50 protein-coding genes (2 of these 50 running past the window's edge) are annotated in these 57,378 nt (G+C 70.9%); 19 read left to right on the top strand and 31 right to left on the bottom strand.

Annotated features, from left to right (window positions below; all coding sequences use genetic code 11):
• Positions 1-384, top strand: partial view of an FHA domain-containing protein gene (locus QSK34_RS17745; protein ID WP_062431487.1) — the 3' portion only. Its footprint begins 279 nt before the window's first position; 384 of the gene's 663 nt are visible here — the last part of the coding sequence; its start codon lies off the left edge, out of view; it ends in the stop codon at positions 382-384.
• 154 nt (positions 385-538) lie between these two features.
• Here the strand turns inward: QSK34_RS17745 and QSK34_RS17750 are convergent, their stop codons facing one another.
• Genes QSK34_RS17750 through purN form a run of 3 tightly spaced genes read right to left on the bottom strand, consistent with a single transcriptional unit; the run spans position 539 to position 3,584 of the window.
• Positions 539-1,399 (bottom strand): bifunctional methylenetetrahydrofolate dehydrogenase/methenyltetrahydrofolate cyclohydrolase, encoded by an 861-nt coding sequence (locus tag QSK34_RS17750; protein WP_161482626.1) that lies wholly within the window; start codon positions 1,397-1,399, stop codon positions 539-541.
• A gap of 12 nt (positions 1,400-1,411) precedes the next feature.
• Positions 1,412-2,953 carry a bifunctional phosphoribosylaminoimidazolecarboxamide formyltransferase/IMP cyclohydrolase gene (gene purH, locus QSK34_RS17755; protein WP_161482625.1) on the bottom strand — a complete coding sequence of 514 codons (1,542 nt, stop codon included), beginning with the start codon at positions 2,951-2,953 and terminating at the stop codon, positions 1,412-1,414.
• Positions 2,954-2,975: 22 nt separating this feature from the next.
• Positions 2,976-3,584 carry a phosphoribosylglycinamide formyltransferase gene (gene purN / locus QSK34_RS17760; RefSeq protein WP_285585848.1) on the bottom strand — a complete coding sequence of 203 codons (609 nt, stop codon included), beginning with the start codon at positions 3,582-3,584 and terminating at the stop codon, positions 2,976-2,978.
• A gap of 95 nt (positions 3,585-3,679) precedes the next feature.
• Here purN and QSK34_RS17765 point away from each other — a divergent pair, with 95 nt between their 5' ends.
• Positions 3,680-4,081, top strand: a complete 402-nt coding sequence (locus QSK34_RS17765) for a hypothetical protein (protein ID WP_285585397.1) — start codon at positions 3,680-3,682, stop codon at positions 4,079-4,081.
• Here QSK34_RS17765 and QSK34_RS17770 read toward each other — a convergent pair.
• The 4 genes from QSK34_RS17770 to icmB form a co-directional block, all read right to left on the bottom strand.
• Positions 4,078-5,613 (bottom strand): cell division protein PerM, encoded by a 1,536-nt coding sequence (locus QSK34_RS17770; RefSeq protein WP_161482623.1) that lies wholly within the window; start codon positions 5,611-5,613, stop codon positions 4,078-4,080. The genes QSK34_RS17765 and QSK34_RS17770 overlap by 4 nt on opposite strands.
• Before the next feature lie 140 nt (positions 5,614-5,753).
• Positions 5,754-6,629 (bottom strand): succinate--CoA ligase subunit alpha, encoded by an 876-nt coding sequence (gene sucD, locus QSK34_RS17775; RefSeq protein WP_161482622.1) that lies wholly within the window; start codon positions 6,627-6,629, stop codon positions 5,754-5,756.
• Entirely contained in the window at positions 6,629-7,810 is a 1,182-nt protein-coding gene (gene sucC, locus QSK34_RS17780) for an ADP-forming succinate--CoA ligase subunit beta (protein WP_285585398.1), read from the bottom strand. The genes sucD and sucC overlap by 1 nt, the downstream gene beginning before the upstream one ends.
• Positions 7,811-8,025: 215 nt before the next feature.
• Positions 8,026-8,427 carry a coenzyme B12-dependent isobutyryl CoA mutase small subunit gene (gene icmB / locus QSK34_RS17785; protein WP_285585399.1) on the bottom strand — a complete coding sequence of 134 codons (402 nt, stop codon included), beginning with the start codon at positions 8,425-8,427 and terminating at the stop codon, positions 8,026-8,028.
• A 186-nt stretch (positions 8,428-8,613) separates the two neighbouring features.
• Here icmB and QSK34_RS17790 point away from each other — a divergent pair, with 186 nt between their 5' ends.
• Positions 8,614-9,462: a hypothetical protein gene (locus QSK34_RS17790; protein ID WP_285585400.1), complete on the top strand. Its 849-nt coding sequence runs from the start codon at positions 8,614-8,616 to the stop codon at positions 9,460-9,462.
• A gap of 5 nt (positions 9,463-9,467) precedes the next feature.
• Here QSK34_RS17790 and QSK34_RS17795 read toward each other — a convergent pair whose 3' ends face one another.
• Both QSK34_RS17795 and pcrA read right to left on the bottom strand, forming a co-directional pair.
• Positions 9,468-10,397 (bottom strand): amidohydrolase family protein, encoded by a 930-nt coding sequence (locus QSK34_RS17795; RefSeq protein WP_285585401.1) that lies wholly within the window; start codon positions 10,395-10,397, stop codon positions 9,468-9,470.
• Between the two features lie 336 nt (positions 10,398-10,733).
• Positions 10,734-12,917, bottom strand: a complete 2,184-nt coding sequence (gene pcrA / locus QSK34_RS17800) for a DNA helicase PcrA (protein WP_285585402.1) — start codon at positions 12,915-12,917, stop codon at positions 10,734-10,736.
• Positions 12,918-12,991: 74 nt separating this feature from the next.
• Between pcrA and QSK34_RS17805 the strand changes: the two genes are divergently transcribed.
• A complete protein-coding gene (locus tag QSK34_RS17805) occupies positions 12,992-13,711 on the top strand; it encodes a PIG-L deacetylase family protein (RefSeq protein WP_285585403.1) in 720 nt (239 codons plus the stop codon).
• Here QSK34_RS17805 and QSK34_RS17810 read toward each other — a convergent pair.
• Genes QSK34_RS17810 through QSK34_RS17830 form a run of 5 tightly spaced genes read right to left on the bottom strand, consistent with a single transcriptional unit; the run spans position 13,700 to position 18,515 of the window.
• A complete protein-coding gene (locus QSK34_RS17810) occupies positions 13,700-14,431 on the bottom strand; it encodes a CPBP family intramembrane glutamic endopeptidase (protein WP_285585404.1) in 732 nt (243 codons plus the stop codon). The two genes, QSK34_RS17805 and QSK34_RS17810, sit on opposite strands and share 12 nt — an antisense overlap.
• A 29-nt stretch (positions 14,432-14,460) precedes the next feature.
• Positions 14,461-15,198, bottom strand: coding sequence for a neutral zinc metallopeptidase (locus tag QSK34_RS17815; protein WP_285585405.1), 738 nt, complete (start codon positions 15,196-15,198; stop codon positions 14,461-14,463).
• 51 nt (positions 15,199-15,249) lie between these two features.
• On the bottom strand, positions 15,250-16,707 hold the full coding sequence (locus QSK34_RS17820; RefSeq protein WP_161482615.1) for a glutamate-cysteine ligase family protein: 1,458 nt from the start codon (positions 16,705-16,707) through the stop codon (positions 15,250-15,252).
• Between the two features lie 27 nt (positions 16,708-16,734).
• Positions 16,735-17,373 (bottom strand): response regulator, encoded by a 639-nt coding sequence (locus QSK34_RS17825; RefSeq protein ID WP_030451408.1) that lies wholly within the window; start codon positions 17,371-17,373, stop codon positions 16,735-16,737.
• Positions 17,370-18,515 (bottom strand): ATP-binding protein, encoded by a 1,146-nt coding sequence (locus QSK34_RS17830; protein WP_235967410.1) that lies wholly within the window; start codon positions 18,513-18,515, stop codon positions 17,370-17,372. The genes QSK34_RS17825 and QSK34_RS17830 overlap by 4 nt, the downstream gene beginning before the upstream one ends.
• Before the next feature lie 158 nt (positions 18,516-18,673).
• On the opposite strand from QSK34_RS17830, the gene QSK34_RS17835 reads away from it, so the two are divergent.
• The 5 genes from QSK34_RS17835 to QSK34_RS17855 all read left to right on the top strand — a co-directional run bounded on the left by QSK34_RS17835 (position 18,674) and on the right by QSK34_RS17855 (position 24,939).
• A complete protein-coding gene (locus QSK34_RS17835; RefSeq protein WP_285585407.1) occupies positions 18,674-20,152 on the top strand; it encodes a PspC domain-containing protein in 1,479 nt (492 codons plus the stop codon).
• On the top strand, positions 20,142-20,354 hold the full coding sequence (locus QSK34_RS17840) for a hypothetical protein (RefSeq protein WP_030451411.1): 213 nt from the start codon (positions 20,142-20,144) through the stop codon (positions 20,352-20,354). Before QSK34_RS17835 ends, QSK34_RS17840 begins: the two co-directional genes overlap by 11 nt.
• 90 nt (positions 20,355-20,444) lie before the next feature.
• Positions 20,445-21,059 carry an SRPBCC family protein gene (locus QSK34_RS17845; RefSeq protein ID WP_285585408.1) on the top strand — a complete coding sequence of 205 codons (615 nt, stop codon included), beginning with the start codon at positions 20,445-20,447 and terminating at the stop codon, positions 21,057-21,059.
• Between the two features lie 92 nt (positions 21,060-21,151).
• Positions 21,152-23,884 carry a CDP-glycerol:glycerophosphate glycerophosphotransferase gene (locus tag QSK34_RS17850; protein WP_285585409.1) on the top strand — a complete coding sequence of 911 codons (2,733 nt, stop codon included), beginning with the start codon at positions 21,152-21,154 and terminating at the stop codon, positions 23,882-23,884.
• A complete protein-coding gene (locus QSK34_RS17855; protein ID WP_285585410.1) occupies positions 23,881-24,939 on the top strand; it encodes a glycosyltransferase in 1,059 nt (352 codons plus the stop codon). The genes QSK34_RS17850 and QSK34_RS17855 overlap by 4 nt, the downstream gene beginning before the upstream one ends.
• On the opposite strand, the gene QSK34_RS17860 is transcribed toward QSK34_RS17855, so the two are convergent.
• The 6 genes from QSK34_RS17860 to QSK34_RS17880 form a co-directional block, all read right to left on the bottom strand.
• Positions 24,936-25,262, bottom strand: coding sequence for a helix-turn-helix domain-containing protein (locus tag QSK34_RS17860; RefSeq protein ID WP_285585411.1), 327 nt, complete (start codon positions 25,260-25,262; stop codon positions 24,936-24,938). The genes QSK34_RS17855 and QSK34_RS17860 overlap by 4 nt on opposite strands.
• Positions 25,259-25,450, bottom strand: coding sequence for a type II toxin-antitoxin system RelE/ParE family toxin (locus tag QSK34_RS17865; RefSeq protein WP_502875533.1), 192 nt, complete (start codon positions 25,448-25,450; stop codon positions 25,259-25,261). Before QSK34_RS17865 ends, QSK34_RS17860 begins: the two co-directional genes overlap by 4 nt.
• Before the next feature lie 3 nt (positions 25,451-25,453).
• Positions 25,454-25,591, bottom strand: coding sequence for a hypothetical protein (locus QSK34_RS37940; protein ID WP_502875528.1), 138 nt, complete (start codon positions 25,589-25,591; stop codon positions 25,454-25,456).
• Positions 25,592-25,660: 69 nt separating this feature from the next.
• The gene (locus QSK34_RS17870; RefSeq protein WP_285585412.1) at positions 25,661-26,707 is read right to left on the bottom strand and encodes a sulfotransferase family protein; all 1,047 of its coding nucleotides are present in this window, start codon (positions 26,705-26,707) and stop codon (positions 25,661-25,663) included.
• A gap of 4 nt (positions 26,708-26,711) precedes the next feature.
• A complete protein-coding gene (locus QSK34_RS17875) occupies positions 26,712-27,713 on the bottom strand; it encodes a sulfotransferase family protein (protein ID WP_161482606.1) in 1,002 nt (333 codons plus the stop codon).
• The gene (locus QSK34_RS17880) at positions 27,706-28,545 is read right to left on the bottom strand and encodes a CDP-alcohol phosphatidyltransferase family protein (RefSeq protein WP_161482605.1); all 840 of its coding nucleotides are present in this window, start codon (positions 28,543-28,545) and stop codon (positions 27,706-27,708) included. The genes QSK34_RS17875 and QSK34_RS17880 overlap by 8 nt, the downstream gene beginning before the upstream one ends.
• A 229-nt stretch (positions 28,546-28,774) precedes the next feature.
• Here QSK34_RS17880 and QSK34_RS17885 point away from each other — a divergent pair, with 229 nt between their 5' ends.
• Positions 28,775-30,232, top strand: coding sequence for a stealth family protein (locus QSK34_RS17885; protein ID WP_161482604.1), 1,458 nt, complete (start codon positions 28,775-28,777; stop codon positions 30,230-30,232).
• Here the strand turns inward: QSK34_RS17885 and QSK34_RS17890 are convergent.
• The 3 genes from QSK34_RS17890 to QSK34_RS17900 are packed head-to-tail and all read right to left on the bottom strand — an operon-like array spanning position 30,210 to position 35,367.
• Positions 30,210-33,134: a bifunctional glycosyltransferase/CDP-glycerol:glycerophosphate glycerophosphotransferase gene (locus tag QSK34_RS17890; protein WP_285585413.1), complete on the bottom strand. Its 2,925-nt coding sequence runs from the start codon at positions 33,132-33,134 to the stop codon at positions 30,210-30,212. The genes QSK34_RS17885 and QSK34_RS17890 overlap by 23 nt on opposite strands.
• On the bottom strand, positions 33,131-34,423 hold the full coding sequence (locus QSK34_RS17895) for a polysialyltransferase family glycosyltransferase (protein ID WP_285585414.1): 1,293 nt from the start codon (positions 34,421-34,423) through the stop codon (positions 33,131-33,133). The genes QSK34_RS17890 and QSK34_RS17895 overlap by 4 nt, the downstream gene beginning before the upstream one ends.
• Positions 34,420-35,367, bottom strand: a complete 948-nt coding sequence (locus QSK34_RS17900; protein ID WP_161482602.1) for a glycosyltransferase family 2 protein — start codon at positions 35,365-35,367, stop codon at positions 34,420-34,422. The genes QSK34_RS17895 and QSK34_RS17900 overlap by 4 nt, the downstream gene beginning before the upstream one ends.
• 183 nt (positions 35,368-35,550) lie before the next feature.
• On the opposite strand from QSK34_RS17900, the gene dprE1 reads away from it, so the two are divergent.
• The 3 genes from dprE1 to QSK34_RS17915 all read left to right on the top strand — a co-directional run bounded on the left by dprE1 (position 35,551) and on the right by QSK34_RS17915 (position 38,455).
• Entirely contained in the window at positions 35,551-36,855 is a 1,305-nt protein-coding gene (dprE1, locus tag QSK34_RS17905; protein WP_285585415.1) for an FAD-binding protein, read from the top strand.
• Entirely contained in the window at positions 36,852-37,586 is a 735-nt protein-coding gene (gene dprE2 / locus QSK34_RS17910) for a decaprenylphospho-beta-D-erythro-pentofuranosid-2-ulose 2-reductase (RefSeq protein ID WP_285585416.1), read from the top strand. Before dprE1 ends, dprE2 begins: the two co-directional genes overlap by 4 nt.
• A gap of 68 nt (positions 37,587-37,654) precedes the next feature.
• On the top strand, positions 37,655-38,455 hold the full coding sequence (locus QSK34_RS17915) for a polysaccharide deacetylase family protein (RefSeq protein ID WP_285585417.1): 801 nt from the start codon (positions 37,655-37,657) through the stop codon (positions 38,453-38,455).
• Here QSK34_RS17915 and QSK34_RS17920 read toward each other — a convergent pair.
• From QSK34_RS17920 to QSK34_RS17930, 3 genes are read right to left on the bottom strand one after another with little or no spacing between them, the layout of a single operon-like run.
• Positions 38,353-39,594: an acyltransferase family protein gene (locus tag QSK34_RS17920; RefSeq protein WP_285585418.1), complete on the bottom strand. Its 1,242-nt coding sequence runs from the start codon at positions 39,592-39,594 to the stop codon at positions 38,353-38,355. The genes QSK34_RS17915 and QSK34_RS17920 overlap by 103 nt on opposite strands.
• A 25-nt stretch (positions 39,595-39,619) precedes the next feature.
• On the bottom strand, positions 39,620-41,167 hold the full coding sequence (gene guaA, locus QSK34_RS17925) for a glutamine-hydrolyzing GMP synthase (RefSeq protein ID WP_161482597.1): 1,548 nt from the start codon (positions 41,165-41,167) through the stop codon (positions 39,620-39,622).
• 39 nt (positions 41,168-41,206) lie between these two features.
• Positions 41,207-42,763, bottom strand: a complete 1,557-nt coding sequence (locus QSK34_RS17930; RefSeq protein WP_285585420.1) for a succinic semialdehyde dehydrogenase — start codon at positions 42,761-42,763, stop codon at positions 41,207-41,209.
• Between the two features lie 97 nt (positions 42,764-42,860).
• On the opposite strand from QSK34_RS17930, the gene QSK34_RS17935 reads away from it, so the two are divergent.
• Positions 42,861-44,756, top strand: a complete 1,896-nt coding sequence (locus QSK34_RS17935; protein ID WP_285585421.1) for a protein kinase domain-containing protein — start codon at positions 42,861-42,863, stop codon at positions 44,754-44,756.
• 38 nt (positions 44,757-44,794) lie between these two features.
• Positions 44,795-46,891 (top strand): beta-propeller domain-containing protein, encoded by a 2,097-nt coding sequence (locus QSK34_RS17940; protein ID WP_285585422.1) that lies wholly within the window; start codon positions 44,795-44,797, stop codon positions 46,889-46,891.
• Here QSK34_RS17940 and QSK34_RS17945 read toward each other — a convergent pair.
• Together QSK34_RS17945 and QSK34_RS17950 are read right to left on the bottom strand one after the other, a co-directional pair.
• Positions 46,888-48,630 (bottom strand): glycerol-3-phosphate dehydrogenase/oxidase, encoded by a 1,743-nt coding sequence (locus QSK34_RS17945; RefSeq protein WP_161482593.1) that lies wholly within the window; start codon positions 48,628-48,630, stop codon positions 46,888-46,890. The two genes, QSK34_RS17940 and QSK34_RS17945, sit on opposite strands and share 4 nt — an antisense overlap.
• Positions 48,631-48,662: 32 nt before the next feature.
• Positions 48,663-49,484: an alpha/beta fold hydrolase gene (locus QSK34_RS17950; protein ID WP_285585423.1), complete on the bottom strand. Its 822-nt coding sequence runs from the start codon at positions 49,482-49,484 to the stop codon at positions 48,663-48,665.
• A 71-nt stretch (positions 49,485-49,555) separates the two neighbouring features.
• On the opposite strand from QSK34_RS17950, the gene QSK34_RS17955 reads away from it, so the two are divergent.
• Positions 49,556-50,299, top strand: coding sequence for a TetR/AcrR family transcriptional regulator (locus QSK34_RS17955; protein ID WP_285585424.1), 744 nt, complete (start codon positions 49,556-49,558; stop codon positions 50,297-50,299).
• Positions 50,300-50,420: 121 nt separating this feature from the next.
• On the opposite strand, the gene QSK34_RS17960 is transcribed toward QSK34_RS17955, so the two are convergent.
• Positions 50,421-51,830: a WGR domain-containing protein gene (locus QSK34_RS17960; RefSeq protein WP_285585425.1), complete on the bottom strand. Its 1,410-nt coding sequence runs from the start codon at positions 51,828-51,830 to the stop codon at positions 50,421-50,423.
• A gap of 131 nt (positions 51,831-51,961) precedes the next feature.
• On the opposite strand from QSK34_RS17960, the gene QSK34_RS17965 reads away from it, so the two are divergent.
• From QSK34_RS17965 to nagA, 3 genes are read left to right on the top strand one after another with little or no spacing between them, the layout of a single operon-like run.
• Positions 51,962-52,525: a dihydrofolate reductase family protein gene (locus tag QSK34_RS17965; protein ID WP_285585427.1), complete on the top strand. Its 564-nt coding sequence runs from the start codon at positions 51,962-51,964 to the stop codon at positions 52,523-52,525.
• A 27-nt stretch (positions 52,526-52,552) separates the two neighbouring features.
• On the top strand, positions 52,553-53,416 hold the full coding sequence (locus tag QSK34_RS17970) for an SIS domain-containing protein (protein ID WP_285585428.1): 864 nt from the start codon (positions 52,553-52,555) through the stop codon (positions 53,414-53,416).
• Complete coding sequence (nagA, locus tag QSK34_RS17975) at positions 53,413-54,534, top strand: N-acetylglucosamine-6-phosphate deacetylase (protein WP_285585429.1); 1,122 nt, start codon at positions 53,413-53,415, stop codon at positions 54,532-54,534. Before QSK34_RS17970 ends, nagA begins: the two co-directional genes overlap by 4 nt.
• 319 nt (positions 54,535-54,853) lie before the next feature.
• Here nagA and QSK34_RS17980 read toward each other — a convergent pair whose 3' ends face one another.
• Positions 54,854-55,972 (bottom strand): GuaB3 family IMP dehydrogenase-related protein, encoded by a 1,119-nt coding sequence (locus tag QSK34_RS17980; protein WP_202610576.1) that lies wholly within the window; start codon positions 55,970-55,972, stop codon positions 54,854-54,856.
• Between the two features lie 26 nt (positions 55,973-55,998).
• A protein-coding gene (gene guaB / locus QSK34_RS17985; protein ID WP_161482586.1) for an IMP dehydrogenase crosses the window boundary here: on the bottom strand, positions 55,999-57,378 show its 3' portion. The gene runs 102 nt beyond the window's last position; only the last 1,380 of its 1,482 coding nucleotides appear in the window; the start codon falls outside the window, past its right edge; the stop codon is at positions 55,999-56,001.

The following is a 57,378-nucleotide window of genomic DNA, read 5'->3' on the forward strand; positions in this document are numbered from 1 at the left end:
GGGATACCACGCGAAGACCTGGCGCCAGAGGTCGAGTTGCGGCGGGCAGCCGCACCCGAGCTCACCCGGCGCGAGGTCGACGTGCTGACGTCGCTCTGCCGACCGGCGCTCTCGGACGAAGCGTTCGTGGCGCCCGCGACCGCACGCGAGATCGCCGACGACCTGGTCGTCACGGAGGCCGCGGTGAAGCAGCACCTGCTGCGGCTCTACCAGAAGTTCCGCATTCCCGAGGGCACCAACCGGCGCACCCGCCTCGCCAACGAGGTGGTCGCGCTCGGCCTGGTCCGCCCGACCCCGGTCGTCCCGCCACAACGGGCGACCGAGGGAAGCGGAACTCCGGCGCATCCCGCCTCGGCCCCCACAGCGGGGCGCCGGGCGAGCTGAGCGAGACGCAGACGGCCGAAGGCCGGCTGTGTCTCGCGCTGTGAATCTGCCCGAAAGACAGGAGACGCAGACGGCCGACAACCGGCTGTGGCTCGCTGGAAATCTGGCCGATAGACACGAGATGGTCGCGGAGCTCGGCGAGGGGTCTCCGCTTCTAGCTCAGCAGACCCGCGTCCCGCTCCGCGGCCTCGACCACGTTGGTCAGCAGCAGGGCGCGGGTCATCGGTCCGACGCCGCCGGGATTGGGCGCGACCCACCCGGCGACTTCGGCGACGTCGGGTGCGACGTCACCGGCGATCTTCCCGTCGACCCGCGAGACGCCGACGTCGAGCACGGCCGCCCCCGGCTTCACCATCTCGGCGGTGATGAGCCCGGGCACCCCGGCCGCCGCGACGACGATGTCGGCCCGCCTCACGTGGTCGGCCAGGTCACGGGTGCCGGTGTGGCACAGGGTGACGGTGGCGTTCTCCGACCGCCGGGTCAGCAGCAGGCCGAGCGGACGGCCGACCGTGATGCCGCGGCCGATCACCACGACCTCGGCGCCGTTGATCGGCACGTCGTATTCGCGCAGCAGGTCGACGACCCCGCGCGGCGTGCAGGGCAGCGGGGCGTCGACCATGTGCACCAGCTTGCCCAGGTTGACCGGGTGGAGGCCGTCGGCGTCCTTGGCCGGGTCGATGCGCTCCAGCAGCGCCATCGTGTCGAGCTGGCGCGGCAGCGGGAGCTGGACGATGTAGCCGTTGCAGGCCGGGTCGGCGTTGAGTTCGTCGATGACGTCCTCGACCTGGCCAGGGGTGGCGTCAGCGGGCAGCTCACGCTGGATCGAGTTGATGCCGACCTCGGCGCAGTCGCGGTGCTTGCTGGCGACGTAGATGTGGCTGGCCGGGTCGTCGCCGACCAGGACCGTGCCCAGGCCCGGCGTGATGCCCGCCTCGGCGAGCTTGCCGACGCGCAGCGCCAGGTCGAGCTTGATCTTGGCCGCGGTGGCCTTGCCGTCGAGAATCCCTGCGCTCATGTCTTGGCCCCTTTAGTGGAAGAAATGACGGGTGCCGGTGAAGTAGAGGCTCACTCCGGCGGCCTGCGCCGCCGCGATGACCTCGTCGTCACGGATCGAGCCGCCCGGCTCCACGATCGCGGTCACGCCGCCGTCGACCAACACCTGCAGGCCGTCGGCGAACGGGAAGAAGGCGTCGGAGGCGGCCACCGAACCGGCCGCCCGCTCCCCCGCCCGCGTGACCGCCAGGCGCGCCGAGTCGACCCGGTTGACCTGGCCCATGCCGACGCCGACCGAGGCGCCGTCGCTGGCCAGCAGGATCGCGTTCGACTTGACCGAGCGGACGGCCTTCCAGGCGAACTCCAGATCGGCCAGCGTCTCGGCGGAGACCGCCGGACCGGCCTTCAGCTCCCACCCCGCGACGCCGTCGCCGGGCGCGTCGACGCGGTCGACGGTCTGCACCAGCAGCCCGCCGTCGATGCGCCGGAACTCGGCGGCGTTGCGGGGGCCCTGCGGGCAGGCCAGCAGCCGGAGGTTCTTCTTCTCCTTCAGCACGGTCAGGGCGTCGTCGGAGAACGACGGTGCCACGACCACTTCGGTGAAGATGGGCGCGATCTGCTCGGCCAGCTCCCTGGTGACCTCGCGGTTGACCGCGATGACCCCGCCGTAGGCCGAGACCGGGTCGCACTCATGGGCCTTGCGGTGCGCCTCCACCACGTCGGAACCCACGGCGATGCCACACGGGTTGGCGTGCTTGATGATCGCGACGGCCGGGGCGTCGAAGTCCCAGGCCGAGCGCCAGGCGGCATCGGCGTCGACGTAGTTGTTGTAGGACATCTCCTTGCCGTGGAGCTGCTGCGCGCCCGCCAGGCCGCCCGAGCCCGTCGAGTAGAGGGCGGCGCGCTGGTGGGGGTTCTCACCGTAACGCAGCACGTCTTTGAGGGTCCAGTCGGCGCCCATGAACGTCGGCCACTCGCCCTCGGGGGCGTAGACGTTGGCGAACCACGAGGCCACGGCCACGTCGTAGCTGGCCGTGTGGGCGTAGGCGGTGGCGGCCAGGCGGCGGCGCTCGGTGACGGTGAAGCCGCCCTCGCCGATCGCGGCCAGCACCGACGGGTAGGAGCGCGGGTCGACGACCACGGCGACCGTGCCGTGGTTCTTGGCGGCGGCGCGGATCATCGCCGGGCCGCCGATGTCGATCTTCTCGACGCAGTCGGCGTCGGAGGCGCCCGAGGCGACCGTCTCGCGGAACGGGTAGAGGTTGACCACACAGAGCTGGAACGGCTCGATCTCCAGCTCTTCGAGCTGGGTGACGTGATCGGGGTTGGCGCCGTCGGCCAGCAGCCCGGCGTGGACGCGCGGGTGGAGGGTCTTGACCCGGCCGTCGAGGCATTCGGGGAAACCCGTCAGCGACTCCACCTTCGTGACCGGGATGCCGTAGGAGGCGATGGCGGCGGCCGTGCCGCCGGTCGAGACGATCTCGACGCCCGCCGCTTCGAGGCCGCGGGCCAGGTCTTCCAGGCCGGTCTTGTCGTAAACCGTGATCAGCGCGCGCCGGATGGCGATCCGAGTCACTGTGTAGCCTCCTGTGTTCTGTTCAGAGGGTCGTGCCCAGACGCACCGTGCGCCCGGAGACCCGCCAGCCCTCGCGGGCCATCCGCCCGACCACCTCGACCAGCAGCCCCCGCTCGACGACCTTGATGCGCTCGTGGAGCGTCGCCTCGTCGTCGCCGTCTTCGACGGGCACCGCCGTCTGGGCGATCACCGGGCCGGTGTCGACCCCGGCGTCGACGAGGTGGACGGTGCAGCCGGTGACCTTCACCCCGTAGGCGAGCGCGTCGCGGACGGCGTGGGCGCCGGGAAAGGCCGGAAGGAGCGCCGGGTGGGTGTTGACCACCGTGAACCGCGACAGCACGGCCGGGCCGAGGATCTTCATGAACCCGGCCGACACCACCAGATCGGGTTTGTACTCGGCGATCTTCTCGGCCAGGGCCGAATCCCACGCCTCGCGGGACGTATGATCACTTACCCGCTCGGCGAAGGTGGGCAGACCGGCGCGCTCGGCGCGGGCCAGCCCCTCGATCGCCGGACGGTCGGCCCCGACGGCCACGACGGCCGCTCCGTAGGCCGGATCTGCCGCGACGTCGAGAAGGGCTTGTAGGTTGGTCCCCGAACCCGAGACGAGGACCACGAGCCGGGAAGACAGAGCGGTCTCCTTCGGGGAAGTGAACGGGTGCGTGACAAAGGGTATCGGTCACGCCGTCGTGCGGCGTGAAGGCCCTATCAGCAAGGCGGGAGATCGTGACCACACCACTGCAGACGGCCGCGGAGATGGGCGGGCGCCGGGCGCTGGCCCTCGCTCTCATGGCGCTGATCTTCACATTGTTCGTGCCGACGATGGGCCTGGCCCTGTCGGTGTTCGGCCTCGTCGTGGGCGTCCGCGACCTGCGCACGCTCAAGAAGGGCGGTCAGCCGACCGGCATGGCGACCGGCGCGGTGGTCATCTCCACGCTGGCGTTCCTGCTCGGCGGCGTCACCACGGCCGTGCAGGTCTACCTGGGGACCGAGCTGACGGCGTACACGGAGTGCCTGAAGGGGGCCGGCACCGTCACGGCGCAGACCGAGTGCTCCACCGAGCTGAAGACGGCGCTGGAGTCCAAGCTCGGCATGCCGTGGCCGGCGAACATGCCGCTGCCCGGCTAGTCGTCCTTGATGTTCAGATAGGTGACGTGGGCGCCGGTCGGGTCGTCGATCGGCTCCTCGTCGTCGTCGGGCCTGATCGGGGTCGAGCGTTTGCGGGCGAAGGTCTCGACGGCGTGGTCGTCGGGCTCGACGTCGCGGATCACCGGGATCGGGATGGTGTCGGCCTCGGTGGCGTCCATCCAGTGACCGGGCAGGGGCTCCTTCTTGGCCTTGCGCTTCTTCTTGACCTTCGTGACGACCTCGGCGAGCGGCTGCTGCGCGGGCGTGTGGGAGATCAGCCACCAGTTGGCCAGCCCGGCCGAGATGCCCGCCGCCACGCCGACTTCGAGGGTGACCGAGAAGGCCACCTCCCACGCCGACGGACCGACGGCGGCCATGCGGGCGCCGCCCAGCGGGCCGCCCGACAGCGCCGCCAGCAGCCCGGCGACCGCGCCCGAGCTCAGCCCGCAGACGAACCCCCACAGCGGCGCCGCCTCCAGTGACGGCGTGGGCGCGATGCGGGCGACCACCACCCCGGCCACAGCGCCGGCCGCGAACGGGATGGCCACCACGGCCATCAGCCACGGCGGCACCGGGCCCGACTCGGGCAGCGCGCCCAGCAGCGGCAACGACGGGATGGCCCCGAGTTTCACCCCGGTCGGCGCGACCAGCGTGCCGGCCCCGATGGCGAAGCCGGGTCCGGTGATGTACGACATCCCCCAGATCCCCGCGTTGAACAGGTAGAGCGCCTCGACCAGCGCCAGCAGCACCCCGCCCACCAGACCCGGTTTGAGCGCGTCGGTGAGCGCCTTGATCTCGCCGAACTTGACGGCGATCATGCCCAGCACCAGCAGCAGCCCGGCCGCGAGCATCAGCGACACGGCCACGAAGGTGCCCACCACGACCGAGCGCGGCCGTTCGGGCAGCAGCCGGACCATCGCCCGCCACGGCCCGATCGTGCGGGCCACCGCCACCGAACCGGCCAGGAACGCCAGCAGCAGGTGGCTGATCAGCGCCTCGGCCACGAACGGCTGGGTCACCTCGTTGCGGGCCACCAGCGCGATCATCCCGGCCAGCAGGGCGTAGGGCGCGGCCAGCGAGATGCCGGCGCGGGCGATCAGGATGAGCTGCGCCTTGCGGCGGGCGTTCGCCAGGTCCTTGGACGAGCCCTTCGGCAACCGCGCGGGCAGCCGCAGCCGCAGGTCGGCGTCTCTGGCCATCCACAACCCGGCACGGTAGAGCAGGGTGCCGGGCAGGATCATCAGGCCCAGCGGCAGCAGGCCGACCCGGCCGCCTCCCGGGATCTCGAACCCGGCGTGGTGGGCGGCCAGCCAGAGCTGGCAGGCGGTCCGGAACACCCCCGGCAGCCCCGCGCCGAACGTGCCGCGGGGGGCCGCGATCCAGCCGATCAGCGTCAGCGTGGTGAGGACCGCCAGGCCGATGCCGAGCGTGCCCGCCGCGGCCAGCATGCCCGAGACCGGCAGCGGACGCCGGTCGTCGTCGCCGAAGACGGCCCGGGGGACTGTCCGAATCTGGTCGAGAAGCGCCGTCACAGTAGCCGATGCTCTCAAGGGCGGGCCGTAACACGGTCACGCCGCGCCGATGGGCCGTCCCGTTTGTCCTCAGGAAAACGCGAGCCCCGGCGCGCTTGGCGCCGGGGCTCGCGGCTGGAATCTGCCTCGAACGAACAGGACTAGCGGTTCTGCATGATCTCCCGCATGAGACGGGCGGTCTCACTGGGGGTCTTGCCGACGCGCACGCCGACCTTCTCCAGGGCTTCCTTCTTCGCCTGGGCGGTGCCGGCCGACCCCGACACGATGGCGCCGGCGTGGCCCATCGTCTTGCCCTCGGGGGCGGTGAAACCGGCGACGTAGGCCACGACGGGCTTGGTCACGTTCTTCTCGATGTAGGCCGCCGCGCGCTCCTCGGCGTCGCCGCCGATCTCGCCGATCATGACGATGGCGTCGGTGCCCGGGTCGTCCTGGAACGCCTGGAGGGCGTCGATGTGGGTGGTGCCGATGACCGGGTCACCGCCGATGCCGACCGCCGTGGAGAAGCCGAAGTCGCGCAGCTCGTACATGAGCTGGTAGGTCAGCGTGCCCGACTTCGAGACCAGGCCGATGCGGCCCGGGGTGGTGATGTCGGCCGGGATGATGCCGGCGTTGGAGGCGCCGGGCGAGGCGATGCCGGGGCAGTTCGGGCCGATGATCCGGGTCTTGTTGCCCTTGGCGACGGCGTAGGCCCAGAACTCGGTCGTGTCGTGGATCGGCACGCCCTCGGTGATGACGACCGCGAGGGGGATCTCGGCGTCGATCGCCTCCTTGACCGCGCTCGCGGTGAAGGCCGGCGGCACGAAGATGACGCTGACGTCGGCCTTGGTCTTCTCCATCGCCTCGGCGACGGTCGCGAACACCGGCAGGCCCTCGTGGGTGGTGCCCGCCTTGCGCGGGTTCACGCCGCCGACGACGTTGGCGCCGGAGGCCAGCATGCGCACGGTGTGCTTGGTGCCCTCGGACCCCGTGATGCCCTGGACGATGATCCTGCTCTTCTCGGTGAGCCAGATGGCCATTACGCACCTACCGCGGCGAGTTCGGCGGCGCGCTTGGCCGCGTCGTCCATGGTGTCGACAAGTTCGACGCCCGGAAGGGCGGCGCCTTGGAGGATCTCGCGGCCCAGCGCCGCGTTGTTGCCGTCGAGGCGGACCACGAGCGGGCGGGTGACCGCCTCGCCCCGGTCGCCCAGCAGCTTGAAGGCGCTGACGATGCCGTCGGCGACCGCGTCGCAGGCGGTGATGCCGCCGAAGACGTTCACGAACACCGACTTCACGGCCGGGTCGGACAGGATGATCTCCAGCCCGTTGGCCATCACCTCGGCCGACGCGCCGCCGCCGATGTCGAGGAAGTTGGCCGGCTTCGGCGAGCCCGGGAACTGCTCGCCGGCGTAGGCGACCACGTCGAGGGTGGACATGACCAGGCCGGCGCCGTTGCCGATGATGCCGACGTTGCCGTCGAGCTTCACGTAGTTGAGGTGCTTCTCCTTGGCGCGCGCCTCAAGCGGGTCTTCGGCCGCCTTGTCGACGAAGACCTCGTGGTCCTTCTGGCGGAAGTCGGCGTTGGCGTCGAGGGTGACCTTGCCGTCGAGCGCCTTCACCTGGCCGTCGGCCGCGAGGATCATCGGGTTGACCTCGACGAGCGAGGCGTCTTCGTCGACGAAGACCGCCCACAGGCGCTCGATGAGCTCGGCGGCTCCGGCGAGCGACTTCTCGGGCAGCCCGCCGGCCTGCGCGATCTCGCGCGCCTTCGCCCGGTCGATCCCGTCGATCGGGTTGACCGGGATCTTCGCCACCTTCTCGGGGGCGGTGTGCGCGACCTCTTCGATGTCCATGCCGCCCGCGGCGGAGCAGATCGCGAGGAAGGTACGGTTCGCGCGGTCGAGCAGGAAGGAGAAGTAGTACTCCTCCGCGATGTCGCTCGCCTCTTCGATCAGGACCTTGTGGACCGTGTGGCCCTTGATGTCCATGCCGAGGATGGCCTGGGCCTTCGCCTCGGCGTCGTTGGCGTCGTCGGCCACCTTCACGCCGCCGGCCTTGCCGCGGCCACCGGTCTTGACCTGGGCCTTGACCACGACCCGCCCGGTCAGTTGTTCGGCCGCCGCCCGTGCTTCCGCCACGGTGTGCGCGACGATTCCGCGCGGCACCGGGATGCCGTACGCGGCGAAGAGCTCCTTCGCCTGATGTTCGAACAGGTCCACGAGGGTCCGTCCCTTTGAATGTCGAGGGCGCCACTGGACAGGGCGCCGTCGTCCTGCCTGGCATTTCCGCGCAGAAAGCCTAGCCCCAGGCCGTGCATGGCGCGGTCATAGGGGGGCGTTTGGGGGTTGCCGACTTTCCCGTTATGTACTAGAGCGTCCGGGATGGGGGTGTGTGGGCTCCCGGATACGTACCGAATGGGCGAGTCGGGCCCCGCTCAGACGGCGGCGGGGATCGTCGCCTTGACCCAGTCGACGATCTCGTCGGTGGTCGCGCCGGGGGTGAAGATGCCGGCCACGCCCATGGCGCGGAGCTCGGGGATGTCCTCCTCGGGGATGATGCCGCCGCCGAAGACGACGATGTCGGTGGCGTCCTGTTCTCGGAGCAGTTCCATCACCTTCGCGAAGAGGGTCATGTGGGCGCCCGAGAGGATCGACAGCCCGATCGCGGCGGCGTCCTCCTGGATGGCGGTGCGGACGATCTGCTCCGGGGTCTGGTGCAGACCTGTGTAGACGACTTCCATGCCCGCGTCACGCAGGGCGCGGGCGACGACCTTCACGCCGCGGTCGTGACCGTCGAGCCCGGGTTTGGCGACGACGATCCTGATCCTGGATTCCATGGTTCGCACTGTAACCCGGCCGCCCCGGAGGGCTCGGCCAGGCCGTGGTCTGACGGAGTTTGTTGGTGTTTCAAGTGTGAAGTTTGTGAAAAGACGCGATAAGTGATCGATCTGAGATAGATGTTCCGGCAGAATCCTCCCGTCCCCTCTCTCCCATTCAGGGGCTTATCCCGGAGGAACCCCCCAATGAGGCGAACCATCGCCATCGCGGCATGCGCCACGGCCGTCGCGGCCGTGACCGCTGTCGGCGCGGCGCCCGCGCAGGCCGCCGCCCCGAACCCCGTCGCCGCGCTCAAGGCGCAGTTCAAGACCGGGCTCGGCGTCAAGTTCAGCGACAAGTTCCTCGTCGGCAAGCAGATCATGACCCGACGGACGGGAACGTTCCAGTTCGGTCGCGCCGGCGTGGCCGCGTCGGACATCTCCACCAAGTTCAACCTCAAGGCCGCCGAAATCGCGGCGATGCCCGAGGACATCCAGCCGGTCCTCAAGCCCGAGCAGGTCATCAAGATCGGCTCGGTCGCCTACATCAAGGGCGGCATGTTCGGCAACTACATGCCGGAGGACAAGACGTGGCTGCGCGCCCCCGGTGGCCCCGCCGGTGGCCTGACCGCCATCTTCGGTCAGTTCCTCAACCCCACCGAGCCGATGACGCTGCAGAAGCTCGTGAAGAAGGCCAAGCGGACCGGTTCGGTCTACACCGGCAAGATCACCCTGGGCGAGGTCTACACGACCTCGAAGTGGATCCAGAGCTACCTGGAACGCCCCACGGCGGCCCAGAAGAAGTCCGTCGTCTCCTACAAGCTCTATGTGAACGCCAAGGGCCTGGTCACCCGCGTGGTCACCACCACGAAGGCGGCGACCCTCGGCCTGACCGGCATGCCGGTCATCACCGCCGACACCAAGTACGTGGGGTGGGGCGCGAAGGTCTCGATCAAGGCCCCGACCGAGGGCATCGCCGAGATCGACGAGCTCGACCTGAGCAGCCTGGAGGAGATGAGCGCTCCGTTGAGCAAGGTCGTCGGCAAGGCGGCCTGACCTTCTCAGGTCGTGCGTGACAACAACCGGCGGGCGTTGGCCGTGGTCAGCGCCCGCCAGTTCGCGTCGACCGACGCCACCTGGGCGGCCACCGCCGGGGGCGGCGTGAAGCAGTAGTCGCTGCCGTAGAGGACCTGGTCGGCGCCGAAGGCCTTCTCCAGGGCCGGCACCTGCCGGGGGAACGGCGTGCCGGCGATGTCGAACCACAACCGCCCGACCTGCTCGACGACCGACGGGTCATCGGGCGAGCCGCCGAAGAAGGCGGTCCGGAACAACTCCATGCGGTCGGACAGCAGCGGCAGCGTGCCCCCGCCGTGGGTGAAGATCCACCGGATGCCCGGGTGCCGTGTCAGGACACCGGAGAACACCAGGTCGGAGACGGTCCGGGTGGTGTCGAAGATGAACTCCAGCATCGGCCTCGGCCGCCCCATCGCGACCTGCTCGTGGTTGACCGGCGAGGTCGGGTGGACGAACACCACCGCCCGCCGCCGGTCGAGCTCCTCCCACAGCGGCTCGTAGGCCGGGTCGCCGAGATAACGGCCGTGGGCGTTGCTCATCAGGGCCACCCCGTCACTGCCCAGGTCGTCGAGGGCGTGCGCGAGTTCGGCCAGGGCCCCCTCGACGTCGGGCAGGGGCAACGAGGCGAAGTGGCCGAACCGGTCGGGCCGCCTTCCGGCCAGGTCGGCGGCGTATTCGTTGACCTGCCGCGAGAGCTTCCGGGCCGCGAGGTTGTCGCCGAAGTGGGTGCCGGGCGAGGAGACCGACAGGTACGACTTCCGGATGCCGTTGACGTCCATCAGGTTCAGGTGGTCGTCGGGGGTCCAGGCGGGCCATCGGGGCATGCCGTCGGGGGTGACGTGCCCGGCCTCGGCGGCTGCGGCGATGTAGTCATCGGTCACGAAGTGGGCGTGCACGTCGATCAGTTCGCCGGCCATGTGATCCTCGTCTCTCGGGTGTACGCGTCAGGAGATATCGCATTCCGCGCCCTCACGTCCCGCATTCCCGGATCTTGTTCACTCCTCCCCCGGATCCGGCGCCGTGACGTCCCGCTTCTCACAACACGGCCGGTTGCATGACGCCGCCCGTCCCATGGCGTGGCCGCTTTGCCGGCATTCGCCGGGAAGGCGGGCTTGACCATTGTCGTGACGCGCCGCCGCCTGGAGCGGGTCGTCGGCGCCGGATGCGGGGCGGGCCGGGGGCGGCGGACGGGGCCGGGGTGGGCGGAGCCGTAACGGGAGAAAAGACCCACCAGCGGGCGGAAGACGGCGAATCTACAGTTTTTCGAGGCTTCTCGCGTAGTGGGTCATGAGGGTCTTCACGCCCGCGCTGCCGAAGTCGATCTTCGCTCGGGTCTTCTCGCCCTCGCCCTCGACCTCGAGCACCGTGCCCAGCCCGAACTGGTCGTGGGTCACGCGGTCGCCCGTGGCGAACTGCACGGCGGGCTTGCCGCCGCGGCTGGCGGCCGGGCGGGTCTCGCGTTTGGTCGCGGCGCCCCAGGCGTTCTTCTTCGGGTCGTTGCGCCACTCGACCAGGTCGGCGGGCACCTCGGCGAGGAAGCGGGAGGCCGGGTTGAACGAGGGGGCGCCCCAGGCGGTGCGGACGGCGGCGCGGGACAGGTAGAGGCGCTTCTCGGCGCGGGTGATGCCCACGTAGGCGAGGCGGCGCTCCTCCTCCAGTTCCCTCGGGTCGCTCAGGGAGCGCATGTGGGGGAAGACGCCGTCTTCCATCGCGGTCAGGAAGACCACGGGGAACTCCAGGCCCTTGGCGGTGTGGAGGGTCATCAGGGTGACCACGCCGCCGCTCTCGCCGTCGGGGTCGGGGATCGAGTCGGCGTCGGCGACCAGGGAGACCTGCTCAAGGAAGTCGACCAGGGTGCCCTCGGGGTTGGCCGCCTCGAACTCGGACGCGACCGAGATGAGCTCGTTGAGGTTCTCGATGCGGCTTTCGTCCTGCGGGTCGCCGGAGGTCTCCAGCTCGGTGCGGTAGCCGGTCGAGGTGAGGATCTCCTCGGCCAGGTCGGAGATCGGCAGCTCCTTCGCCCGCAGGTCGTCGAGCAGGGTGACGAACTCGCGGATCTGGTTGAGCGAGCGGGTCGCGATGCCGGGGGCCTCTTCCGCGCGGCGCAGGCCCTCCCAGAAGGAGACGCGCTCCCGGGACGCGAACGCCTCGACCATCGACTCGGCGCGGTCGCCGATGCCCCGCTTGGGCACGTTGAGGATGCGGCGCAGCGACACCGTGTCGCTGGGGTTGGCCAGCACGCGCAGGTAGGCCAGCAGGTCTTTGACCTCTTTGCGCTCGTAGAAGCGCACCCCGCCGACGACCCGGTAGGGCAGGCCGGTGCGGATGAAGATCTCCTCGAAGACGCGGGAGGCCGAGTTGGTGCGGTAGAAGACCGCCACCTGACCGGGGGTGACGCCCTCGTCGTCGGAGAGGCGGTCGACCTCCTGGGCGACGAAGGTGGCCTCGTCGTGCTCGTTGTCGGCGACATAGCCGATGATCTTCGGACCGGCGCCCTGGTCGGACCAGAGGTTCTTGGGCTTGCGGCTCTCGTTGCGGGAGATGACCGCGTTGGCGGCGTTGAGGATCGTCTGGGTGGAGCGGTAGTTCTGCTCCAGCAGGATCGTCTTGGCCGACGGGTAGTCGCGCTCGAACTCCAGGATGTTGCGGATCGAGGCGCCGCGGAAGGCGTAGATCGACTGGTCGGCGTCGCCCACGACGACCAGCTCGGCGGGGTCGTCGACGCCGACGAGCTCCTTGATCAGCATGTACTGCGCGTGGTTGGTGTCCTGGTATTCGTCGACCATGACGTGGCGGAACCGGCGCCGGTAGTGTTCGGCGACCTCGGGGAAGAGCTGGAACAGCGTGACCGTGAGCATGATCAGGTCGTCGAAGTCCATCGCGCCGGCCTCGGTGAGGCGGCGCTGGTAGGTGCGGTAGGCCTCGGCGAGCGTCTTCTCGAGGTGGGTCTGCGCCTTGTCGGCGGCGGTCTCATAGTCGACCAGCTCGTTCTTCATGTTGCTGACCTGGGCGGAGAACGACCTCGGCGGGTAGCGCTTGGGGTCGAGGTCCATCTCGCGGCAGACCAGCGCCATCAGCCGCTGGGAGTCGGCCTGGTCGTAGATCGAGAAGCTGGTGGTGAAGCCCAGCCGCTTGGCCTCGCGGCGCAGGATGCGGACGCAGGCGCTGTGGAAGGTCATCACCCACATGGCCTTGGAGCGCGGGCCGATCAGCTTGTCGACCCGGTCTTTCATCTCGCGGGCGGCCTTGTTGGTGAAGGTGATCGCGAGGATCTCGCCCGGGTGGACGTCGCGCTCGGCCAGCAGGTAGGCGATGCGATGGGTCAGGACCCTGGTCTTGCCGGAACCGGCCCCCGCGACGATGAGGAGCGGGCCGCCCTGATGGACGACGGCCTCCTTCTGCTGGGGGTTGAGGCCGTCAAGCAAGGGATGGGTCACCCGTCTAGCGTAGGGCCGCGCAGCGACAGTTCGCTCAAGTGAACGAACATCTGCGATCGACTTCTGGAGGACACATGCTGGACGCCGCTGATATCCGGACCGTGCTGGTGGTGACCGCCCACCCCGACGACATCGACTTCGGCGGCGCGGGCACCGTCGCCTCGTTCACCGACCGGGGCGTCCAGGTGGTCTACCTGCTGGCCACCTCGGGTGACGCCGGGGGCTTCGACCGGGCCGTCGACGGCGTCGGCATGGCCGAGCTCCGCCGCGCCGAGCAGGCGGCCGCCGCCAAGCACGTCGGGGTCGCCGACATCCGCCACCTCGGCTACCCCGACGGGGCCGTCGAGGCGACGCTGGCGCTGCGCAAGGACATCGCGCGGGTGATCCGGCAGGTCAGACCCGACCTGGTGATCACCTCGACGCCCGAGCGCAACTACCTGAGGCTGGGCCCGACCCACCCCGACCACCGCGCGGTCGGCTCGGCCACCCTCGACGCGGTCTACCCCGACGCCCGCAACCCCTACGCCTTCCCCGACCTGCTCGCCGAGGAGGGCCTGGAGGCCTGGACGGTCCGGGAGGTCTGGATGATCGGCTCCCCCACCCCCAACCACTGGGTCGACGTGACCGCCACCCTCGATCGCAAGCTCGCCGCCCTGCGCGCCCACGAGTCGCAGACCGGCCACATGGACGACCTGGAGGGCTTCGTCAAGGGCTTCCTGGCGGCCAACGCGCAGGCCGGGGGGCTGCCGGAGGGCACGTACGCCGAGGCGTTCCACATGGTCTCAACCGGCTGAGCGGCGGGTCCTGCGGGCGTCCATCCGGCGGGCCCCGCGAGCGGCGACGAAACCCAGCGAGTTGGTCGCCAGGTGCAGGAGCGCGGGGGCGAGCAGGCCACCGCGCCGGCGCAGTTCGTGGAAGCCCAGGCCGGCCAGGGTCGTGGTCGCCACGGTCCCGGCGACCAGCCGGGAGGCGCCCGCCCCGGCTGCGGCCGGGTTGGCGCGGGCCATGTCGAGGGCGGGCAGCACGTGCCAGAGGCCGAACAGCAGGTTGGAGGCCACCGAGGCGGTCCGGGGCTTGAACGAGTGGCCGAACAACTCCGGGAGCACCCCCCGGAAGGCCACCTCCTCCAGCAGGACCGTCCCGACCGGCACCTGCAGCAGCGCCTCCTCGAACAAGCGGGCCCGGGTCAGCGCCAGGGCCCGTTCGTCCATGAACAGCCGCCGCGTCGGGGGCAGCAGCACGCCGCCGGTGTAGCCGGCCGCCACGGCGGCGGCCAGGCCGCCGCCGATCAGCGCGCCCCGGGCGGGTGAGGCGAAGCCGAGGTCACGGGCGCCCGCCCCGGCCCGGCGGGCGATCAGGAGCAGCGCGCCCGTCGCCACCGCCGAGGTCAGCGGCGCGTAGCGGCGGGCCACCGTGTTGTTGAGGAGGTTGGCCGCGGCCAGCACCCCGACCGCCGCCCCGAGTGCCGCGCCCGGTCGCCGGACCCGTCGCGGCCGGGCCTGTCCACTCGCCATCGTGTGAGCCATCCGGTAGATCTGCCCTTTCAGCAGGCCCCGACGCCGCTTTCCAGGCCGCGCGTGAAGTTGAGCTGCCGCTGCTGCGCGGTCCCGTGGGCGCCCGGCTCCCACCAGGCGTCGGTCGGGTCGCCGGCCGCCTCCAGGTTCGCCATCAGCTCGGCGCCGTCGCCCTCCTGCGCCTGGAGGCGGTCGCCGTCGATCAGGCCCTTGAGGGTCCCGCCGGCGTAGCAGTCGGCCTGGAGCTCGGCCTGGACGGAGAACTCGAAGTTCGACATCAGCTGGTTCTGCACGGAGTGCCCGAACTCGTGCGGGATCACCACGTAGACGGCGCCGTCGCCGAGCTGGTCGTACAGGCTCTGCAGCCAGGTCGCGTCGTAGGCGATGAAGTGGCCGTCGGGGCAGTAGAAGGCGTTGTTCGGCACGGCGGCCTGATCGCCGCAGGCCGGGCCGTCGTCGCCGTTGTACTCGACGAACCGGCTGATCGGCTGGTACGTGCCGCCGGAGGCGGTGAACTGCTGGGTCCAGAACTCCTCGGTCAGGCACCGGGCCAGGCGGACGTCCTCGGAGAAGTTCTCGCCCTTGACCTCGCAGTCGGAGGCCGGGGGGTCGGTGGGCGGGTCGAGGTCGGTCTCGATCTGGTCGGGCGTGGTCACCTCGGGAGCCGGTTCGGCGCCGGGATCGGGGGCGGTCACGGAACCGCACGACATGGTGCTCGACAGGGTCAGGGCCAGGAGGGAGATCGCCAGGAGCCGGGGTAATTGCACGCCCTCATCCTGCCCGCCCAAAGACGGATATTTCTTGAGAAGCCCGGAGTTCTAGCCCCACTGGTGAACGGGCTCGTTGGTGTGCATGTTGGCCATGTACTCCAGCGTCATCCGGCGCAGGCCCTCGTGGCCGCCGCCGTGTTCGCGCACCTTGCGGACCTGCCAGGTCGCGCCGGTCACCCCGGTCAGGCAGCGCTGCTCGATGATGCCGAGCAGGCGGTCGCGGCACTTGGGGTCGCAGCCCCACAGGTTCAGGCCGTCGTGGGCCAGCGGCAGCAAGCGGCGCAGGATCAGCTCCGCGGCGGTGACCTCGCCCATGCCCGGCCAGTAGAGGCGGGCGTCGATGCCGTGGCGGGCCGCCGCCCGCAGGTTGTCGGCGGCGGCGGAGAACGACATCTGCGTCCAGACCGGGCGTTCGGCGAACGGCAGCACGCGCATCAGGCCGTAGTAGAACGCCGCGTTCGCCAGGATGTCGGCCACCGACGGGCCGGCCGGCAGGACCCGGTTCTCGACGCGCAGGTGGGGGAGGCCGCCGGAGATGTCGTACACGGGCCGGTTCCAGCGGTAGATCGTGCCGTTGTGCAGGGTCAGCTCGCTCAGCGTGGGCACTCCCCCGGCCTCCAGGACCATGGCCGGGTCCTCGTCGTCGCAGAGCGGCAGCAGCGCCGGGAAGTAGCGGTTGTTCTCCTCGAACAGGTCGAAGACCGAGGTGATCCACCGGTCGCCGAACCAGACGCGGGGGCGCACGCCCTGGGCCTTCAGCTCGTCGGGCCGGGTGTCGGTGGCCTGCTCGAACAGGCTCAGCCGGGTCTCCCGCCAGAGCTCCTTGCCGAACAGGTAGGGCGAGTTGGCGGCCACGGCGACCTGCGGCGCGGCGATGGCCTGGGCGGCGTTCCAGTGGGCGGCGAAGTTGCGCGGGCTGACCTGCAGATGGAGCTGGACGCTGGTGCAGGCGGCCTCGGGGGTGATGCTGTCGGCGTAGGTGTGCAGGCGCTCGACGCCGTCGATCGCGATGCGCAGGTCCTCGCCCCGGGCGGCGAAGATCTGCTCGTTCAGCAGCTTGTAGCGGGGGTTGGCCGACAGCGTGCCCTCGGAGAGGTCGCTCTCCTTCAGCGTCGGCAGGATGCCGACCAGGACCATGTGGCCGCCGACCGTCCGGGCCTGCGCCTCGGCGTGGTTCAGGCTGTTGCGGACGGTCTGCTCCAGCTCGACCAGGCCGGGGCCGCCCAGCTCCCGGGGCGCGACGTTTATCTCGACGTTGAACTGGCCCAGCTCGGTGTCCCAGTCGGGCGCCGAGATCGCGTCGAGGACCTCGGCGTTCTTCATCGCCGGCTCACCCCGGTCGTCGACCAGGTTCAGCTCGATCTCCAGCCCCGCCAGCGGCCGCTCGGCGTCGAACCGCGCCTCGCCGAGCATGCGGGCGAGCACGTCGAGCGAGCGCTTCAGCTTGTCGCGGTAGCGCCGCCGGTCGTCGCGGCTGAAGTGCGTCGCGGGTACGTCACGCCCCATTTGTGAAGCCTGTCACACCCGGCGCGCTCAGACCAGTCGGCGTGCGGTGGCCCAGCGGGACAACTCGTGGCGGTTGGAGAGCTGGAGCTTCCTGAGCACCGAGGAGACATGGGTCTCCACGGTCTTCACGCTGATGAAGAGCTCCTTCGCGATCTCCTTGTACGCGTACCCGCGCGCGATCAGCCGGAGCACCTCCCGCTCACGCTGCGTCAGGGAGTCGAGCTCGGGGTCGATGGGCGGGGCCTCGGTCGAGGCGAACGCGTCGAGCACGAAACCGGCCAGGCGGGGCGAGAAGACCGCGTCGCCGTCGGCCACGCGGGTGATCGCGTCGGTCAGCTCGGCGCCGCTGATCGTCTTGGTCACGTAGCCCCGCGCGCCGCCCCGGATCACGCCGATCACGTCTTCGGCGGCGTCGGAGACCGACAGCGCCAGGAACCGGACCTGCGCCCCCGAGCCGAGCACCCGGCGCAGCACCTCGACGCCGCCGCCTCCGGGCATGTGCACGTCGAGCAGGACCACATCGGGTTCGAGCTCGGCGATCGTGGCCACGGCCGACTCCACGTCCTCGGCCTCGCCGACCACCTGGATGGAGGGGCCGAGCTCGGCCCGCACCCCCGACCGGAACAGCCGGTGGTCGTCCACGATCAGCACTCTTACCGTCTTCATGGGGTGGTCCTCTTCATCGTCAGCATGATCTCGGTGCCCTCGCCGGGGGCCGTCTTGACGCGGGCCGTGCCGCCGAAGCGCTCCATCCGGCCGATGATCGACTGGCGGATGCCCATGCGGTCGTCCGGTACGTCGTCGAGCACGAACCCCTTCCCTCGATCCCGGACGAAAACGGTGGCCTCGCCGGGTTCGACCTCAAGGTAAACCGATACCACGGGCGATTCGGAATACTTCGCCGCGTTGACCATCGACTGCCGGGTCGCGTGGACCATCGCCCGCAGGCCGTCGTCGAGGTCGCAGTCGCCGACGCAGACGATCTCGATCGGGACGCCGTGGGCGTCCTCCTCCTCGGCCGCGGCCCGCCGGACGGCGGCGGCGAGGGTGGCGTCGGCGTCCTGTTTGGGCATGTAGAGCCAGTTGCGCAGGTCGCGCTCCTGGCTGCGGGCCAGGCGGGTGACCTCGCGGGGGTCGTGGGCGGCGCGCTGGATCAGGGTCAGGGTGTGCAGCACCGAGTCGTGGACGTGCGCGGCGACCTCGGCGCGCTCCTCCTGCCGGATCCTCTCGGTGCGCTCCTTCTGCAGCTCCCGCCACAACCCGGCCAGCCACGGCGCGGCGATCAGCGCGACCCCGCCGAGCACGACCCCGGTGAACACCAGCCCGGTGCTGGCCTGGGCGAGCTGGTCCTGCGCCGCGAGGAACCCGATGACGCCGACGCCGACGAGCAGCAGGCCGATGCCCGACCGGACCCAGGTGGCGCGCACCCGGCCGACGGTCGAGGTCATCCACTTCTGCCGCCGGCCCGGCTCGGCCTGCTGCCACAGGATGAGCGAGCCGATCCCGCCGACGGCGATGGGCCACATGGCGAGCCCTCCGGCCGCCGCCCCGCTGACCAGGGCGAGCGCCCCGAAGGCGAACCCGAGCAGGCCGTAGGCGGCCACCTGGCCCCAGTCGCGGCTGCCGTGGGGGTGTTCGGTCTGCTCCGTCGCGGTGAACATCCACAACGCGGCGTACGCCACCACCCCGACCCCGTCGAGGATCGTGAGCAGCACGAACGCCAGCCGCAGCACGACCGGGTCGAGGCGCAGCTGGGCGGCGGCCCCTTGGGCGACTCCGGCGACCACGCGCCCCGCCCGGGGCCTCATCAATCTGGGGGACGCCTCGGCGGCGCCAGGGTTATCCGACATTGCTCCTGCATCGTCACATGTCGTCTCGCGCGCACGCATCAGGGCGAGTCCCTGAGAAGGCTTTCAGGGACGTCCCCGATGGCGGCCATCCCAGGAAAACGGACAGGATGGGCACCATGACCGAGGCACCACCCGAGGAGATCCCGCTCGCCCGTTCGTCCGACGGGCGCATGCTCATGGGCGTGTGCGCCGGGATGGGCCGCTTCACGGGCATGGACCCGGTGCTGTTCCGCGTGGGCTTCGCGGTGCTGCTGCTGGGGTCGGGCATCGGCTTGTTCCTCTACATCGCGGCCTTCCTGCTGATGCGGGAGCCGGGCGGGGGCCCCGGCCACGTGGAGCAGTGGACGCGCAGGATATTCGACCCCGAGACCGTGATGGCCCTGCTCGTGGCCGTCTTCACGGTCGGCCTGATCATCAACCTGGCCTCGGGGGGCATCGACCGCGGCACGATCGTGGTGGGGGTGCTGCTGGCGATCACGCTGCTGGCGGCCCACGCGCGGGGGGTCGACGTGCTCGGGCTGGTCACCTCGCTTCCCGAACGGCTGTCGGGGCGGCGGGGCACCACGAAGATGGAGCCGCCGCCCGCCGCCGACTCGGCGTTCACGCTGGGGGCCTTCACCGCGGGGGCGACCGGCGGGAACCTCCGGGAGACGGTGCGCGAGTCGTTCCGCGAGTCCTACCGCATGTCGTTCGGCCGCTATCCGTCGGAGAGCTCGGCCGACGGCGATCGGGAACCGGCGGCGGAGGCGCCGGAGGCGCAGCGGCCCACGCGGGAGTATCCGCGGACCCCTCCCCGGCCGAAGTCGCCCGACGGCTACCGGCGGTTGTCCGATCTGGCCTACGAGGCCAGGCAGGCGGCCTACGCGGCCGGCGACGCGTTCGCGCCGCACGGGCCGTTCGCCAAGCGGGCGCCGGCGCCACCGCCGCCGCCACCACCGCGCCCCAGGGCGCCCAAGCCGCCCAAGGCGCCGAAGGCCAAGAAGCGCAGGTCCTTCGTCGGCGTCCTGACATTCGTGCTCGCAATGATCGTTGGAGGGGTCATGGTCGCCGTGCAGCAGCCCGGGGCCGATTCGGTGAGTCTGCCGATGGTCGGCGGGGCGGTGCTGGCCGTCATCGGAGGGGGCCTGCTCGTCGCCGCCTGGTTCGGCCGGGGGGCCGGGCTGATCGCGCTCGGCGTGATCGTCGCGGTGGCCCTGGTGATCGGCACGTCGGTCACCGGCATCTCGAAGAGGGTCGGCAGCTACTCGTGGCACCCGACCACCGTCGCGACCGCCGCCCGCACCTACGCCGTGGGCGTCGGGGCCGGCGAACTCGACCTGACCGACCTCGAACTCGCGCCCGGGACGCGCGTCAGGTTCGACGCCTCGGTGTCGCTCGGCCAGCTCACCGTGGTCGTGCCGCCCGACGCCGTCATCGAGGTGCACGGCACCACCCGCCTGGGCGACATCAAGATCGACCACCACGTCAGCGACGGCGCCGACGTCCGGATCAGCCGGGTCCTCAACCCGGTGACCGGCCCCGACGGCCTGGCGGCCACGATCGAACTGTACGTCTCGGCGGGCGTCGGCGACGTGGAGGTGCGCCGTGGCGCCTGACGTGCCCGAGCGGAACGACCGCAAGAGAGCCCACCGGACCGACTGGATGGCGCTGCTGTGCGGCCTGCTGTTCGTGGGGGTCGGGGTGCGTTATCTGACCGACCCGACCCCCGACCCGGCGATCATCGGGCCCATCCTCATCGGGGGGCTGGGAATCGCCGGAATCGCGGGAATCCTGGCCAAGGTGATCCGGAAGCGGTGACCCGGGGGTTGATCTGCGACTACGCAGGCGTACGTTCGTAGTTTGGCGGTAGTTGTCTCCGGAGCGCCTTTCAGAGAACGGAGTCGAGCCATGCGATTCGAGCACGAGTTCACCGTGCCGGTCCCGGTCGACCAGGCGTGGTCGGTCCTCCTCGACGTCGAGCGGCTGGCCCCCTGCCTCCCCGGCGCCACGCTCGACTCCGTCGAGGGCGACACGGCCACCGGGAGGATGCGGGTCAGGGTCGGCCCGCTCACGGTCAACTACCGGGGCACCGCCCGGATCGCCAATGTGGACAAGGACACCCGGACCGTCGAGGTGGTCGTCGAGGGCGCCCACGCGACCGGCGCGACCGAGGCGGCCATGACCGCCCGCCTGCTGGAAGACACCGCGGGCACCCGGGTCACGCTCGTCACGACGTGCGCGACCGACCTGCCGCAGCCGGTGCTCGACGACGTCGGCGCACGGTTCGCTGCCAACCTGGCCGCCCTGATCGAGGGGCGGCGGCACCTGACGGTCGTGCCCGATCCCGTGCCCGAGTCCCATCCGCCGGGCACCCTGCGCACCTCCCGAACGGCCGAGGAGGAGGCCTTCGACCTGCGTGAGGCCGCCGGGGCGTCGCTGGTCAAGCGGCTGGCCCCGGTGGTGGGCGGGCTCGGGGCGATCGGGCTGATCGTTTACGTCGTCCGGCGGTGGGGCCGCCGGTAAGTCGTCGGCAAAAGATGACTACAGAGGGCAATCGTCCGATTTCGTGGGGGAACATCCCATATCAGTGATTTTCATCTGATATGGGGGTGGGTATGGCGGCCCGACCGGCTGTGAGTGTGGTCGTGATCACCTACAACGACGCGGCCCGCCTCCCGAGGGCCGTGCGCTCCCTGTACGCCCAGACCCTCCGCGACCTGGAGATCATCGTCGTCGACGACGCCAGCACCGACGACACCGCCGACGTGGCGGGGCGTTTCCCCGGGGTGCGCTACCTCCGGCTCGACCGCAACTCCGGCGGCTGCGGGGCGCCGCGCAACGCGGGACTCGACGCGGCGCGGGCGCCCTACGTCATGTTCCTCGACAGCGACGACGAGCTGCCGAGACACGCCTGCAAGGCGCTGCTGACGGAGATCGAGCGCACCGGCGCCGACTTCGTGGCGGGCCAGATCATGCGCCACTACGAGGCGAGCGGGACCGGCGCGCCCTACTACCCGGAGTTGTTCCGGCGCAGGCGCGTGGTCGAGGGCATCCGGGCCGAGCCCGAGCTCTTCCTCGACGGCTTCTCCACCAACAAGATCTACGACGTCGAGTTCCTGCGCGAGCACGACCTGCGCTTCCGCGAGGACCTCCACTACGAGGACCACGTCTTCACCGCCCGCCTCTACGCCCGCGCGCGGCGGTTCGCGGTGGTGCCGTGGCCCGTCTACCTGTGGCACCGGGCGGCCGGCGAGAGCACGTCGATCTCCCTCAGCCTGCGCGACGTCGCCAACGCGCGGTCCCGGGTGGCCGCCGCCGAGGCCGCCGACCAGGCGCTGCGCGACGCCGGGATGGGCGACCTGGTCGCCCACCGCCAGTCCCGGTTCGTCCGGCAGGACCTGCGGGTCTACCTGAACGTGCTGCCCCGGTTCGACGCGGTGTGGGCCAAGGAGACGGCCGCCGTCCTCCGCCCCTACCTGGAGCGCCTGGAGCAGGGTGTGCTGGAGCGGGCCGACCCGATGACGCGGGTCTGCGGCGAGCTGCTGCTGCGCGACCGGGTCGAGGACCTGTGCGTGGCCGCCCGCAGCCTGACGGGCCCCAAGGCGCCGCCCCGGCACGCGGTCAGGGCCGACGGCCTGACCTACTGGGGCACCGAACCCGACCCGGCCTTCGAGATCACCACGATGCGGCTGGCCGAGTTGCCCTACTCGCAGGCCCGGCTGCGCCACGAGGTGACCGAGATCGCCGCCGCCGGCTCGGTCCTGACGATGTCGATCACCACCTACGACCCCTTCGGCGTCGTCGGGCTCGACGACGTGGCCGACCTCATCGCCAGGAAGCACCGGACCCGGCTGATCCCGCGCCGCCAGCCCGACGGGACGATCCAGACGGAGGTCACCCTCGACCTGGCCACGATCCCGCCGGGCCGCAGCGGCGCCTACGAGCCGCGCCTCGGCTTCACCCGCCCGCTCGACGGCCACACCACCAGCGACCCGCTGCTCGTCGGCGCGAACCTGGAGCCCCTGACGCTGAAGATCAAGGGGTACGAGATCACCGCCCGCCCCCTCGGCGACACCGCCACGTTGCGGCTGCACTGGCGCAGGACCGGCCTGCTGCGGGCCGTCGCGCGGCGGCCGTCCATCCGGCCGCACGCCCTGCGCGCCGCCGGGCTCCCGGCGCGGTTGCGGAGGAGGCTGGCCGCCAGAGACGTGAAGCTGGCCGTCTACAAGGTGCTGATCCGCGTCGTCCCGCGCAAGAAGGACCTGGTCCTGTTCGAGTCCGACTGCGGCCGGGGCTACACCGGCCATCCGCGCTACATCCACGAGGAGCTCCTCCGCCGGGGGTCGAAGCTGCGCGCCGTCTGGTCGCGTTCCTCGGGCGTGTTCCCCGCCCACGTGACCACGGTCCGCCGCATGAGCTGGCGGCACGTCTGGACCATGGCCCGCGCCGGATGGTGGGTCGACAGCCACGGCATGCCGCTCGGTTTCCCGAAGCCGCGCGGCACCCGCTACCTGCAGACCTGGCACGGCCAGGGCATCAAGTCGATCGGCCTGGACGCCCCCGACCTGCGCGGCGACTTCCCCGGCCCGCGCGAGGAGTGGCGTGCCAACGTGGCCCGCTGGGACGCCCTGGTCTCCCCCGGCGCCGAGTTCGAACGCACCTTCATCCCGTCGAACGAGTACGCCGGGCCCGTGCTGCGGCACGGCTCACCGCGCTGCGACGTGCTGTTCCACGGCGACCCCGAGGCGGCGGCCCGGGTGCGCAGAGAGTTGGAGATCCCCGCCGCCAAGAAGATCGTCGTGTACGCCCCCACCTACCGGGACCTCACCCGGGGCGCCTCGGTCCGGGCCGACCTGCACGAACTGGCCGCCGAACTGGGCGACGAGTGGGTCCTGGTGCTGCGCACCCACCCGATCGAGAAGCACGTCATCCCGCAGGACCTGCGCTGGTTCGCCCGCCAGGCGGGCGGCTACCCCGAGGTCAACGACCTGTTGCTGGCCGCCGACGTGCTGGTCACCGACTACTCGTCACTGATGTGCGACTTCGCCGTGACCGGCAAGCCGATGGTCTTCCTCGTCGACGACTGGGAGACCTACCGGAGAACCGAACGCGGCAGCCAGTACGACCTGCCCGAGATCGCCCCCGGCCCCTGCGTCACCACGACGCGGGACCTGGCCGCCGCGATCCGCGACCCGTGGAGCCCCGAACGCTACGCCGCCTTCCGCCGCACGTGGTGCGCCGAGGAGCGCGGCCACGCGGCGGCGCGGGTCGTGGACGCGTTCTTCGAGGGCGTGACACCCGAGATGCCAGTCGCCGTGATCCCGCAGCCGACGGAGGCCGCCCTGTGAACACCGTCTCCTTCGCCTGCCTGGACGCCGACACGCTCGGCGGCATGCAGCGGGTCACCCACACGCTGGCCCAGGGCCTGGCCCGGCGCGGCTACGACGTCCACGTGATCGGCCTGCACATGTCGGACGACCCGGTGACCTACGTCGAAGACCCGGCCTACGGCCGCCACGAGCTCAACCGCGGCCCCCGCTGGGGCCTGGGCGCGACCAGACGCGCCCGGCAACTCCTGGACGGGATCGCGCCCGGCCTGCTCGTCATGACCTCACCGGGGGTGGTCAGCCGCCTGTCCGGCCTCCTGGGCGGCCACCGCGGCATCGGCCACTACCACGGCTCGTTCGCCCACGCCCGGGGCACCTGGCACTTCGGCGCGGTCAAGGCCCACTACGGCCACCTCGACCAGGCCGTCTTCCTCAGCGAGGACGACGCGTGGCGTTTCTCGGAGGAGGCCCTGCTCCCCAACACCTGGCACATCCCGAACCCGCTGCCCGGCTGGCCGCACCGCCCCTCGCCGCTGCGGAGGACCCGGATCCTGGGCGTGGGCCGCCTGACCGGCGTGAAACGCTTCGACCGCCTCATCTCGGCCTTCGCCCGCGCGGCCCGTCCCGACTGGGAACTCCACCTCATCGGCGACGGCCCCGACACCGACCGCCTCATGCTGCACGCCGTGACCGAGGGCGTGTCGCAGCAGGTCGTGTTCCGCGGCCGGATCCCGGCGGGCGAGATGCCGACCGAGTACCGCGCCGCGTCACTGGTGGCCCTGTCGAGCGACCACGAGGGCTTCCCGCTGGTCCTGGGCGAAGCGGCGGCCTTCGGCATCCCGGCCGTGGCCTTCGACGTGTCCGGCGGGGTCCGCACCCTGATCGACGACGGCGTGACCGGGGTGCTCGTCCCCCCGGGCGACGTGACGGCCCTGGCGACGGCTTTGGCGGAACTGATGGACGACGCGCCGAGAAGAGCCGAGATGGGCGCCGCCGCCCGCGCCCACGCGGACGCCTTCCGCCTGGAACCCGTCCTCGACCAGTGGGAACACCTCTTCGCCCACCTGAGCCGCTAGGCGACCTTCACCGAGTGGGAGCCCACATTGATCGTGACATCGAGGTGTCCGCCGAGCGCGGCGGCGTAGGCCCGCAGCGTCTCCAACTCCATGACTTCGAGGTTGCCGTTCTCGATCTGGGAGATTCTGGACTGGGAGACGCCAAGGATCTTCGCGATGTCCGCTTGCGTCTTACCGAGGGATTTGCGGAGTTCCCCTAGCTGATAGCCGGCGACATACGCGTCTTGCAGGGCACGGGCCTTCGCCTGGCGTTCGGGATCGGCCATCTCAGGATTCAGACGATGAGCCTCGGCTTTGACGTCTTCCCACCGGCGGGCTTTCATCGATCAGCCTCCTTTTCCAGCTTCGCCCGGTATTCGGCGTAGCGTGCCTCAGCGAGCGGTATGGCCTTGTCATGCCAGCGGGACCATTGTCCTGCCTTGTCACCGGCGACCAGGAAGATCGCCGACCGGTCGGGGTCGAAGACGAAGAGCAACCGGATCTTCGATCTCCCTGTCGAGTCGGGCCGCAGCTCTTACAGGTTCGGAAGACAGCTGTGCTCGAGGGTGTCGACGAGAGGCCGCCCCAGGGTCGGACCGGCCTCGGCGAGCTGATCAATGGCGTCCTCGATCAACTCCACGGGCTCCAGAAGGACGACATCCAGATCATGCACGGAACATAACCTCAGACTAATATACCTGAGGGAGATTTCCCAGGTCGGAGCCCCAGGAAATCTCCCCCGTTACGACGATTCGACCAGGTGCTCGCGTGGCAGAGGGGGTAGCCCGGCCAGTGCCCGTTGGCCCGAGGTCAGCAGGGCCGGGAGCGGGCCCGGTTCCCACAGCCGGATCAGGCGTTCGCGGCCCGTGCGCTTCAGCCGGGCGCCGCGCCGTTTGGCCGCCGTCGTGCGGTAGGCCGTGCGGTGGTCGCGGGTCGCCTTCGCTGCGCCGCTCAGCTCGTAGCCGTGGGACTCCAGGCGGGAGCCCAGGACGGTCTCGCACAGGGAGATCTGCCAGGGCTCCAAACGGGTGGACCAGCTGCCGCTGCGGGCCGTGGTCACGGCCGTGTGGGTGTTGGCGTGCCAGACCTTGTGGGCCGGCACGGCCACCTGGGCGACGTGCCGGGGTTCGCACATCGCCGGGTCGTAGTCCTCGCCGATGAAGCCGCACAGGCGCTTCAGGGCGAGTTCCGGGTCGGCCGTCAGGTCCTCGTACCGGAGTTCGTGGTAGGAGCCGGCGGGGAGGTGGGCGGCGTGGTGGCGGCCGAAGTCGATCGCCTCGGCCCAGTTCGCGATCGCGTGGTAGACGTCCAGTTTGTACCAGGGCATCTCCAGCAGCGAGGCCACGCAGTCGCGGCCGTCGCGGACCAGGTGGATGAACTGGGCGTCCGGGAACAGGCGCAGCAGCATGCCCACGTGCTTGAAGTAGCTCGGGCGCTTGTCGCCCCACCTCGGCTTGCCGAAGCGGGCCGCGTAGTCGCGGAACACGGTGCCCAGGACCGAGCCGAGCGAGCCGGGGGCCGCGACCGCGTGGTCGACGTACTCGGTGCGGTCGAGGCCCAGTTCGCGGAACTTGGTGTCCTTCCCGCCGGCCACCCATTCGGCCAGGCGGCGCCGGTTGTCCGGACGCCGCATGTCGCCGTGCCGGCGCCGGGCGTGGTAGGCCTGGATCATGAAGCGGGTCTCCGGCGGGACCGCGATCCGCGGGTGACTGTGCAGCATGAGCTGCAGCATCGTGGTGCCCGAGCGCGGGCAGCCGATGACGAAGACCGGCCTGTCCAGGGTCGCCATGGGGTCAGGAGCCCAGCCCGGACAGCTCGCGCTGGCCGTCGGTGAGCTGCGCGGCGACCGGGCCGGCCTCACGGAAGCGGTTGAACCACTCCGTCACGGCCCGCTTGCGGTACCGCCGCTTCCAGTAGGCGGCCGTCTTCTCGTACGCCGCGACGTGCTTGCGCTCGGCCTTCGGGGCGCCGGTGAGCTGGTAGCCGTAGGAGGTCAGGCGCTCGCCCATGACGGTCTCGCAGAGCGAGATCTCCCAGGGCTCCAGGCGGGTCGACCACGTGCCGGCGCGGGCGGTGGTGACCTCGCCGCGGGTGTTCTCGTGCCACGACTTGTGCGACGGGATCGTGTCGGCGACCTTCGACGGCTCCCGCATCGCCGGGTGGTACTCCTCGCCCAGGAAGGAGCACAGCTTCTTGAGCTCCAGCTCGGGGTCGGCCGTCAGGTCCTCATAACGGAGCTCGTAGTAGCTGTCGGGGCCGAGGCCGACCTTGCGGCCGAAGTCGATGGCCTCGCACCAGCGGTTGACCGCCTGGTAGATGTCCTCCTTGAACCAGGGCATCTCCTTCAGCGAGGCGACGCAGTCACGGCCGTCGCGCACGATGTGGACGATCTGGCAGTCCGGGAACATCGCGATGAGCGCGTCCATGTGCTTGATGTACGGCGGCCGCTTGTCGCCCCAGCGCGGCTTGCCGTGCTGCTCGCCGTACATCTTGTAGACCAGGCCGACGACCGAGCCCAGCGAGCCGGGCCCGGCCACGGCGCGCTCGATGAACTCGTGCTTGTCGATGCCCAGGTCGCCGAACTGGGTGCGGTGGCCGCCGGTGACCCACTGCGCCATCTCACGGCGGCGCTCGGGGTTGCGCAGGTCGCCGAAGCGGCGGCGCTTGAGGTAGGCCTGCACGAGGATGCGCGTCTCCGGCGGGATCGCGATGCGCGGGTGGGCGTGCAGCATGAGCTGGAGGAGCGTGGTTCCCGAGCGGGGGCACGCCACGATGAAGATCGGCCGATCAGACAAGCACTTTCACCCTTTCCGGTACGACCCGGTCGGCCTCACGGGCCGCCAGCCAGGTGCGGTAGACGAGAGCGGCCTCGAACGCGGTCAGCAGCGCGCCCGTGGCGAGCGCGGACCAGAGCATCGCGGCCGCCCCGAACAGGGGCGCGACGACGAAGATCGCCGCGTGGAACTCGATGCCGCTCATGAGATGGGTCCGGACGCGGTGCCGCGCGAGGAACAGGCGGAACCGGTCGAACCAGGGGAATCTGCGGCGGAAGGCCGACTGGAGATCGACGACGGAGCCGTCGCGGACGTCGGCCAGCGGGTCGGCCAGCAGGACGTCCTCGACGAACACGGGGTCGCCGCCGGTCGCGGCGCGCACCCGGTCGCGGGAGGCCTCCCTGACCCTGAGGAGCTGGGGCCCGTTGACATACCGGAACAGGTCCAGGACCACGATCCCGGCGGCCAGCCACAACGCCCACAGGGCGCCCTCGCCGAAGGCGAAGCCGAACGCGCATCCCGCGACGCGCACCCGGTCGCCGACGTAGTCGAGCCAGAGGCCGAAAGAGGTGCCGCTGCCCTTCAGCCGGGCGATCTTGCCGTCCATGCAGTCGACGGTGAAGCTCAGGTAGAACAGCGCCGCGCCCGCGGCGAGCTCACCGGCCGCGAAGCAGGCGGCCGAGGCGACGCCGAGCAGCATCGACAGGCCGGTCAGCCCGTTGGGCGTGATCGAGGTGTGGTTGGCGGTCAGGAGCGCGAGCCGGCACGCGACCGGGTCGACCGCGAAGACGGTCCACCAGGAGTCCCGTGGCTTGCGCGTCGCCAGTATGTCGTCGAGCGTGAAGCCCCCCATGAACGTAAGAATGACTACGTTCGGTAGTCGTCAACGGCTTCTTCTGGGCTCCCCAGAGCATCTCGTTGCCACTTCTTGACCATTGCCCTGACGTGGGCAAAGCCCCCGCCAACGCCCTCAGGCGTCCGGTAGGGTCGCCGCATTCTTCGGGGGGAGAGCCATGCCGGTGTCTACGTTGTACCGACAGCTTCACAGCCGCCTGACAGCGCGCGAGCCGATGCCGCCCAAGGTGGCTCTGATCAGGCAGGACGCCAGTCCCGCGCAGGCTTCGCGGGAGACGTTCGACCTGATCTGCCGATCACTGTCCGGATCGGCGATTCCGTTCTTCTGTGTACGGCCCATGCGCGGCCGTCCACCGGTCATCGCGGTGCGCACGACGTACCGGCAGAGGGCCATCAGGTCGTTGGCCCGGCACGGGCTCTACGGCGCGCGGCTGCCGGGAGGCCGGCACAAGGTCAACGAGCTGGGCAAGATCCGGCAGTTGCGCCGCAACGACATGGGTGACGCCAAGGCGATCCGCCTGTGGCTCTACTACGCCAGCCCGTCACGCACCCTCACGCTCGGCCCCGAGTCGGGCGTCGACCTGGAGTTCTGGCAGCGTGAGGGCGAGATGCTGGTGGCGCCGCGGCCCAACCGCGTGTGCGAGGCGGTGCCCGTCCACGAGGAGACCGTCGACGCGCCGGAGTCGCTGTTCAACCGGCTGGTGTCGGAGTCGGCGCGGGTCTATCCGACGCGCCCGGAGTTCACCCGCCGGCTGGTCGACGACGTCGACTTCCCGATCGACGCGGTCTACACCTGGGTCGACGGCAACGACCCGGAGTGGCGGGCCCGCAAGGAGCTGGCGCTGACCGGCGGCCTGAGCGACCTGGCCACGAGCGAGGCCCGTTTCGTCAGCCGCGACGAGCTGCGCTACTCGCTGCGCTCGCTGCTGACGTACGCGCCCTGGATCCGGAACGTCTTCATCGTGACCGACCGGCAGAAGCCGTCGTGGCTGGTCGAGGACGACCGGATCCGGATCGTCGACCACCGGGAGATCTTCGCCGACCAGTCGGTGCTGCCGGTGTTCAACAGCCACGCGATCGAGTCGCGGCTGCACCACATCGAGGGCCTGTCGGAGCACTTCCTCTACCTGAACGACGACTTCTTCCTGGGCAAGGTGCTCTACCCGGAGACGTTCTTCGAGGGCAACGGCATCACCCGGTTCTTCCCGTCGATCGCGCAGGTCCCGTTCACGCTGAACGAGGACAACCCCGTCCACCAGGCCGGCATGAACAACCGCCGGATGCTGGAGGAGCTGTGCGGGCGCACGCTGACGCAGAAGATGAAGCACGTGCCCTACGCGCTGCGCCGGTCGTTGCTGTTCGAGCTGGAGGAACGGTTCCCGGCCGAGTTCAAGACGGTCTCGGCCAGCCGGTTCCGCCGGGCGAGCGACATCTCGACCGCGTCGTCGCTGGCGCACTACTACGCCTACCTGACGGGCCGGGCGCTGCCGGGCCAGATCGACTACACCTACGTCGACCTGGCGCTGCCGAAGACCCCGGCCAAGCTGCGCCGCATGCTGGCCAACCGCGAGCACGACGCGTTCTGCCTGAACGACACGGCGCCGACGACAGCGGACCAGGACGCCGCCCTGGCCCGCTTCCTCGACGCCTACTACCCGACGCCTACGCCATTCGAGAACCACTGAGCAGGATGTCGACCACCCGGGACGACGCCCTCCCGTCGTCCCACGGGCAGAACTTCTGCCGGAACGTCCGGTAGGCCGCGGGCACCGCGGCCTCCCTGATGGCGTCGATGGTCTCGTCGGTGGTCCTGGTCAGCGGCCCCGGAGCCTCGGCGGTGAAGTCGAAGTAGAAGCCGCGCAGCGTGTCGCGGTAGCGCTCCAGGTCGTAGGTGAAGAACACCATCGGCTTGCCGGTGCAGGCGAAGTCGAACATGGCCGAGGAGTAGTCGGTGACCAGCACGTCGGCCGCCAGGTAGAGGTCGGCGATCTCGGGGTAGCCGGTCACGTCGATCGCCGGGGCCTTGATCTTCGGCCGGTCGGTGATCAGGTGGTGCGCCCTGACCAGCACGACGTGGTCCTTGAGCGCGAACTGCATGCGGGCCAGGTCGAGCTCCATCGACAGGCGGCGCCTCTTGCCCCGGTGGAGGTCGTCGCGCCACGTGGGGGCGTACAGGACCACCTTCTTGCCCGGCGGCACGCCCAGCCGCCTCCTGACCGCCATGGAGCGGTCGGCGAAGAGCAGGTCGTTGCGGGGGTAGCCGGTCGACAACACCACGCCCCGGTAGCCGAACGCGCGCCGCATGATGGGCGTCGAGAACGGGTTCGGGGAGATCAGCAGGTCCCACTGCGGCACGTCGCGGGCCATCCAGTCGAGCAACTCGGTGCGCCGGAACGGCAGGTCGCGCAGGTCGTGGCCGAGCTTCTTGAGCGGCGTGCCGTGCCAGGTCTGCAGGTAGGTCTGGCCCGGCGGCTTGGTGTACCAGTTCGGCTGGGTGCGGTTGCCGACCAGGTAGCGCGCCGTCGCCAGCGCGTACTCGTGCTCCTTGGAGCCGTGCAGGACGACCCGGGAGTCCTCCGGCGTCTCGAACGAGCCGTCGCGGGTGACCCAGACGTACTCCAGCGGCAGGTCCCGCGACCGCATCTCCTCGAAGATCGCACGCGGGTTGCACGAGGCCAGCCGGCCGCCGTAGGCGTCGAAGACGACGGTCTCCCTGATGGGGTTCTTCCTGAAGTGCCGCACGGTCCCCCGCAGGCGGCGTTCGGCGAACCGGCCCCGTTCGTCGTCCTCCAGCGCGGGCTGCACCACCACCAGGACCTCCCCTTCCAGCTCGGTGCGGAACGACACCCGGTGCACGCCGATCCGGCGCGGAGACGGCGACACCCCCACGCGCAGGCGAAGGGGTGTGCCATCGGTCTTCCTGATGCGCCAGACCCCCACCCGGGCGGGCGGGGTGATGAGGACCCGGCCGTCGTCGCCGGGCCGGTGGATCGTCTTCTGGAACACGAGCCGCTGCCTCTTGCGCGTGGTCACCGCGATCCGGTCGCCGCTCCACTCCACCCAGGCGTGGCCCCGGTCCTTGACCGGCCGCCGCAGCACCAGCCCCTCTTCGGTCAGGCTCGGCTGGTGTGCTCCCCCGGGCGGATAGCGCCGGTACCCGGTGTCGGGATGGGCCTCCGGCACGCCCTTTCTGACGACCTCGCCGTCGCGCACCGAGCAGTGCAGGTTCCAGCGTCCGCGCGGCACGTCGGCCAGGTCGATCGACGCCTCGAACCCGGCGTCGTCGTGGCAGGTGGCCGACTGGCCCGAGTCGGCGGTGGCGTCCATCCGGGTCACCCGCCGCACCTCCAGCGGCAGCCGGACGCCCTCGCGCTGGAACCACACGTCGATCGTGGTGCGCGAGCTGTCGAGGTGGGTGATGTAGGCGTAGCCGCGGGCGGTCATCCGGGTCCCGTCCATCTCCACGCCGTCGACGACCGCCTTGAGCTGGAAGTCGACGGAGGGGTCGTACACCGAGTCGGGGATGCCCTTCGCCGGGTTGCGCAGGTACGGGTAGTCCATGAACCAGCGGCGGCGCTTGAACCAGCCGTGCCGGACCGCGCCGGCGTCGCTCAGCGACGCGCGGCGGAACATGCGGACCTCGCGCAGTTCGGGCACCATCCGGTTGGCGGCCAGGTGCAGCTCCAGCCGCCGGATCGACGGCTGCTTGGCGATGGCCTTCGGGTGCAGCACGCCCAGGGTCTCGGCCAGCGAGTCGAGCAGCGCCTCCTGCTCCGCGCCCTCGGCCGTCTCCAGCGACTCCAGCAGGAACGACAGGTCGAACTCGGTGACCAGCAGGTCGTGCTTGGCCCAGAGGCGGGGCGCGTGCTCGTTCAGGAACTCCGACACCTGCCGCATCGAGGCCAGCCGGTCGAGCACGTTGGCCGGCTCGGTCCGCCGCTGCGAGATCGAGCCCGACCGGACGCGCCAGTGGTAGACGACCTCTTCGAGCACGTCGGTCGAGGTCGACAACACGTGGGCCGGGATGGTGACCGGCGAGTCCTCGTAGCGCCGGGCGGGGAACTCGAAGCCGTGCCGGTCCCAGAACTCGCGCCGGAAGACCTTGTTCCAGATGGTGCGGTCGGCGAGCAGCGCGTGCCGCCTGCGGATGTGGGTGCCGGTGACCGTGGCGGCGAAGGCCTCGGCGTGCCCGGCCGAGGGCCGCAGCTTGCCGCCGACGATGCGTTTCACGTTCCCGCAGGCCAGGTCCGAGCCGGTGGCCTCCAGGCTGCCGACGAGCGAGGCGTAGGCGGTGCGCGGCAGCGTGTCGTCGCCGTCGGCGAACGCCAGGTAGACGCCCCGGGCCGCCCGCGCCCCCGCGTTGCGGGCCGGCCCGAGGCCCCGGTTCTCCTGCTCGATCAGCCGGAACCGGGAATCGGCGGCGACCTTCTCCTTGGCGATGACGGCGCTGCCGTCGGTGGAGCCGTCGTCGACGAGCAGGTACTCGATGTCCTTGAGCCGCTGCTTGGCCAGCGAGTTGAGGCAGCGCGGCAGGAACTCGGCGACGTCGTGGAAGGGCACCACGACCGAGAGCGTCGGCCGGGTCATCCGGTCACCAGCCGGCGCGCGTGGCGCAGCGCCCGCCGCCAGAGCGACGGGCGGGGGGCCTTCTTGATCAGCCCGTACTGGGTCAGGCGGCGGCGCGGGAAGTAGCGCCAGCGCACGTCCTTGCGCAGCTCCCGGACGGCCGCCTCGGCGCTGGCCCGCAGGTGGGGCATGCGTTTGCGCTGGGCGCAGTAGACGACCCCCTCGACGAGCCGGGGCAGCAGGTCGGGCTCGACCGGGGCCGGGACCAGCGCGCCGGTCCGGGTCAGCTCGGGCACGCTCGCGTCCACGATCGTCACCGCGACCCGGTTGCTGTTCTCGTAGGGCTTCATCCGCTCCAGGACACGCGGGCAGCCGACCGTGGCGACCGGGATGCCGAAGTAGTGCCGGGCGGTGATCAGGCCGGTCGAGAAGGTGCCGACGACCAGGTCGGGCCGGTAGGCGGCGAAGCACGTCTCGGCCGGCACCGACTCGGGCACCACGGTGAGCTGCACCCCGAGCTCGTCGGCCAGCGCCTGGATGCCGCGCACCTGGCGGCGGCCGGCCGACGGGTGCGGCTTGAACCGGACGGTGGTGAAGCCGCGGGCGGCGACGCCGTGCAGCATCGCCTCGTGGATGGCCTGCTCCTCCTCCCACGAGATGAGCCCGGCGTCGGACATGTACTGGCTGAGCAGCAGCGCCCCGCCGCGCCCGCCGACCGGCGTGACCGCGCTGACCTTGCCGACGATGTCGCGGAAGGCCACGTCGGGCACCGCGACCGCGGGGACCTTGTGCTCGGCCAGCATCAGCGGGCGCATGCCCTCGATCAGGTCGAGGTAGAGCAGCCGCTCCACCCGCGCCCCCAGGTCGCCGGGGATCGCGTCGCGGGTGGGGCCGTAGCTCATCAGGCCCTCGGAGTAGACCGTGATCGGGCAGCCGGAGAAGATCTCCACCAGCCCGCGCGCCGGGTAGGCGCCGATCGACTCGACGACCAGTTCGTCGGGGGCGTGCCCGTCGAGCAGCCGTTGCGTGAGCAGCCGCCGCAGCAGCGGCCCCTGCTCGGGCCGGACCCTGACGCGGACGGGGTGGTAGGGGGCGATCAGTTCGTTCCAGAAGTGCACGTGGTCGAACCGGTCGCCGATCGCCTCGAAGGCGGGCGTCCGGTGCAGGGGGGAGATCAGCTCGGGTACGGCCACGTTGCTCGACACGAGCAGCACGCGCCGCCCGGCCGGGCCGAACAGACCGGCGTCGATGGCCGCGGCCAGCGTCATCGCCCCGAACAACGTCGAACAGTAGAAAAGCTGGGTTTTCACGGCAGGAACCTCCTGAGCAGCTTCTCGCGGGCGTGGCCCAGCGTCGGCAGGACCACCGCGAGGGCGTCCGGCGGGACTTCCCGCAGGGCGGCGGTGGCCCGGGTGTCGAAGGTGGCCGCGACGTCGGGGCGCAGCCGCCGTCGCAGCTTGTGGTGGTAGGCGATCAGCGCGCACAGGTTGTGCGTCGCCTTGCGGACGAACTCCGGGTCGTCTCCGTCGAGGTCGTGGATGACGCCGAGGTAGGCGTCCAGGAAGTGCAGTTGCCGTTCGTCGCCGACCTGGGTGAGCGAGGCCTTGAGGCCGCGCCGGTAGAACACGCCGGTCAGCGAGGCGACGGCGTAGGTGGCGGCGTGGAGGTGGAGGCGCCACACCCAGGCCCGGTCCTCGGCGGTGGCCAGCGCGGGGTCGAACGTGAGCAGCCCCTGGTCGGCGAGGGAACGCCGGTAGACGCCGGCCCACGGGACCGGGTAGTCGACCATGCCGAGACGGCCCATGCCCGTGATGCCCGCACGGCCCGGGAAGACGACCCCGCGCCGCTGTTCGGGCGCCCGGCGCACCTCCCGGGTGGTGCCGGTCACCCGCACGTGGTCGACCCGGACGAAGTCGCAGCCGAGCCGTTCGATGGCGGAGACGAGCTGGGGAAGGTAGCCGGGGGCGTACCAGTCGTCGCCGTCGAGATAGGTGACGTACGTCCCGCTCGCCGCCGAAAGGCCCAGGTTGCGGGCCGCGGAGACGCCGGAGGAGGCGTCCCGGCCGATGACGGTCAGCCCCGGCAGGTCACCCTTGAAGCTCTCGGCTATCTCCCTGGTCGCGTCGGCCGAGCCGTCGTCGACGACGATGAACTCGAAGTCGGCACGCGCGTTGGCGCGCAGGGAGGTCAGGGCGTCGGCGATGTGGCGTTCGCCGTCCCTGACGGGAACGATCACCGAAAGGGTGGCGGCCATCCGGGGCAACTCCAACGGGCGGAACGGTGCGGTTACCCCGTAACCCTGCCGGTCACGGTGAGTCACGACCGATCTCTTGACCCATCCTTGAGGCGCAGGTCACCCGCCCGTGGGGGGTGCGTGCTCGCGATCCCCCGAATGCCGGGATAACGTGACGCGATCGGTCAATCACGGAGAGAGTCGATGGCGAACAAGACGATCCTCACCGGCTGGGGCCGTACCTCCCCGAGCGTCGCCGAGTTGTTGCGGCCCGGCGCCGAGGAGGAGCTGACCCCGCTGGTGCTGGCGCCGGGCGGGCGCGGGATGATCGCGCGCGGTCTCGGCCGCAGCTACGGCGATCCGGCCCAGAACGCGGGCGGGCTGGTGCTCGACATGACCGGCCTCGCCGCGATCGGGCCGGTCCGCGACGGCTACGTCACGGTCGAGGCGGGGGTGAGCCTCCACCGGCTGATGCGCGAGCTGGTGCCCGAGGGCTGGTTCCCGCCGGTCACCCCGGCGACCCGGCAGGTGACCGTGGGCGGGGCCGTCGCGGCCGACATCCACGGGCGCAACCACCACGCCGACGGCTCCTTCGGCAGCCACGTCACCGCCCTCGACCTGCTCGGCGCCGACGGCGTGACCCGCACGCTCACCCCCGACGACCCCGACTTCTGGGCGACCGTCGGCGGCATGGGCCTGACCGGGGTGATCACCAAGGCGACGATCCGGCTCACCCCGATCGAGACCTCCCGCATGATCGTGAACACCTGGAAGTGCGCCGACCTCGAATCGGTGATGACCCGGCTGACCCAGGCCGATCTCGCCCACCGCTACACCGCCGCCTGGGTCGACTGCCTGTCCCGGCAGGGCCGGGGCGTCGTCGAGGGCGCCGACCACGCGCGCCAGGGCGCGGCCCGCTCGTTCCGGGCCCGGGGCTTCGAGGCCTCCCCCGGCTTCCTGCCGGTCGGGCTGCTGAACCGCCACACCATGGGCCTGGTCAACCGGGGCCTCTACGCCACCACGAAACGCGAATCGGTGCAGGTCAGGCCGCTGGCGTCGTTCTTCCACCCGCTCGACAGGGTGGGTCACTGGAACCGCCTCTACGGGCCGCGCGGGCTGGTGCAGTACCAGTTCGTGGTGCCGATGGGCGCCGAGCAGACCCTCATGAAGATCGTCGAACGCATCAGGCGCAGCCACGCCGCGTCGTTCCAGACCGTCCTCAAGCGCTTCGGGCCGGGCAGCGGCGGCTGGCTCTCGTTCCCGACGCCGGGGTGGTCGCTGGCGCTGGACTTCCCGACCACCACCAAGGGGCTGGCCTGGCTGCTCGACCGGCTCGACGAGCTGGTGGCGGAGGCGGGCGGGCGGGTCTACCTGGCCAAGGACTCGCGGTTGCGGCCCGAGCTGCTGCCGGTGATGTATCCGGGGCTGGCCGCCTTCCGGGAGCGCCGGCGCGAGCTCGATCCGCGCCTGGTCTTCCAGTCAGATCTCGCCAGGAGGTTGTCGTTGTGAAGAACGCGTTCGGCGAACCGCAGAGCCTGCTGCTCGTCGGCGGGGCCTCCGAGATCGCGATGGCGACCGCGATGCGGCTGGTCCGCCGCCGGGTCCGCCGGGTGATCCTGGCCGGGCGGCCCTCGCCGGCCCGCGCCGCCGCGGCGGCGCGGCTGGCCGAGGCGGGCGCGAGCGTGGAGACGGCCGACTTCGACGCCTTCCGGGTCGAGGAGCACGCCAAGGTGATCGGCGACGTGTTCGCCGACGGCGACATCGACGTGGCGCTGGTGGCCTGCGGCCTGCTGGGCGACGCCGAGCTCGACCCGCTGAAGGCGGCCGACGTGGCGATGGTCAACTACGTCGGGGCGATGACCGCCGCGATCGTGTGCGCCGACGCGATGCGCCGGCAGACCCACGGCGCGCTCGTGGTCTTCTCCTCGGTCTCGGCGGGCCGCCCGTCCCCCTCCGACTTCCTGTACGCCTCCGCCAAGTCGGGCCTCGACGCCTTCGCCCGCGGCCTGACCGAGGCGCTGCGCGGATCCGGCGTGCACGTCATGGTGGTCCGCCCCGGCTTCGTCCGCACCCGCATGACCAGGGGCGTCACCCCGCCCGCCATCGCGACGAGCCCCGAGACGGTGGCCGGGGCGATCCTCGACGGCCTGCGCGCGAGGTCGGAGGTCGTGTGGGTGCCGGGGATCCTCGGCCAGCTCACCCGGCTGCCCGGTTCGATCGTCCGTCGCATCACGGGATGACAGGGCTCAGAAAACTCCCAATAACAGGCGTTACGCTTCGGGCTTGAGTGATTCCCGAGGAGTCTGTGATGCGCCGTCTGATCCCCGCCCTCGCCGCCTTAGCGTTGGTGGTGACCCTGCCCGCCGCACCCGCCGCGGCGGCGCCCAAGAAGGCACCCAAGAAGCCGTTCTGCGCCACCCACAAGTGCCTGGCGCTGACCTTCGACGACGGTCCGGGGCCCTATACGACCCGGTTGCTGGCGACGCTCAAGAAGTACGACGCCAAGGCCACGTTCTTCGTGATCGGCCGTGAGGTGAACAAGCACCAGGCGCTGCTGAAGAGCATCGCCAAGGCCGGTCACCAGATCGGCAACCACACGTGGTCGCACCCGTGGCTGACCGAGCTGACCCGCACCGAGGTCTACGACCAGGTCAACGAGACCCACAAGCTGATCAAGAAGGTGACCGGCAAGGCCCCGACGGTGATGCGCGCCCCCGGCGGCCTCACCGACGACACGGTCCGCGAGATCGCCGCCAAGTTCGGCATGGTCCTGATCCCCGGCACCACCTCGACCGGCGACTGGGTCGTGGAGAACCGCCAGGTCGGCCTGCTGACCTCCAAGGCCCTCGAAGTGGCCGGACGCGGCGAGGTCATCCTGATGCACGAGACCGTCAAGCAGACGGTCGACTCGATGCCGAAGGTGCTGGCCACGCTGAAGAAGCAGGGCTACCACTTCGTCACGGCCTCGACCCTGCTCGAAGGGGTCAAGCTGACGCCCGGCCAGTCCTACCCCGAGCCGCCGGCCGCGCCCGAGGGCAGCGACGACGACGGCCAGTTGCTCGAGGACGAGGACGATCCGTTCGGCGGCCAGCCCGCCGGCGAGGTCTGACGCTTCTTCACGAGGCGCCTGCCCAGTCGCTGGGCGGGCGCCTCGACCCATGTGTAGGTCGCCCAGCTGACCAGCAGCAGCACCACAAGGTAGCCGGCGGCCAGCAGCACGCGTTCCCACACCGGCTTCGACATCATGTGGCCGAACAGGATCGGCACCATCCGCAGGATCGGGTGGTGGACGAGGTAGACCGAGTAGCTGATCAGCCCGAGCCAGACGACCACCCTCGGCCACGTGCGGTGGCGCAGCGCCCGCCCGGCCCAGAAGGTGGCCCCGGCCAGCACCAGCGTGGTGATCCACACCGGCGGCTGCACCCACCACCAGCCCGCCGCGATGGCCCAGGCGGGGCTGACCGCGACCAGGACGGCGGCGGCGAGCACCGGCCAGAGCGGCCCGGTGCCCTTCTCCCAGCGGTAGATCGCGGTCCCGGTGAACATCATCGCGAGGATCGCCGCCCCGAACCACGGCACGTACGACGACCCGATCAGCAGCACCACCGCCATCACGCCGAGGACCAGCGCGGCGGCCGTCTGGAACCGCCCGCTGAACAACGCGGCCATGCCGGCGACGAACACGACCCCCGACACGACGGCGGGCCACGGCCCCGGCAACCACGGCGCCCCGATCACGATCCCGGCGGCCACCGCGAGCCCGCCGAACGCGACGGCGTACCACCCGCTGAACCGGTGCACGCCCTTCACGAACAGCGCCGTCACGACGAGGTAGAACACCATCTCGTACGACAACGTCCACATCGGGTCGGCCAGCCCGCCCACGTGGACCACGTCGAGCAACATCGAGACGTGCGCGAGCACCCCGGAGGCGTCACGGGGCACCTGCTCCCGGATCGGCACCCAGAGCCCGACCAGCAGCGCGATCGCGCACACCACCAGGTAGAGCGGGTAGAGCCGGAACAACCGGCTGGTCCAGAAGGCCCGCACGTCTCCCCGCCCCTCCAGCGAGGCGGGGATGATGTAGCCGCTGACCAGGAAGAACACGACCACGCCGTACATGCCGATGTTCATGAACGTCGGCCGGAGCGGCGGATAGACCCACGGGAGCAGGTGTTCGGCCACCACGGCGAGCGCGCCAATGCCGCGCAACGCGTCAAGCCAGGCCAGGCGGTTAGACGTGGTCACCGGGGCCAATCTACCCCGACTACGCCTATTCCCACTCGATGGTGCCCGGCGGCTTGCTCGTGACGTCGAGGGTGACCCGGTTGATCTCGCGGACCTCGTTGGTGATCCGGGTCGAGATGCGGGCCAGCACGTCGTAGGGCACCCGCGACCAGTCGGCCGTCATGGCGTCCTCCGAGCTCACCGGCCGCAGCACGACCGGATGGCCGTAGGTGCGGCCGTCGCCCTGCACGCCCACCGACCGCACGTCGGCCAGCAGCACCACCGGGCACTGCCAGATGTCGCGGTCGAGCCCGGCGCGGGTCAGCTCCTCACGGGCGATGGCGTCGGCCTCGCGCAGGATCTCCAGCCGGTCGTGGGTGACCTCGCCGATGATCCGGATGCCGAGCCCCGGCCCGGGGAACGGCTGCCGCCACACCATCGCGGCCGGCAGGCCGAGCTGCTCGCCCGCGCGCCGCACCTCGTCCTTGAACAGGGCGCGCAGCGGCTCGACCAGGTCGAACTGGAGGTCGTCGGGCAGGCCGCCGACGTTGTGGTGGCTCTTGATGTTGGCGGTGCCGGTGCCGCCGCCCGACTCGACCACGTCGGGGTAGAGCGTGCCCTGCACCAGGAAGTCGACCGGCCCGTCGGCCAGGATCGCGCGCTGCTCGTCTTCGAAGACCCGGATGAACTCCCGGCCGATGATCTTGCGCTTCTCCTCGGGGTCGGTCACCCCCGACAGCGCCTTGAGGAACCGCTCGGCGGCGTCGACGACGCGCAGCTTGACCCCGGTGATCTCGACGAAGTCACGCTCGACCTGCTCGGCCTCGCCCTTGCGCAGCAGCCCGTGGTCGACGAACACGCAGGTCAGCCGGTCGCCGATGGCGCGCTGCACGATCGCGGCGGCCACCGCGGAGTCGACTCCGCCCGACAGGGCGCAGATGGCCCGGCCGTCGCCGATCTTCGCCTTGACCGCCTCGACGGCGTCTTCGACGATGTTCAGCATCGTCCAGCTCGGCCGGCACCCGGCGGCGTCGAGGAACGCCTTCAGCACCTTCTGGCCGTGGTCGGTGTGCATGACCTCGGGGTGGAACTGCACGCCGTAGAAGCCCCGGTCGGGGTGTTCGAACCCGGCGACCGGCGTCTCCTTCGTCGACGCGGTGACCGTGAACCCCTCGGGGGCCTGGCTGACCGAGTCGCCGTGGGACATCCAGACCTGCTGGGCGGCCGGCAGCGTGCCGAACAGGCGGCCCGGCTCGACGACGGTCAGGTCGGTGCGGCCGAACTCGGCGACCCCGGTCTTGGCGACCGTGCCGCCGAGGGCCTGGGCCATGACCTGGAAGCCGTAGCAGATGCCGAACGTCGGCACCCCGGTCTCGAACAGCCCCTCGGGGGCGGCCGGGGCGCCTTCGGCGTAGACCGAGGAGGGCCCGCCGGACAGGATGATCGCCTTGGGTTTCTTGGCCAGCATTTCGGCCACCGGCATCGTCGAGGGGACGATCTCGGAGTAGACCTGGCATTCACGTACCCGGCGGGCGATCAGCTGGGCGTATTGCGCCCCGAAGTCGACGACCAGGACCGTGTCGAACTCTGACACAGGAGGACTCCCTGAAGATGAACCGGCGGTAGCGCCAGTCTACTTAAGGCGGAGTCTCTTCATTCCCTTGAGCAGGGTGACCAGGGTGTCCGCGTATGTCTCGTATGGCATGCCGAGGATGGGGTCGAAGCCGAGCCAGGCCGCCTGGGTGGAGATCGTCTGGCTCTCGGTGAACTTGGTCAGCCCCTCGTCGCCGTGCCGGCGGCCCAGGCCGGAGTTCTTCATCCCGCCCATCGGGGAGTCGAACGAGCCGTAGGCGGAGGCGTAGCCCTCGTTGACGTTCACCGTGCCGGCCTTGATCCGGGAGGCCAGGGCGCGGCCCTTGGCCGGGTCGCCGGTCCAGACGGAGGCGTTGAGGCCGTAGGCGGTGTCGTTGGCCAGCTCCAGCGCCTCGGCCACGGTGCGGAAGCGGTAGAGGGCGACGACGGGGCCGAAGGTCTCGGCGCGGCACAGGGCCATGTCGTCGGTGACGTTCTCGAGGATGGTCGGCTCGTAGAAGAACGGGCCCAGGTCGGGGCGGGCCCGGCCGCCGGTGACGACCGTGGCGCCCTTCTCGACGGCCTCGTCGACGTGGGCCGAGACGGCGTCGAGCTGGCGCTGGGAGGTCAGGGAGCCCATCTGGACGGCCCAGTCATGGCCGGGGCCGATGGTCATGTTGCGCACGGCGCGGGCGAACCGCTCAGTGAAGGCGTCGTAGACGGCGTCGTGGACGTAGAGGCGCTCGATCGAGACGCACAACTGGCCGGCGTTGGTGAAGCAGGCCCTGATCGCGCCGGCGGCGGCGCGGTCGACGTCGGCGTCGTCCAAAACGATCATGGGGTTCTTGCCGCCGAGCTCCAGGGAGCAGCCGATGAGCCGCTTGGCGGCGGCCTCGGCGACGCCCCGGCCGGCCCGGGTGGAGCCCGTGAAGGCGACGTAGTCGGCGTCGTCGATCAGGGGCTCGCCGACGTCGGCGGGGTCGCCGACGACGACCTGCCAGATCTCCGGCGGCATGCCGAGCTCGGTGAGCAGGTCGATGGTCCACAGGGTGGACAGGGGCGTCTGGGTGTCGGGCTTGTGCACGACCGCGTTCCCCGCGATCAGGGCCGGCACGACGTCGCTCACGCCGAGCGACAGGGGGTAGTTCCACGGGCTGATGAAGGCCACGACGCCGCGCGGGTGGCGTACCTCGACGGTCCGGGTGGCCAGCGGGAACGGGCCCCGGCGGGCGCGCGGGGCGAGCAGACCGGGGGCCTTGCGCACGTAGTGGAGGCTGCTCGCGGCGACGTCGAGGACCTCCTCGTAGGCGTGCCGGCGGGCCTTGCCGGTCTCCCACTGGATGACGTCGAGCAGGTCGGCGCGGCGGTCGAGGATCGCGTCGTGCAGCCGCTCGAACGGCCTGATCCGGTCTTTGACCGGCAGCTCGGCCCAGGCCTCCTGGGCCTCCCGCGCCTGCCGGTAGGCCCGGCGCACGTCCTCGGCCGACGACACCGGCACCTCGGCCAGCGGCGCCCCGGTGAAGGGCGCGACCACGGTCTGCGTCTTGCCCTCCGATGTGACGTGACGCAGGAGACGGTCGAGCAGCGCGGGGTCGGGCACCCGGAGTTCACCAGCCATGAAAGCGAGACTATTCCGGAGCGAAGCTCATGACTACCGGCCGGTACGGTCAATTCGCAACGCCGTGCCACCGACGTGATGGGCCACAATTCGAATCATGGCGACTCCCTTACGCCCGTCCGACCCGCGTGTGCTCGGCGGCTACCGGCTGGAGGCGGTCCTGGGGGAAGGCGGCCAGGGCATCGTCTACCTGGGGGCCGGTCCCGACGGCGGACGCGTGGCGATCAAGTGGCTGCGGCCGGAGCTCGCGCAGGACCAGACGATGGTCCGGCGGTTCCTGCAGGAGGTCAGCACGGCCAAGCGGGTGGCGCCGTTCTGCACCGCGCAGGTGATCGACGTGGGCGCCGAAGACCAGCGGCCCTACATCGTGAGCGAGTACATCGAGGGCGAGTCGCTGGCCCAGGCGATACCGCGGAGCGGGCCGCGTACGGGCAGTTCGCTCCATCGGCTGGCGATCGGCACCGCGACGGCGCTGGCGGCCATCCACCAGGCCGAGATCGTGCACCGCGACTTCAAGCCGCCGAACGTGATCCTCGGGTCCGACGGCCCCCGCGTGATCGACTTCGGCATCAGCAAGGCCCTGGGCAGCCACACGGCGCTGACCTCGACGATGATCGGCACCCCCGCCTACATGGCCCCCGAGCAGCTCGCCGGGGGGCCGGTCGGGCCGGCCGCCGACCTGTTCTCGTGGGCGGGCACGATCGCCTACGCCGCGACCGGGCGGGCGCCGTTCGGCAACGACACGATGCCGGCGGTGATCAACCGGGTGCTGCGCATGCCGCCCGACCTGGGTGACGTCCCGCAGCCGTTGCGGGGCATCCTGCTCGACTGCCTGAACAAGAACCCGGCGCTGCGGCCGACCGCGCGCGAGGTGATCGACCGGCTGCTGGTCAGCGATCCGGCGACGGCGCGGGCGACGGTCCCGCAGGTCTTCCGGGAGAAGCGCGGGTTCCCCACGCTGGCCGTGGTCACGGCCGCGACCGCGGTGGCGGTGATCGCGGCGATCGGCGGGGTGTGGGCCGCCACCACGAACAGCGCCCCGCCCTCACCGCCGGTCACGACCTCGGCGGCCCCGCCGCCCCCGCCCTCCCCCAGCCCCGGGCCGCCGGTCACCATCGACATGGACGACACCACGGCCGTGGCGCTGGAGCGGCCCGACGACCCGGCGTACCTGTCGATCTTCTGGGTCGACCGGGAGAAGTGGGACGCCTACGTCCGCGAACCCGGCAAGGCGACCTTCACCCGCCACTCCTTCGTCGACGCCGCCCCCAGCCCCACCGCCGACCGGCTGGCCGGGATCCCGTGGGAGTACGACGCCGACGACCGCGACTCGCTGAAGATCACCGACGTGTCGAGCGGCGCGGCCGTGACCGTCCAGACGGTCGCCAAGCCGCGCACCACCAACTACGTGCACTGGTCGCCCGAAGGCGACCGGATCCTGCTGACCATGCGCGAGAAGGTCGGCGAGAAGACGACGACGAAGGGGTTCGTCGTGGTCGACGTGCCGGCCGAGACCGCCCGGATCGTCGAGGTGCCGGGCCTGACCGAGGACGCCGCGTTCGCCTGGACCGGCGACGGCGACACCATCGCCGCGATCGTCGCCGACAAGGAGACCCGCGTCCCTCACGTCTACGACCTGCAAGGCAAGGAACTGAAGACCCTGCCGGAGATCGGCGGCACCCTCACCGACCCGCGCGACCTGTTCACCGCCGGAGGCGGCGCGTTCGTGGCCACCTGCGCGGACAAGACGGTGACCCTGTGCGTCTGGGACACCGCGACCGGGGCGGTGCTCAACGAGTTCGAGTCGGGCTGCGACACCGTGCTGGGCTGGTGGGACACCACCCACATCTTCTGCACGGCCACCGGAGACGACGACGAGGACGCCGTGGTGGTCACCGACCTGAAGGGGGCCGAGACGCAGACGCTGGTCCGGGCGACCGACGCGGCGATGGACAAGCTCTACTTCCGCAGCGGCTACCTGCGGCGCGGCTAGCGCCCGAACCGAGGCGGCCCGCGATCCGTCTTGGGGGCATGACCACCTCGATTCGCGTGGCGGGCGCCATCGCGATTGCCCTGCTGGCGACGGCCTGCACGCCGGGTGCCGCCCCGTCGCCCGATCCGGTGACGCCGATCAACCTGACGTCGAACATCAAGCTGGTCGCGTTCGACGACTGCGACAGCATGCTCGAAGGGCTGCGCGCGGCCGCGGTCAAGCACGCCCAGAGCTTCCAGGTGATGCCGATGGCGATGGCGGAGGCCGCCGACACCGCGCGGTCCACCGCGGGCGCCGGCGCCCAGACCCATTCGACGACCAACGTCCACGAGGCCGGGGTCGACGAGCCCGACCTGGTCAAGACCGACGGCGAGCGGGTCGTGACGGTCAACCGCGGCGTGCTGCGGGTGATGGACGCCGCCTCCGGCAAGGTGACCGGCACGTTGCGGCTGGTCGCCGAGGAGCAGTCGTGGGCCGAGGCGAACCTGCTGGTGGCCGGTGACCGGGCGCTGGTGCTGTTCAACAACGGCGGGTACCTCCCGGCCGCCGGCGCCCGCGTGGCCGACGGGCCCATGACGCTCGCCTCGCCCCGTTACGTCATGGTCGACCTGGCCGGCCCGCCGAAGGTCCTCGCCAGCATGTCCCCCGCCAACGCCATCCACGTCGACGCGCGCATGGTCGGGACCACGGTCCGGATCGTGGTGCGCAGCGAGCCGCAGGTGCCGATGCCCGAGTACGACGGCGACATGACCCAGAAGGAGATGCTGGAGGCGGTCAAGGAGACCTACCGCAAGGCGCCCCTCGACGCCTGGTTGCCCAAGTACGAGATCGAGTCGAACGGCCAGGCCACACAGGGCGCCGTGAAATGCGAGAACGTCAGCCACCCGGCCGACTTCACGGGCCGGTCGCTGGTGACCGTCCACACCCTCGACCTGAACGGCTCGTTCGGCACGACCGAGCCCATCAGCGTCGCGGCCGACGGCGACACCGTCTACGGCACCCAGGACAGCCTCTACGTGACGAGCAACCCGCTCTGGTGGGGCGGCTTCTTCCCGATGCCGCTCGCCGTGGACGTCGACCCGATGCCGGTCGCCGAGGCGGCCCCCGCGAGCCCGGTGGCCCCGTCGCCCGACCCCGACATGCCGACCCAGATCCCCGACCCCGGCAAGGTCGCGCCCGAGGCGCAGCCGACGCCGAGCGGCGCCGAGAAGGTCACCCCCACCGCCGAGGTCGTCAGCCCCTCGCCCTCCGGGAACGAGGACACCGTGCCGGAGGTCGTGCCGGTCTCCGAGCGCACCGAGGTGCACCGGTTCGACGTCACCGGCACCGGCGTGCCGCGTTACGTCGCCTCCGGCTCGGTCCCCGGGCGGCTGCTGAACCAGTACTCGATGTCGGAGTACGACGGCCACCTGCGCATCGCCACCACCACGACGCCGCGGGCCCAGGAGGAGAAGTCGGAGAGCGGCGTCTACGTGCTGAAGGCCGACACCCTCGCCGCGACCGGTCAGGTGACGGGCCTGGGCAGGGGTGAGCGCATCTACTCGGTGCGGTTCATCGGCCCGGTCGGCTACATGGTCACCTTCCGCCAGGTCGACCCGCTCTACACCCTCGACCTGCGCGACCCGCAGGTCCCGAAGGTCACCGGCGAGCTGAAGATCACCGGTTTCTCGGCCTACCTGCACCCGGCGGGCGACGGCCGGCTGATCGGCGTCGGCCAGGAGGCCGACACGAAGGGCCGGACGAAGGGCACCCAGGTCTCGCTGTTCGACGTCCGCGACCCGGGCGCCCCTGCGGTGTTGTCGCGCTACCACCAGGAGGACTCGGCCACCCAGGCCGAATGGGACCCGCACGCCTTCCTCTACTGGCCGCAGGACGGCCTGGCGCTGATCCCGCTGGCCACCTGGGGGGCCGACTACTACGACGGCTCGCAGGCGCTCGTGCTGAAGGTCGGCGACACGATCGAGAAGGCGGGCGTGATCACCCATCCGAAGCCGGGCGTCCCGAACCTGCCGCTCGACCCGTCGATCAGGCGCAGCGTGATCATCGGCGACACGGTCTGGACCTTCTCCGACCTCGGCGTCAAGATCAGCGACAAGGCGACCCTGGCCGACCGGGCCTGGGTGAAGTTCTTCTAGAGGGGTTTGCGGTCGGGCGCGGCCACCGGGACGATCTCGGGAGCGCCGATGGTGATCGCGTCGGCCTCCTGGTCGGTGTCGGTCTCCTGGGCGGCGCGCTCGGCCTCGATCCGCTTGGTGTAGTACTCCACCTCACGTTTGACCTGGTCGTCGTCCCAGCCCAGCGGCCCCGCGAGGAGCTGGGCGACCTCCTCGGCGACGGCCAGGCCGCGGTGGAAGGTCTCGATGGAGATGTGGGTGCGCCGGCTGAGCACGTCGTTGAGGTGCCGGGCGCCCTCGTGGGTGGCGGCGTAGACGATCTCGGCCCGCAGGTGGTCGTCGGCGCCGGTCAGCGGCCGGGCCAGGCCGGGGTCGTCTTCGATGAGGGCCAGCACCTCGTCCATCATCGAGCCGTAGCGCTGGAGCAGGTGCTCGATGCGGGCGACGTGCAGGCCCGACTGCTGGGCCAGCCGGTAGCGGGAGTTCCAGCGGGCCTGGTAGCCCTCGGCCCCCACGAGCGGGACGGTGTCGGTGCACGAGGGCGGCACCCGGGTGGCCAGGCCGTGGACCACCGCGTCGACGGCGTCGGCGGCCATCTTGCGGTAGGTGGTGAACTTGCCGCCCGCGACCAGCACCAGCCCCGGCACCGGGTGGGCGACGACGTGTTCACGCGACAGTTTGGACGTCTGCTCCGACTCGCCGCGCAGCAGCGGCCGGAGGCCGGCGTACACGCCCTCGACGTCGTCTCGGGTCAGCGGGACGGCCAGCACCTCGTTGACGTGGTCGAGGACGTAGTCGATGTCGGTCCGGGAGGCCGCCGGGTGGGCCAGGTCGAGGGTCCAGGCAGTGTCGGTGGTACCGATGATCCAGTGGCGCCCCCACGGGATCACGAAGAGCACCGACTTCTCGGTGCGCAGGATGATGCCGGTGAGCGAGTGGATGCGGTCGCGGGGCACCAGGAGGTGGATGCCCTTGGAGGCCTTGACGTGGATCTGCCCGCGCCCGCCGACGAGTTCCTGGATGTCGTCGGTCCAGACCCCGGTGGCGTTGACGACCTGCCGGGCCCGGATGTCGATCTCCTCACCGGTCTCCAGGTCGCGGACCCGGACGCCGGTGACCCGCTCCCCCTCCCGCAGGAAGCCCACGACCTGGGTGCGGGAGGCGACGTGGGCGCCGTAGGTCGCGGCGGTGCGCAGCAGGGTCATGACGTAGCGGGCGTCGTCGACCTGGGCGTCCCAGTATTGGACGGCCCCCTTGAATGCGGTCTTCCGCAGCGCCGGGGCCAGCCGCAGCGCGCGGGTGCGCGACAGGTGGCGGTGCCCGGGGACGCCCCGGGTGAAGCCGAAGGAGAACCCCAGCGAGTCGTAGAGCATCAGGCCCGCGCCCACATAGGGCCGCTCCCAGCCCGCGTGGGTGAGCGGGAACAGGAACGGCACCGGCCGCACCAGGTGGGGGGCGATGCGCTGGAGCAGCAGCGCCCGCTCCTGGAGCGCCTCCCTGACCAGCTCGAAGTTGAGCTGTTCGAGATAGCGCAGCCCGCCGTGGATCAGCTTGGACGAGCGCGAGGAGGTGCCCGAGGCGTAGTCGCGCGCCTCCACGAGCCCCACGGAGAGCCCCCGCGTGGCGGCGTCGAGCGCGACGCCCGCGCCCACCACGCCGCCCCCGACCACCACGACGTCGAGTTCCTGCGCCGCCATCTGCGACAGGGCCGCGTAGCGTTCCGCCGGCCCCAGCCGCCCCGTCCCCATAAGCGCGGTCATGGGTTCAACTCTCCCTTTGTACGGCTATGCGCCTACCCCTGTCGTCCTACCCATCCTGTCAGGATCGGCAGCACGACCGCCGACCGCATGGCGCCCATGTGGTCGAGGCCGTCGAGGACCCGTACCTCCCAGCCCCTCGCCTCGATCTCGTCGCGGTTCCGGAGCAGCGGGCCCGCGATGTCGACGGTGACCCCGCCCCATTTGTCGCTGTAGACGATGGTGTCCTGCGACCCGGCGAAGCAGAGCCTCGGAATGTCCAGCGTCACGGCCCGGTCGTCGAATTCCTGGAGTTCCCGGTAGAGGGCCATGAACTGGCCGGTCTGGGCCGGGTCGGCCGTCGGCGTGGCACTGTCCCAGTCGCCGGGAGTGACGTCCACGGCCGGCGGTTCGGGGTTCTTGGCGTATTCCCAGGCTGCCTCGGTGACGGCGAGCATCTCCCGGTAGGGCCCGCCGATCGGCGGGAAGCCGCCCATGACCAGCGTGGTCACCCGGTCGGACCGGACGGCGAGCTGGAGCCCCGCCATGGCGAGCCAGGAGTAGCCGTAGTAGGCGAAGCTCCGAGCGCCCGCCGCGTCGGCGACGGCGAGGAGGTCGCCGACCACGTTGGCGGGGGTCAGGTCCTTCTTCGGCACGGCCAGGCAGTGCCCCTCGTAGTCGAAGGCGACGACCCTGAACCGGTCTTTGAGCCCCTCGATCAGGTTGAACCCGAGATCGGGCTCGCCTCCCCAGGCGCGCATGGCCTCGGCCGCCGGACCGTCTTCGGCCGGTCTCGGATTCACCGGCAGCAGCAGGGCGGGCCCCTCGCCGTGGACCTCGACGTCGATCCGGGCGCCGTCGTGGAGGGTGGCGAACATCGGTGATCTCCTTATCTTGTAAGCTATTTACAGCCGAAACAATAGCTTATGCCGTAAGGAGTTGGCACGGCGTGGTCGTCTACGCGGGACAGGGTGATCCCGAGCGCACACTGGCGCTCCTGTGGCGGTCAGCGGGTGACGGCCCGCCCAGGCGCGGCCCCAAACCGGCCCTGACCGTCGACGCGATCCTGGAGGCGGGCATCGCCGTGGCCGACGAGTCGGGCCTCGACGGCCTGTCGATGCGCGCCGTCGGCGAGCGTCTCGGCAAGACGGCGATGGCGCTCTACACCTACGTCCCGACCAAGCGGGAACTGATCGACCTCATGTACGACCACGCCCACAAAGGCGCGATCGGCGACCTCCCCGGCGGATGGCGGGAGGCGGTCGAGGCCTGGGCCGTGGCCCTCCACGAGCGCTACCTCCGCCATCCGTGGCTGTTGCAGGTCTCCCACGCCCGCCCGGTCCTGGGCCCCCACGAGCAGACGGTCCTGGAGAAGCTGCTGGAGGCCCTCCCCGACGTGGCCGTCCGAGCGACCGTGAGCGCCCTGTTCAGCCTGGTCCGAGGCTCGGCGAGGACGATCGCCGAAGGCCGGGCGGCCGCCTCGGACACGGGGACCTCGGACCAGGAGTGGTGGACGGCCAGATCCCGCTTGATGAACGACCTGGTCCCCGACTTCGCCGAACGTTTCCCCAGGTCAGCGAGCATGACCCCGGCAGAATGGGACCAGGCCGCCCACGACGCGTTCACGGGCGGCCTGAAACTACTCCTGGACGGCCTGGCACTGAACACCGACGAATATCGCCGGACCCGCTGACAGCATCCGCCCGTGAGGCGCGGTGAGCCCACCGTGTGGACGGATGGGGCCGGACCGGCTGACGGCCTCCGGCCGGGATCGGGCGCTCGCGCGCCCGAAATTTCGGCATATCGCCGATGGATCAGACCAGGCGGCGGATGTCTCCGAAGGCGCGGTAGAAGCCGCCGTTGCCCGACGGCCGGATGCCCTCGACCACGTACCGTGCGCCCGGCTCGCGGATCTCGCGGGGGAACTGGACGTTCCAGGCCTCGTACCCGGGGCTGAGCACCCGGATCCGCAGCCGGCCGCCCTCGCTGAAGCACTCGACGAGGACGCCGTCGCCCGTGTCGGTCGTCGTCTCGACGGTCACCGACGGCTCGACCACGGGCAGCGAGGCGGCGATCTTGACGTCGCGGGCCTGCGGGACGGTGCCCTCGCGGGCCGCCGCGATGGCCTGCTCGGTCGCGTCGATGCAGGCCAGCGAGCCGTCGGTGGTCACGATGTAGAGGCGCTCGTCGAGGTACTGCATGGAGAACGCCGACCCGCAACCGGTGGCCAGCTTCCACAACCGGGTCCCGTCGGCGGAGAAGCAGTAGACCGAGGAGGCGGAGTCGCCGGCGAAGACGTACTGGCCGCCGGGCGAGGTCGCGCACGAGTAGATCGCCGCGTCGCAGCGGTAGACCGCCTCGACTGCGCCGTCGGCCTTGGCCAGCTTGTGGACGGTCCGGCTGGCCGTGCCGGCGTACACCGACTTCTCCTCCTGCCAGCCGAACAGCACACCCGAGGCGGCGGTCTGGTACCACGCCTGGTTGCCCTGGAGGTCGTAGCGCGCCACGCCGCCGGAGTGCCCGTGGTAGATGGCGTCGCCGTCGCAGCGCACCATCCAGCCCGACCGGCCGCCGCCGGTGCGGGCCCAGAGGAACTCGTCCTCGTAGTCGATCGTGGTGATCCGCCCGGAGTCGTCGGAGACCCCGAGGACGCCGTCGGCGATGTCGAGCCAGAAGATGTCGACGTCGGAGGCGATCTCGTACGCCGCCCTCGGCACCTTCCCGCTCAGGTCGTAGACCTTGCCGTCGTCGCAGCCCGCGTAGATCCAGAAGTCGTCGGCGACGATGCACTTGACCCCGTCGGGCAGCTGGTAGCGCCCGGTCATGTCGCCTTCGGGGGTCAGCGTGTAGACCTGCCCGGCTTGGTTGCCGACCCAGCAGCGCTCCCGGTCGACGAAGATGCCGAACGCCGCCGAGCCGCTGGCGAACCGCCAGAGCACCGGCGCCTGCTGGGCGGTGGAGCGGGTGCTGACGATGGCCCGCCGGGTGACCGCGCGGCGCTGCCGCACCCCCCTGACCGCCGGGGCGTAACCCTTCTTGGTCTTCTCCGCGATCTTCTTGGCCGCCGCCGCCCGCGCCTTCTCCTCAGTAGGGAAGTCGGTGACCTTGACCTGCCCGTTCTCCCCGATCCGGCCGTACGTGACGGTCACCCGCGTCCCCGAGACCACGGCCTCGTAGAACTTGTGCGCCCCGCCGCCTTCCTCGGACAGCTCCAGGTACGTCATATCCCCATTTCCTCCCTTTGATCAGTGATCGCGAGCGTAGGGGAAGTGACGGACATTTTTTCTTGGTACGGATGTAGAGAACCCGCCCCCGGCTCCGACCCACTGGCGAAACGACGAACTGAGGAGCGGACATGCGGAAGATCGTTTACTACGTCAACACGTCGGTCGACGGCTACATCGACGGCCCCGGCGCCTTCGACTGGGCCGAGATGGGCCCCGAACTGTCGGCCTTCTCCGAGGCGCAGACCGACGCCACCGACATCCTGCTCTACGGCAGAGTCGTGTACGGCTGGATGGCCTCCTACTGGCCCACCGCCGACCAGGTCAGCGACCACCCCCACGACATCGCCTACGCCCCCAAGTGGCGGTCGAAGCCCAAGGTCGTCGTCTCCGACACGCTGACCGAGGTCCCGGACGACACCCGGATCATCCGGGGCGCCGAGCTGGCCGCCGAGCTGACCGCTCTGAAGGACGAGGGCACGGGGAACATCATGCTGACCGGCGGCAACGCGCTGGCCTCGACGCTGGCCGGCCTGGGCCTGCTCGACGAGATCGTCACCGCCGTCCACCCGGTGATCCTCACCGGCGGCACCCCCCTGCTCAGCGGGGTCAAGGACCGCCTGCGGCTGCGCCTGATCGAGTCCCTCACCTGCGGCTCCGTGACGGTGAACCGCTACGCCCCCGCCGGTTCGTGAAGGGCCTGCCTGGATAAAGTGCCGGTTGTGACGCACACCGAATCGGAAATCGCCTCACAACCGGCCCTCTGGGCCAGGGCCGCCGACCTGGCCGCGGACGCGCCGCTCCCCCGCCCGGGGGAACGGGTCGCCGTCGTCGGCTGCGGCACGTCCTGGTTCGTCGCCCAGGCGTACGCGGCCCTGCGGGAGTCCGCCGGCCAGGGCGAGACCGACGCCTTCGCCGCCTCGGAGTTCCCGCTCGGCCGCGCCTACGACCGGGTCCTCGCGCTGACCCGGTCGGGCACCACGACCGAGGTCCTGGCTCTGCTGACCACGGTGGAGACGCCCACCGTGGCGATCACCGCCGACCCGGCCACGCCGGTGATGACGGCGGCGGGCGAGGTGGTCGTGCTCGACTTCGCCGACGAGCGGTCGGTCGTGCAGACCCGCTTCGCCACCACCCAGCTCGCCCTGCTCCGGGCCCACCTGGGCGAAGACCTGACCGGGCCGATCGCCGACGCGGAGCTGGCCCTCTCCGACGACCTCGGCGACCTGGCAGACGCCGAGCAGTACACCTTCCTCGGCCGCGGCTGGACCACCGGCCTGGCGGCCGAGGCGGCGCTGAAGATGCGCGAGGCCGCCCGTGCCTGGACCGAGAGCTACCCGGCGATGGAATACCGCCACGGCCCGATCTCGATCGCGGGCCCCGGCCGGGTGACGTGGATGCTCGGCGACGCCCCCGAGGGCCTCGCGGCGGAGGTGCTCGACTGCGGCGGCGCCTTCGTCGAGTCGGCCCGCGACCCGATGGCGGAACTGGTGAAGATCCAGCGGGTGGCCGTCGCCCGCGCCCTGGCCCACGGCCTGAACCCCGACGAACCGCTCCACCTCACGAGATCGGTGATCCTGCCTTGAGCACGACCCTCGTCAACGCCCGGATCGTCACCGAATACGCGGTCACCGACGGCTGGCTCGCCATCGAGGAGGGCCGCATCACCCACATCGGCCACGGCGCCGCCCCCCGCGACGGCGAGTCGCTGGGCCACCGGTTCGTGGTCCCGGGCTTCGTCGACATGCACGTCCACGGCGGCGGCGGCGCGGGCTACCCGACCGGCCTGGCCCCCGAGGCGCGGCGCGCCTTCGCCTTCCACCTGTCCCACGGCACGACCACGGCCGTCGCCAGCCTGGTCACCGCCCCCCTCGACCACCTCCGCCGCGCCGCCGGCGAACTGGCGGAGCTCTGCCGGGAGGGCCTGCTGGCGGGCATCCACTTCGAGGGCCCGTACATCTCCGCCGCGAAGTGCGGCGCGCACCGCCCGGCCCTGCTGCGGGAGCCGTCGGTGCCGGAGTTCCTCGACCTCATCAAGTCGGCCCACGGCCACGCCCGCATGTTCACCATCGCCCCCGAGCTCCCCAACGCCCTCGACGCCATCGCCGCCTGCGCCGCCAACGGCGTGATCGCCGCGATCGGCCACACCGACGCCACCTACGACGAGGCCGAGGCGGCCATCGACGCGGGCGCGACGGTGGCCACCCACCTGTTCAACGCCATGCGCCCGCTGGGCCACCGCGACCCCGGCCCGATCACGGCGGCCCTGGCCGACGAGCGGGTGACCGTCGAACTGATCAACGACGGCTTCCACCTCCACGAGGCGGTCATCGACCTGGCCCTGCGCTCGGCGAAGGGCGGCGTCGCCTTCGTCACCGACGCCATGGACGCCGCCGGCATGCCCGACGGCGACTACGACCTAGGCCCGATGCGCGTGGAGGTCAGAGGCGGCGAAGCCCGCCTGGAAGGCGGCGGCTCGATCGCAGGCAGCACCTTGACCATGGACAAGGCCTTCCGGCGCGGCGTGCAGCTCAACGGCCTGACCCTGTCCCAGGCCACCGAGGTCACCTCACTGAACCCGGCCAAGGCCCTGGGCCTGGACGACGAGGTCGGCTCCATCGCCGTCGGCAAACGCGCCGACCTGGTGGTCCTGGACGAGGATCTCCAGGTCCACCGCGTGATGCGCCACGGCGAGTGGGTCTAGGACGAACCAGCACCGGAAATTTCGCCATATGCGACCAGCCGAACGAAGGAACCGGACACGCCGCCGGTAGCCACCATCCGCTGCAAGCACCGGAAATTTCGGCAGATGCGACCACCCGAACGAAGGAACCGGACACGCCGCCGGTAGCCACCATCCGCTGCAAGCACCGGAAATTTCGGCAGATGCGACCACCCGAACGAAGGAACCGGACACACCGCCGGTAGCCGCCGGAAATTTCGCCATATGCGCTGTGCGCCGACCGCCCAGGAAAAGCGGCAGGGCGCCGGGAAAGATCCCGGCGCCCTGGGCGAGCACGTCGTCACGGCGTCGGCGGGGCCACCACGACCTCGACGCGCTGGAACTCCTTGATGTCGCTGTAGCCCGACGTCGCCATCGTGCGCTTGAGGGCGCCCATCAGGTTCATCGAGCCGTCGGCCACCGACGACGGGCCGTGGAGGATCTCCGCCAGGGTCCCGATCGTGCCGAACTCCACGCGGCGTCCGCGCGGCAGGTCGGGGTGGTGGGCCTCGGAGCCCCAGTGGAAGCCACGCCCCGGGGCCTCGGCCGCGCGGGCCAGGGGCGAGCCGACCATGACCGCGTCGGCGCCGCAGGCGATGGCCTTGGCGATGTCGCCCGAGCCGCCCATGCCGCCGTCGGCGATGACGTGGACGTAGCGGCCGCCCGATTCGTCCATGTAGTCACGCCGTGCCGCCGCCACGTCGGAGATCGCGGTCGCCATCGGGACCACGACGCCCAGCACGTTGCGGGTCGTGTGGGACGCGCCGCCGCCGAAGCCGACCAGGACACCCGCCGCGCCGGTCCGCATCAGGTGCAGGGCCGCCGTGTAGGTGGCGCAGCCGCCGACGATCACCGGGACGTCGAGCTCGTAGATGAACTGCTTGAGGTTCAGCGGCTCGGCCCGGCCCGAGACGTGCTCGGCCGAGACGGTCGTGCCGCGGATCACGAAGATGTCGACGCCCGCGTCGATGACGGCCTTGTGGTGCTGGACCGTGCGCTGCGGCGACAACCGGACCGCCGTGGTCACCCCGGCCGCGCGGATCTCCTCGATGCGGCGGCCGATCAGCTCGTCTTGGATCGGCGCCGTGTAGATCTCCTGCAGCCGGCGGGTCGCGGCGGCGGTGCCGAGCTCGGCCACCTCGTCGAGCAGCGGCTGCGGGTCGTCGTAGCGGGTCCAGAGCCCTTCGAGGTCGAGGACGGCCAGGCCGCCCAGGCGGCCGATCTCGATCGCGGTGCGGGGTGAGACCACGCTGTCCATCGGGCTGACCACGACGGGCAGGTCGAAGCGGTAGGCGTCGATCTGCCAGGAGATCGACACCTCCTCGGGGTCGCGGGTGCGCCGCGAGGGAACGATGCCGATCTCGTCGAGGGCGTAGGCGCGCCGCCCGGTCTTGCCGCGCCCGATCTCCACCTGAGTCATGTTGTGTTTCCTGTTGTCGATAGAGGTCAGCGACGGTGGTAGTTCGGAGCCTCCACCGTCATCTGGATGTCGTGGGGGTGGCTCTCCTTCAGCCCGGCGGCGGTGATCGGCATCAGTTCGCCGTTCTCACGCAGCTGCTCGATGGTGCGAGAGCCGGTGTACCACATACCCTGTCTGACCCCTCCGACCAACTGGTGGGCCACGGCGGCGACCGGACCGCGGTAGGGGACCTGGCCCTCGATGCCCTCGGGGATGTACTTGTCGTCGCCGGAGACGGCGTCCTGGGCGTAGCGGTCCTTGGAGAAGGACACGCCCCCGCGCTCGCGGTTGCGGACGGCGCCCAGCGAGCCCATGCCCCGGTAGGACTTGAACTGCTTGCCGTTGATGAAGATCAGCTCGCCCGGCGACTCCTCGCAGCCCGCGAGCAGGGAGCCGAGCATGACCGCGTCGGCGCCGGCCGCGATGGCCTTGGCGATGTCGCCGCTGTACTGGAGGCCGCCGTCGCCGATCAGCGGCACCCCTGCGGGACCCGCCGCGAGCGACGCCTCGTGGATGGCGGTGACCTGCGGGGCGCCGACGCCGGCGACCACGCGGGTGGTGCAGATGGAGCCGGGCCCGACGCCGACCTTGACGGCGTCGACGCCCGCGTCGATGAGCGCCTGGGCGCCCGCGCGGGTGGCGATGTTGCCGCCGATGACCTGGACGGCGGTGTTGGCCTTGATCTTGGCGATCATGTCGCAGACGCCCTTGGAGTGACCGTGGGCGGTGTCGACCACGATGACGTCGACCCCGGCGTCGATGAGGGCGCGGGCCCGCTCCTCGGCGTCGCCGGCGACCCCGATGGCGGCGCCCACCATGAGGCGGCCGTCGGCGTCCTTGGTGGCCAGCGGATACTGCTCGCTCTTGGTGAAGTCTTTGACCGTGATCAGGCCCTGGAGGCGGCCGCGGTCGTCGACGAGCGGCAGCTTCTCGACCTTGTGGGTGCGCAGCAGCCGGAAGGCCTCCTCGCGGGAGACCCCGACCGGCGCGGTGACCAACGGCATCTTGGTCATCACGTCGCTAACGCGTCGGGAGTGGTCGGTCTCGTAGCGCATGTCGCGGTTGGTGACGATGCCGACCAGCACGCCCTCGGCGTCGGTGACCGGGGCGCCGGAGATCCGGTAGGTCGCGCAGAGCAGCTCGACGTCGGCGAGGGTGTCGTCGGGCGAGCAGGTGACCGGGTTGGTGACCATGCCGGCCTCCGACCTCTTGACGAGGTCGACCTGGCGCGCCTGGTCGTCGATCGACAGGTTGCGGTGGAGGATGCCGACGCCGCCCTGGCGGGCCATCGCCACCGCCATGCGCGCCTCGGTGACCGTGTCCATCGCGGCGCTGATCAGCGGGATGCGCAGCGTGATCGTGCGCGT

This window comes from Herbidospora sp. NBRC 101105 (genome assembly GCF_030269205.1).
Lineage (GTDB): Bacteria > Actinomycetota > Actinomycetes > Streptosporangiales > Streptosporangiaceae > Herbidospora > Herbidospora solisilvae.

Coding starts and splice junctions, on each gene's coding strand:
- QSK34_RS17750 (WP_161482626.1), bottom strand. CDS start 1,399: ATGAGCGCAGGGATTCTCGACGGCAAGGCCACCGCGGCCAAGATCAAG.
- sucD (WP_161482622.1), bottom strand. CDS start 6,629: ATGGCCATCTGGCTCACCGAGAAGAGCAGGATCATCGTCCAGGGCATC.
- icmB (WP_285585399.1), bottom strand. CDS start 8,427: ATGGAATCCAGGATCAGGATCGTCGTCGCCAAACCCGGGCTCGACGGT.
- QSK34_RS17790 (WP_285585400.1), top strand. CDS start 8,614: ATGAGGCGAACCATCGCCATCGCGGCATGCGCCACGGCCGTCGCGGCC.
- QSK34_RS17795 (WP_285585401.1), bottom strand. CDS start 10,397: ATGGCCGGCGAACTGATCGACGTGCACGCCCACTTCGTGACCGATGAC.
- QSK34_RS17805 (WP_285585403.1), top strand. CDS start 12,992: ATGCTGGACGCCGCTGATATCCGGACCGTGCTGGTGGTGACCGCCCAC.
- QSK34_RS17810 (WP_285585404.1), bottom strand. CDS start 14,431: ATGGCGAGTGGACAGGCCCGGCCGCGACGGGTCCGGCGACCGGGCGCG.
- QSK34_RS17820 (WP_161482615.1), bottom strand. CDS start 16,707: ATGGGGCGTGACGTACCCGCGACGCACTTCAGCCGCGACGACCGGCGG.
- QSK34_RS17825 (WP_030451408.1), bottom strand. CDS start 17,373: ATGAAGACGGTAAGAGTGCTGATCGTGGACGACCACCGGCTGTTCCGG.
- QSK34_RS17830 (WP_235967410.1), bottom strand. CDS start 18,515: ATGAGGCCCCGGGCGGGGCGCGTGGTCGCCGGAGTCGCCCAAGGGGCC.
- QSK34_RS17835 (WP_285585407.1), top strand. CDS start 18,674: ATGACCGAGGCACCACCCGAGGAGATCCCGCTCGCCCGTTCGTCCGAC.
- QSK34_RS17845 (WP_285585408.1), top strand. CDS start 20,445: ATGCGATTCGAGCACGAGTTCACCGTGCCGGTCCCGGTCGACCAGGCG.
- QSK34_RS17850 (WP_285585409.1), top strand. CDS start 21,152: ATGGCGGCCCGACCGGCTGTGAGTGTGGTCGTGATCACCTACAACGAC.
- QSK34_RS17860 (WP_285585411.1), bottom strand. CDS start 25,262: ATGAAAGCCCGCCGGTGGGAAGACGTCAAAGCCGAGGCTCATCGTCTG.
- QSK34_RS17870 (WP_285585412.1), bottom strand. CDS start 26,707: ATGGCGACCCTGGACAGGCCGGTCTTCGTCATCGGCTGCCCGCGCTCG.
- QSK34_RS17880 (WP_161482605.1), bottom strand. CDS start 28,545: ATGGGGGGCTTCACGCTCGACGACATACTGGCGACGCGCAAGCCACGG.
- QSK34_RS17890 (WP_285585413.1), bottom strand. CDS start 33,134: ATGACCCGGCCGACGCTCTCGGTCGTGGTGCCCTTCCACGACGTCGCC.
- QSK34_RS17900 (WP_161482602.1), bottom strand. CDS start 35,367: ATGGCCGCCACCCTTTCGGTGATCGTTCCCGTCAGGGACGGCGAACGC.
- dprE1 (WP_285585415.1), top strand. CDS start 35,551: ATGGCGAACAAGACGATCCTCACCGGCTGGGGCCGTACCTCCCCGAGC.
- QSK34_RS17915 (WP_285585417.1), top strand. CDS start 37,655: ATGCGCCGTCTGATCCCCGCCCTCGCCGCCTTAGCGTTGGTGGTGACC.
- QSK34_RS17930 (WP_285585420.1), bottom strand. CDS start 42,763: ATGGCTGGTGAACTCCGGGTGCCCGACCCCGCGCTGCTCGACCGTCTC.
- QSK34_RS17935 (WP_285585421.1), top strand. CDS start 42,861: ATGGCGACTCCCTTACGCCCGTCCGACCCGCGTGTGCTCGGCGGCTAC.
- QSK34_RS17940 (WP_285585422.1), top strand. CDS start 44,795: ATGACCACCTCGATTCGCGTGGCGGGCGCCATCGCGATTGCCCTGCTG.
- QSK34_RS17945 (WP_161482593.1), bottom strand. CDS start 48,630: ATGACCGCGCTTATGGGGACGGGGCGGCTGGGGCCGGCGGAACGCTAC.
- QSK34_RS17950 (WP_285585423.1), bottom strand. CDS start 49,484: ATGTTCGCCACCCTCCACGACGGCGCCCGGATCGACGTCGAGGTCCAC.
- QSK34_RS17960 (WP_285585425.1), bottom strand. CDS start 51,830: ATGACGTACCTGGAGCTGTCCGAGGAAGGCGGCGGGGCGCACAAGTTC.
- QSK34_RS17965 (WP_285585427.1), top strand. CDS start 51,962: ATGCGGAAGATCGTTTACTACGTCAACACGTCGGTCGACGGCTACATC.
- QSK34_RS17980 (WP_202610576.1), bottom strand. CDS start 55,972: ATGACTCAGGTGGAGATCGGGCGCGGCAAGACCGGGCGGCGCGCCTAC.